This is a genomic window from Mesorhizobium sp. WSM4849 (assembly GCF_055811385.1).
This window is the reverse complement of record NZ_JBVVPW010000036.1, coordinates 1-56,107: the sequence shown is the minus strand read 5'-3', so window position 1 is coordinate 56,107 and position 56,107 is coordinate 1. Positions and strand designations below refer to the sequence as shown.

Sequence of the window (56,107 nt, the reverse complement as noted above, 5' to 3'; positions counted from 1 at the left end):
ATGTTGAAAAAGGCCGGCAAGGTTTTCCTTGCCGGCCTGTCTCACCCGCCCGTGTGTCGGTTTCCCGTGCCAGGACGATTCCATCTGAGGAAACCGGCCGTCATCACCATTACCGGTTACCGCCGAGCGCCGAGGCAAGGCGCACCAGCGAGAGGAACTCGGACCGGTACCCAAACGGGTCGGCTCCCCGGGCGGCAGTGGCAATCTCCAGGATCTTGTCGTAGCCGAACTTCGCGGTCGCATCCTCGTCGCGCAGCTTCTGGCCGAAGGCCGCGACGGCAACGGAGAAACGCTGGTCGGTGCTGGCCTGGTCGAAATCAGCCACTTCATTGGCCGATGTGACCGGCGTGGTGATCAGCTTCGAGGCACCCTCATTCGGCAACTTGTAGCGGATCTTCACGAACGCATATTCGTCGGCATTGGCGACGCCGCCATTGTTCACTGCAGCCTGGCCGTAGCGCAGCGGATCGATTTGCTCGCCGCCGTTGCCTTTCGGCGTGATCTCGTAGATCGCAGTGACCGAATGGCCGGAGCCGATCTCGCCGGCATCGACGCGGTCGTTGTTGAAATCCTCGCGGTTCAAGGCGCGGGTCTCGTAGCCGATCAGCCGGTATTCCGAGACTTTTTGCGGGTTGAACTCGACCTGGATCTTCACGTCCTTGGCGATGGTGAACAGTGTCGAAGACGCATCCTCGACCAGCACCTTCTCCGCCTCGGCCAAAGTGTCGATATAGGCGGCGGTGCCGTTGCCGTTCTGGGCGATGGTCTGCATCATCTGATCGTTCAGATTGCCGCGCCCGAAACCGAACACCGACAGGAACACGCCGGTCTTACGCTTCTTTTCGATCAATCGCTTCAGATCGTCGTCGTCGGTCTGGCCGACATTGAAGTCGCCGTCCGTGGCGAGCATCACGCGATTGATCCCGTCGTTGACAAAGGATTTCTGCGCCAGCCTGTAGGCTTCCTTGATACCCGCCTCGCCGGCAGTGCTGCCGCCGGGCGCCAACGTGTCGATGGCATTGAGAATCTTGTCCTTCTCCGAAACCTTCGTCGGCTCCAGGACAGTGCCGGCATCGCCCGCATAGGTGACGATCGAAACCGTGTCGTCGGGCTTCAATTTGTTGACCAGAAGCCGGAAGGCGGACTGCAAGAGCGGCAACTTATCCTGCTCGTTCATCGAGCCCGACACGTCGATCAGGAAGACCAGATTGGCCTTGGGCTGCTCGGACGGCTTCGCGTCGAAACCTTTGATGGCGACATGCATCAGCCTGGTGTGCTCGTTCCACGGCGTCGGCATGACGCTGACGGTCGAGTTGAACGGCGTCGAGGCAACGTCCGGACCTTTCCAGTCATAGGGGAAGTAGTTGATCATCTCCTCGACGCGGACCGTGTCGGCCTGCGGCACAACACCATCCCTGAGCGAACGCCGCACGAAGGAATAGGAGGCAGTGTCGACGTCGATCGAAAAGGTCGACACCGGGTCTTCGAGCGCGGCACGCACCGGATTGCTCTTGAAATCCTCGACGCGGTCGCGGTTTTGCTCCTGCGGCAGCATCTGGTCGGCCGGGGCGGTCGAAGGCTGAGCCATCAACTTGGATTGGGCCACAGTACCGGTCACACGGCCAACCCGCGCGGCGCCATCGGCTGCAGGAGCCGCGGTACTTGAACCGCCAGCCAGCGCCTCGCGAGGCGAGGGCTCGGGCGCATTGCGAGCCACCATATCCTGCTGCACCAGGCCACCCATCGCGTTCGATTCGGGCTTCGGCGGCGATGCCGGCGCAAGCGCCTCGGCTGCGTCGCGGCTTTCGACGTCGGCATCGGCTTTCTTCCGCTTGTCGGCCTCGGCTACGGTGAGCGGCCTCACCGTTGCCGGGCCTTTAGCCACTGGTTTATCGGCCAGCGTTTCACTGATCTTCTCGTCCCCACCGGAATGGAACGGCTGCTCCTGCAGCATATAGATGGTGACGTATCCGGCGATCGGCAGGACGATGAGCCCGGCAATGGCCGGGGTGGCGAGGAGTTTCTTTTGCATGATTTCGCTCCAGAGCTTTTGTGCTCGCTCTGTGAGACGAAGCCCTTTCGCCGATCCTTGGGCGGCAGGTGACGTTTTTTCGTCCAGGTCGTAAGCCCGCATGGCGGCCTCGAAGGCACGCGCCTTCGCGTCGGTGCCCGGTGCCGGTGCTGCGATGTCGCGCAGCCTGTTGAGTTCGTTGTCGTCAACCATGATCACACTTCCCCGGCTGAAAGCATGAGCGTCTTCAGCCGTTTCTTCGCTTCATGGATGTGCCAGGAAACCGTCGACTCCGAGATGCCCATCGCCTCGGAAGCGAGTGCGTGGCTCAGCCCTTCGCCATAGACGAGCAGCACCGCGTCGCGCTGCTTGTCCGGCAGCATCCGCACCGCCGCCCAAAGCGCCTCGGCTGGATCTTCGGGCTCGGCCGGGGCCTCTCCCGAGATCAGCTCATAAGCCCCGTAGGCTTCGGTCTTGATCGTCTCGCGGACGGTTTTTCGCATCATGTCGCGTGCCGCATTCAGCGTCATGGTGTAGAGCCAGGTGGTGAAGGCGCCGCTGCCATGATAGTCGCGGATCGCCCGGCCGAGCCGAACGCAGACTTCCTGGGCGATATCCTCGGCGTCGGCCTTTTTCCCGCACCAGCGATACGCGGCGCGATAGACGAAATCATAGTGCCTTTCGAGCAATTTGCCGAAAGCCCCCCTGTCTCCGCCCTTCGCCCGACCGATCAGTTCGGCGTCGGAGGCTTCGCTTTCATCCAGCATCAGCGCCATCATTTGCCTGTTGGACGAAGGCTAGCGGCGATTCCTTGGGCAATGGAAAGAATTTTTTGTCAGCCGTCAGACGACGACCACGGTCGCGCGATATCCACGCAGGCCAACAGGGCAGGTCGCAATGGGGCAACCCCTGCAAATCCGTGCGGCATTCGGCGACGCTACAGACGCGCGAAAGCCGCCATGTGAAAGGCCTGAACCTGCGGCGGATAGCGATAGGCTGTGCCATAGGGACAGGCGTTGCGGTCGAGACAGCCGCCGGTTCGGCAAGGCGCGCCATTTTGCCCACGAACATGCGCCAGACAAGTTTCATACGCGAAACCATCCGCAGAATAGGCGTCGACCGGACAGGATTTCAGGCAGGGTTTGTCGATGCATGCATCGCAAAGGTGAATCACGTCGCGTGGTTTTGGAATCGCGATCTCGTCCTCGAACAGCAGCGCGCCACGATAGGCGTGCCAGAGCCCGTATTGCGGATGCATGAGGATGCTGAGCGGCGACGCCCGCAAACCCTCCGCCCGCATCGCCCATTGCTGGAACGGCAGATACGGCCTGTCGGAGGGCGAAGCGGCGCGCGCCCCGAATGTCTCCGCCACTGCGCCGATTACTTCTCGCGACCATGTGTCCAGCGGATTGGCGATGGTCCCCGATCGGCCTTTCAACCAGCGCAGGAAATGCGGCCATGGCGCAGCACCCGCCTGCCCCACCAGCAGGACGGATTTGGCGACAGCGCCGGACGGGCCAGGCGGAGGCGGGTCACTGGTTGCGAAATTGAAGCCGCCGCGCAGGATGAAGCCGTAGGCGGAAAGCGCTGCCGCTATATCTTCGATCATGCTGCGCTCAAGGGTCATCCCTTCTTGTCCGAGTCGGAGAAAGCGCTCCGCCAGACTTCCTTGTGGATGATGTTGGCGACTTTAGCCCCGCCTGACTCGGGCTCCTTTCAGGTGAAGGCGTCGGCCATCGACGCCTTCTTCCTGGCGATGAACTCCTTCAGCCCGTCGTCAATACCCTGATCGAGATGCGGCGCCTCGTAGCTTTCCAGCCAGCGGCGGGCGAGTTCGTTGGCGCGCTGCGGCGCGGTTTTTTCGCCCTCGGCCAGCCACTGCTCGTAGGAATTGTTGTCGGCGATATTGGAACGGTAGAAGGCGGTCTGGAAATTGGCCTGGGTGTGGTCACAGCCGAGATAGTGGCTGCCCGGACCGACCTGGCGGATGGCGTCCATCGCCTGGCCGTTTTCCGACAGGTCGACGCCTTCGGAGAACTTCTGCGTCATGCCGAGCTGGTCGATGTCCATCATGAATTTTTCGTAGCAGGAGGCGAGCCCGCCCTCGAGCCAGCCGGCCGAGTGCAGCACGAAATTGGTGCCGGCAAGGATCGTCGAATTCAGCGTGTTGGCGCTCTCATACGCCGCCTGCGCATCCGGGATTTTCGAAGCGCAGAGCGAACCGCCGGTGCGGAACGGCAGGCCGAGCCGGCGGGCGAGCTGCGCCGCGCCATAGGAAACCAGCGACGGTTCCGGCGTGCCGAAGGTCGGCGCGCCCGACTGCATCGAGATCGACGACGCGAAGGTGCCGAACAGCACCGGTGCGCCCGGCCGGATCAGCTGCGTGAAGGACGCGCCGGCCAGCACTTCGGCCAGGACCTGTGTCAGCGTGCCGGCGACCGTCACCGGGCTCATCGCGCCGGCGAGGATGAACGGCGTGACGATGCAGGCCTGGTTGTGACGCGAATAGACCTTCAGCGCCCCCAGCATGGTCTCGTCGAACACCATTGGCGAATTGGCATTGATCAGGCTGGTCAGCACCGTGTTGTTCTCGACGAAATCGTCGCCGAACACGATCTTGGCCATCGCAACCGTGTCTTCGGCGCGCTCCGGCGCGGTGACCGAGCCCATAAACGGCTTATCCGAATATTTGATGTGGCTGTAGATCATGTCGAGATGGCGCTTGTTGACCGGCACGTCGACCGGCTCGCACACCGTGCCGCCCGAATGGTGGATCGACGGCGCCATATAGGCGAGCTTCACGAAATTCTGGAAATCCTCGATCGTCGCATAGCGCCTGACGCCATCGAGGTCGCGCACGAAGGGCGGACCGTAGACCGGCGCGAAGACCGTGGCGTTGCCGCCGATCTGCACCGAACGTTCTGCATTGCGGGCATGCTGGGTATAGACGGACGGCGCGGTTTTCAAAAGTGAGCGGCAGAGCCCCTTCGGGAAATGCACGCGCTCGCCCTTGACGTCGGCGCCGGCTTCTTTCCAGAGTTGCAGCGCCTCGGCGTCGTCGCGAAAGATGATGCCGATCTCCTCGAGCACCGTGTCGGTGTTCTTCTCGATCAGCGCCAGCCCTTCCTCGTCCAGCACCTCATAGACGTTAATCTTGCGCTTGATGTAGGTGAGCTGGGTGCCGGGGCCGCCACCCGAGCGCGCCGCCCGCCGGGCAGCGGCGCCACCGCTGGCGGCGCGTCCGCGCCGCGCGTTTGACGCTTCCTGGTCGACCGCCGTGTTCTCACTCATGATCGTTCTTCCCTGACTTTTGTTCTGGCATAATTATTGCGGCCGCATATCGCAGCTTCTGGCCGGATCGTAGTCATGCACCCTATTCGAAACGGCCCGCCAGCGCCAACGCCTGTCGCAAAATCGACAAGAATTCCAATAGATTTGCAGTCGCTTTCCTTTTGCGGGAAGTCGCAAATCAGCTATGGACGCAAGCCTGTAGCGGGTTAGGTATTGACGTGATATTTGAGGCCCCGCAACTGTATCCGTGCCGCAAGGAGCTGGATTAAAAATGGCCGACGACGAGATCATCCTTTCCGAGCTTTCCGACGACGAGCTCGTGCAGCAGATGCACGACGATCTTTATGACGGGCTGAAGGAAGAGATCGAGGAAGGCACCAACATCCTTCTCGAGCGCGGCTGGGCGCCTTACAAGGTGCTGACCGAGGCGCTGGTCGAAGGCATGCGCATCGTCGGCGAGGATTTTCGCGACGGCATCCTGTTCGTGCCGGAAGTGCTGTTGTCGGCCAACGCGATGAAGGCGGGCATGTTCATCCTGCGTCCGCTGCTCGTCGCCACCGGCGCGCCAAAGCAGGGCAAGATGGTGATCGGCACCGTCAAGGGCGACATCCACGACATCGGCAAGAACCTTGTCGGCATGATGATGGAGGGCGCCGGCTTCGACGTCATCGACCTCGGCATCAACAATGCGGTGGAAAAATATCTCGACGCCATCGAGCAGCACCAGCCCGACATCATCGGCATGTCGGCGCTGCTGACGACGACCATGCCCTACATGAAGGTCGTCATCGATACGATGAAGGAAAAGGGCATCCGCGACGACTATGTCGTGCTGGTCGGCGGCGCGCCGCTCAACGAGGAGTTCGGCAAGGCAGTCGGTGCCGACGCCTATTGCCGCGACGCTGCCGTGGCGGTCGAGACCGCCAAGGACTTCATGAAGCGCAAGCACAACGTCCGCGCTTCGGCCTGAGCTTTTTAACCAATTCCCCGCAGGGACTGGCCCGGTGCCGTCGGCCCCGCGCGCCATTGACCTCGGCGGCAAGCTCGCCACTGGATTCTCGATCGGCATAGGCATTGCCGTCGGCATGGCGCTGGCCGGCTAGCTATTGGAAGCACGGTACTTCCGCGATCACGCCATACCCACGGTCCCAACCTGTGTTAGCTTATTCGTGCGGCGGACCCCAACGCCGCCCGGCCGGCGCCCTACAAGGCACTCTACCCCAACGCCCCCCAAAGCGGCGCCGGCCATCCCCTTATCTGGCGTATCGCACTGACAAGGAGAAGCCCGCGCTCCTCCTCTGAGCGCGGGCCGATCGGGCTGGGGCCCGATCTGCAGCGGGGGCCAAGCGGGGATAGGCCCACTGCTCCCAGATAACTGTTAGAAACTCCTAATGTTCCGCTTGATCAGCACCGCAAAACGGAGGCGGGATGCCGGTCACTCTTCCTCCCGTTAGGCACCAAATTGACTCTAGGCTCATCCGGTTTGATGACTAAGGGAACGGATCATGACCATTTTACTAAATTAGAAATGTTGCATGGAATGACCTATAGTTCGGCCCAACCGGCGAACGGACCCAATTGCCCGCTGGTTAGGCCCGGCGGCCAGCTTGTCGCCCCCCGATTGGCTGTCGGGCCGTCTTTCAAACGCCCCGTTTGGCCCAAACGTTCGACAAGCGGAACCTTGCCGAGGTGCTGCATCATCATCTCCCCGACCATGAGCCGCTGCCGACCGAACAATAGGTTCCGCCAGCCGCTCGACATGGGGGCAAAATGCGGCTCCTCATAGTCCGCTGGCCTGGCTTGCCCTTCGGATGTCCAGCATCAGGAACATGCTGACGAACAGTGTTCGTTCGAATGATGCTATTCCGTTGCCTTGAGCGTAAGTTTTTGGTCAGCCAGCACAGCGCCTCCTCTTAAGCTAGCTGGCCAAGGCCCAGCGGCCTCCAGCTGCCAGTCCCCCTCGCAACCAAGCCGCTGGGCCGTTCCCGCTAGAGCGAAGCGCGTTGTCTCGTCTATCAGCAACCTCTTGACGTGGTGGCGATCACAGCCACTGTGCGAAGGCGGTAAGCGAGGGACCGCGTAAGCGTCTCCATCCCCTCCTACGAATTCCGGCACTCCATCCGCGATTCTACAAAGGTCAAGCGCGGCCAGCATATTGAGCTTTCTGGCGAGATTACGCGCATAGACGAGGAGGCCGGCAAGGTGACGATCGACCTTGGATCGCTGGTTACGGTGGGTTTGGATAAGGTCAGGCGGATGGAGAAATACCGGCCGCAGGAGCGCAGGAAGCCGCTGCGTGACATGTTGGGCTAGCATGGAAGTCCAACAGAACATCCGCAGCGCCTGGGCCGCCCTCAAACTGGTTCGCATGGCTATTGAACAGACCTGCCGGCCCGGCTTGCCTCCGAGCGAGGAAGCAGTTTTGTTGCTATTCGGATCCGAGCCTGCCCATGAAGGCGAAGCCCTTGCCAAATCCATCATTGAGACGATTGAAAGGCTGGCCCGATGATTCGCCTTGAATCAGTGCCGCGACGAGGAGCGAGCAATCGAGCTCCTCCGGAAACGAAACATTCAAGTCACTCTGAGTTGCCATGCGAAGGGATTTCAATCTTGCCGTCTTTGCGGCGCGTTCGGCGCGCTCAGCCTCAGCGATTACCTTCGCGGAGCGCCTAACTGTGCTATTTCCCAGCCAACACATCTATTCGATCCAGCAGAATTCCGATGCGCCGGTCATGCCCTGACTCTTTGAGATTGTCGCCGTTCATTGTGATGAAGTCGGTTTCGATCGGTGAGGTTAAAACCTGCACTCCCGCCATGCGCGGGCCGATCGCCTTGGGAATAGCCGTTGGCGCGCGCCGCCTAAAGCCAACCCTTGGGCGCGCGTCTGGACTCCAATCGGCAACAAACGCGTTGTTGACTTTGGGAATGGGAGGCGAGGAAAAATCGCGCTACGATAATCGGTCTGGCCAGTGGCGAAAGCGCGCTAGACACCGCCAACACTGGCGACCTTCGCGCAATGCAACTTGGTGGGCGTCGATTGCTGCGGCAAGCGCAATCCTGATCGGCCTGATCGCCCTCAAAGGCGGATCTCCCTAGGCGCACTGCAAACGTTCATTGCCACCACCCTAGGTGCCATAGCCACCGCGCCAGCACCACCGCGATGGCAGATGTAACGGCAATGATCGCGACAAAACGAGCGCGCTGCACTGAAGCTGTAGGGTGGCGCCTTTTAGTTCCTTCATAGGCACTGTAAATGCGGCGACCATCCTCTTCAAAGCGGTCGCTGTTTGGGTAAGCCTTCTTGGGCTTTTGTCGCGGTCGAAGTATTCCCATAGCACCAGCCCCTCCTTCGAGCCGATACTATCCTGTTGCTGCTTGCTCGTCACGGCGTTACAATAAATATCCGTTGGAATGCCAGGATATTTAGATATTTCGCCCGCGCGGCTGGGGGATGGCAGACCAAGGAGGAGACCGAAGCATAAGTACGACAGCCCGTACTTATGCTGTACCAGGCCGAGGCGGCGCGCGACGCTGGCATGTCTTGACATCAACAAGCAACAGCGCCCCGCAGCGAACATACCGGTGAAACTTTGGACGGGAAGTTGAGCGCGGCAAGCCTCGCTCGGAGCGTTCGGGCGGGTTGAAGCGCCTATTCTGACTCTTTTGCCTCTTCCTTTTTCAGGATCGGCGTGTCGGCAGTTGTCGGCGTATTTGCGACGCTTGCGACTGTGGTTTGCTGATCTACGCTTGCAGCTTTGGTTTGCTGATCTACGGAAGCCGTCGTTTTAGTGTGGCCAACACATTCCGCTGCGGCGCCGGACACCGAAAGGCCCAGAGCGGCAACAACTAAGAGAGCGGTCTTCATCCTATGGCTCCTAGCTTCGTTGTTGAGGGTACCAGAAAAGATTAACGGCATATCCCCCGCTCGAAAAGTCAACTTTTCGTGCCCGCCCCAACGAAAATAATTGCAATAGGCGGACACGACGTCCGCGCTTCGGCCTCATCTGGGCGAATTCGGCATGGACCAAAAACCGATCCGCGCCTTGCAGCACGACTTTCTTGTTCCCAGATGTTACAAGGACTTAATGCGCATCGCTTGAACTATCTTGAGAGCAATGCGCGTTGGCGACGGATCAGGGGTTCTCGACCGTGTCCTCAACCGCGTTGGCTGTCGATTTGACGTCCCTGCCGACGCCACGGATGGTGTTGGCACAGGCCGAAAGTGCCAGGGCGCAAGCGAGAATTGCGATCGGTGCAATGCGTAGCGGTTTCATGAATGGTATCTCCCTCAACAGATAGATTCGTGGGACAGCAACGAAAATCGGTTAGACTGGTTCTATGAGCATTGCGCGAAAGCTACAACCCGATCAAGGCGACAGGCTGCTTGTCATCGCCTGCGGGATGATTGCGCGCGAAGTTCTGGCCGTCAAGGAGCAGCTGGGCCTCGACCATCTCGAGCTGACCTGCCTGCCGGCGGAGTTCCATTTCTACCCTGACCGCATCGCGCCGGCCATGGACAAGGCAATCGAGAAGGCCAAGGCGGACGGCTATAGAAACATCTTCGTCGGCTATGCCGATTGCGGCACCGGCGGCCTGCTTGACCGCGTCTGCGAGAAGCATGGCGTCGAGCGCATGGCCGGTCCGCACTGCTTTGCCTTCTACCAGGGCATGGACGCCTATGCGAAGGTCGCCGACGACGACATGATGTCGTTCTACATGACCGATTTCCTGTGCCGGCAGTTCGACGCCTTCTTCATGAAGCCGCTCGGCCTCGACAGGCATCCCGAGCTGATCAAGGACTATTTCGGCAATTACGAGAAGCTGGTCTATATCGCCCAGACCGACGATCCGGAACTCGACAAGATCGCCGAGAAAGCCGCAAGAATGCTCGGCCTCTCCTATGAGCGCCGCTCGACCGGCTATGGCGACCTGACGACGGAGCTGGCCAGCGCCGCGGCACACAGCTGACCGTTCGATCAGGCGGCACCATCTTCCGCTGCAAGCCCGGCGAGCACAGCGGCAAAGCTCGTCTTGCAGACGAAGCCCAGCCTGTCCCGCGCCCGCGAGGCGTCGTAGACGCGGTCGATCGAGGAAAATATCGTCCAGGCCTTTCGCGCATAGAGCGCCGGAAATTCCGGAAAATAGCGGGCGACGACGGGCGGCGCGTCAGCGATCAATGCCTCGCAATCATCAGGCCGGAACGGCGTTGGCGCCGAGATGATGAAGATGTCGAAGCCTAGTTGTGGCGCCTTCTCCAGCGCCGCGACATGGGCCTCGGCGGCATCTTCCACGGTCAGCCGGCGGAATAACAGCTCATTGGCCTTGGTGTTGGCGTCCGACTGCTCGATCGCATGCGCCATGTCGTCTGCTTCGGGAAAGAACCGGGCAGTCCGCAGCACGATCACCGGCAGTCCGGACTGGATGTGAAAGAGGCGGCAAAGATGTTCGGCCGAAAGCTTGGTTACGCCGTAGATGTTGCGCGGCTCGGGCGACACGTCTTCCGTCAGCCAGGCGGCCCTGCGCGCACCGCCGGTCAAGCCGGCGCTTATGGCTTTCGAGATCATCAGCGAGGTCGTCGACGTGAAGATGAAGCGCTGAACGCCTGATACCACCGCCGCGTCGAGCAGGTTGAGCGTGCCGCGCACATTCGTCTCGATGAAATCCTCATTACGTTGGTGTTCGATGTCAGGCTTGTGCAGCGCGCCGCTGTGGATGATCGCCTCGATGCGGTTTTCCCTGACCGTCCGCATGACCAGATCACGGTCGGCGACCGAGCCGATCACCTGCGTTTGCGCCGACCGGGCGGGATCGAGGCCGATGACGCCATGGCCAAGAGCCCGCAGGCGCGGCGCTAGCGCGCTGCCCAGCCACCCTGACGATCCCGTAAGCAAGATCCGCATCGGCGAAACCACGATTTTTAACCCGATCGCTGTTAAGCACGGATGACAGGTCGCCGCGAACAGGTAAGTTGTATGCCAAACGAGAAAACAGGCTGTTCCAGCTTTCGACTAGGAAACGCACCGATGGTCGCTCGCCTCCTGATTGCCGCAGGCGTTGTCTGCTTCGCTCTGCCCGCGCTCGCCGATGGCGAGGTGCAGAAGCTGATCACGCCCGCCGACAAGGTGCGGCTCGACAAATATGACGAGACGCGCAAGGCAGCCCTTGACGAAGCCAGGGCTGGCGGCGCCGCCGATGTCAAGCAGCTTGACACCTTGCTGGCAAAGCCGTTGGTCTCGTTTTCCGACAAGGACCTGACCGGCAACTGGCAGTGCCGTACCATCAAGGCCGGCGGTCTGAGCCCGCTCGTCATCTATGGCTGGTTCAAGTGCAAGGTGAGCGACGACGGTTCGGGCTGGATGCTGGAAAATATCACCGGTTCGCAGCGCACCAAGGGGCGTTTCTTCGACGACGGCGAAAAGCGCTCGATCTATCTCGGCTCCCTTTCTGTCAACGACGATCCTGAAAAACCCTATGGTAGCGGCCCGCAAAGCGATCAGGTCGGCTATACCTTTCGCAACAGCGCCAACGAATGGCAGCATCGAGTTCCCGGCGCCCTATTACGAATCGAAGCTCGACATCCTTGAATTCAAGCGCTGAGCCCGGGATCCCTAGCTTGCGGCGTGCTGCGGCAGGTGCGCCGCAAGCCTGAGGCAGGCGATACGATTTCAAGCTACGCGCTGCGGCAGGCGGCATTCTCACGCGACATCTGCATTGAGGCGTTCAGGGATGCGCAGCCGCAAGCTTGCCACATCATATCCCGGCCTGCCCTCGAAACAGCGGTGTCATCCGACGATCTGGTTCTATTTCTGGACCGGCGTAAAAACCGGCGTCTGTTAACGAGCGCCGATTTACCGGACGGCGCCCCAGCGATAAGCTTGCCGGTATGAGCGAAATCGACCACCGCACCATCATCGCCAGCCTTTCGGTCGAGGATCGTCGCGACCTCACCGCCAAACTGGACAGGCCCGGCATTGTCCGGCTGGCCGTTCACGGCGGGCTGGTTGTCGTGCTGGGCGTGCTGATCGCCGCCCGCATTCCGTTGTGGCCGGTTCTCATGCTGCCGCAGGGAATCCTGATCGTCTTCTTCTTCACGCTGTTGCACGAGACCATCCACGAGACGGCATTCAGGACGCCGTGGCTCAATCGCGCCATCGCCGCCGTGACCGGTTTCCTGATCCTGCTGCCGCCGGCATGGTTCCGCTATTTCCATTTCGCGCACCACCGCCACACGCACGATCCGGACAATGATCCCGAACTGATGGCTCCGAAACCGGAGACCATAGCCCAGTACCTGCGCTATCTCTCCGGGATCCCCTATTGGAGCGGCATGGCGCGCGTGATCGTCGTCAACGCGGCCGGCCGCAACCGCGACGGCTTCGTGCCTGACAAGGGCCGCGACAAGGTGATTTCGGAAGCACGTTGGTTTCTGATCGCCTATGCGGTGCTGCTGGCGGCCTCCCTGGCCGTGCAGTCGGCGCTGCTGCTGTGGGTCTGGATTGTGCCGGTGCTCGTCGGCCAGCCGTTCTTGCGGGCCTATCTGTTGGCCGAGCATGCGCTGTGCCCGCATGTCGCCAACATGCTCGAAAACACCCGCACCACCTTTACCACACGGCTGGTACGCTTCGTGGCGTGGAACATGCCCTACCACTCCGAGCACCATTCCTATCCGGCCGTTCCCTTTCACCGCCTGCCGCGTTTCCACCAGATTGTCGCCGAACATCTGCGCACGACCGAGCAAGGCTATATCCGCTTCCACAGGAAGCTTGTCGGCAGCTTCGATCGTCGCGCCGGCTGATCTTTCCCTTGCGGCCTTCAATTGCGTCGCTTTTGAATGCGCGCGCGTCGTCCCATAACAAGCAGCCCAACAGCGGTTCCGGCAATGCTCGGAACCACTGCATCGGCCCGAAGATCGATCTCCGGAAAGCACGATGCAGCTGAGTCAAAGTGGTAGAGCGTCCTTTGTCCATCCGATTGGACCACGGCGCTCTACGGGAGCAGGAATTCATGGCCGATCTGATCGTCGTCTACTGGCGCGACATCCCCGCCCAGGTCATCGTCAGGAAAGGCCGGCAGAACGCCAAACGCGAAATGCCGCTGCGCTTTACCGAGGCGATCGACATGTGCGCGATGCGCACCGGCGCCGGCGGCACCGACGACTACCTGGCCGAATGGCGCAAGGCCGACCCCGTGCCGGTCAGCGACGATCTTGAAGGCGAGGCCGAAAAAGCCTTTCAGGACATCGACGCGAAATACGACCGCGAGCGGCTGGTCGCTCTGGTCAAGGCGGGCGGAAAAGAAGATGTCTGAAACGACCCCGGCGATTACCCAGGCCACTCTGGTCAAGAAGGCAGCGCCGAAATCCGACTACAAGCCGGCCGACGTGTCGCCGCAGCGGCGCGTGCAGCGCTCCTTCGCTGTCCGGCTGTGGTCCGTCCGCCACTCGCGACTGCTCGAATGGTTCTACGCCAGGTTCTCCGACATGTTTTTGCTCCTCCATCCGCTATGGAAGGGCATCGGTTACGGCCGCGTCGAAGGTCCGATCAAATTCGTCGAAAAACGCGTCAAGGGTTTTATGTTCGACTGCCGCATGTGCGGCCAGTGCATCCTTTCTTCTACCGGCATGTCGTGCCCGATGAATTGCCCCAAGCAATTGCGCAATGGCCCTTGCGGCGGTGTGCGCGCCAACGGCAATTGCGAAGTCGAGCCTGATATGCCGTGCGTCTGGGTCAAGGCCTGGGAAGGTTCGCGAAATATGGTGCATGGCGACAAGATCCTCGACGTGCAGAAGCCGGTCGACCAGTCGCTGCGCGAGACCTCGGCATGGCTGCGGGTGACCGCACAGGCCGCCGCCGCGCGCGAGGCCGCGCGCAACGCTCCGAACACCGGGGCACCGGTATGATCCGCCGCCAGCCCGACGAGAACCCGGCCGGCATCCATCTGCCGCTCGATCCGCTGCCCGGCCACACCTCGCGCGGCCGGCTGGAGCGCGTCCTGAGGCGCGGCGAGTTCGCCGTGACGACCGAGCTCAACCCGCCCGACAGCGCCGATCCGGAAGACGTCTACAACCGCGCCAAAATCTTCGACGGCTGGGTCGACGCCATCAACGCCGTCGACGCGTCGGGCGCCAACTGCCACATGTCGTCGGTTGGCATCTGTGCGCTGCTGACCCGCATGGGTTATGCCCCGATCATGCAGATCGCCTGCCGCGACAGGAATCGCATCGCCATCCAGGGCGACGTGCTGGGCGGGGCGGCGATGGGCGTCGCCAACATGCTGTGCCTGACCGGCGACGGCGTGCAGGCCGGCGACCAGCCAGGCGCTAAGCCGGTATTCGATCTTGACTGCATGTCGCTGCTCGAAACCTGCCGCATCATGCGCGACAACGGCAAGTTCCTGTCCGGCCGCAAGCTGACGACGCCGCCCCAGCTTTTTCTCGGTGCGGCGATCAACCCGTTCGCGCCGCCGATCGATTTCCGCCCCTACCGGCTGGGCAAGAAGATCGCCGCCGGCGCGCAGTTCGTGCAGAGCCAGTACTGCTTCGACGTGCCGATGTTCCGCACCTACATGCAGCGGGTCCGCGATCTCGGTTTCACGGAAAAATGCTTCATCCTGTGTGGCGTCGGGCCGCTGGCCTCGGCCAAGACCGCCAAATGGATCCGCTCCAACGTGCCGGGCATTCATATCCCCGACTCGATCGTCAAGCGGCTGGAAGGCGCCCAGGACCAGAAGAAAGAGGGCAAGCAGCTCTGCATCGACATCATCAACGAGGTGAAGGAAATTCCCGGCGTCTCCGGCGTCCATGTGATGGCCTATCGCCAGGAGGAATATGTCGCCGAGATCGTCGATGAATCGGGCGTGCTGAAGGGCCGCCAGCCCTGGAAACGCGAAATCCGCCGCGACGACCAGCTCGTCGCCGAGCGGCTCGACCACATATTGCACGACGAGATCACCGAAACGCAGGTCGACATGGTCAAGACCGCGCATTGATGGCGCGGACGGTCACCATTCGCTTGATCGAAATCAGAAACGATATAAAGAAGTCTTTATATCACGAGGGAGAGATTTCATGACCCGGACGATCGTCGCCTCGGCGACACGAGAAATCATTATCGGCTTCGACCAGCCCTTCTGCGTGATCGGTGAGCGCATCAATCCAACCGGGCGAAAGAAGCTCGCGGCTGAGATGATCGCAGGCAATTTCGATACCGTCATCAGGGACGCACTGGAACAGGCCGCCTGCGGCGCGACCATGCTCGACGTCAATGCAGGCGTCACCTCGGTCAACCCGAACGAGACCGAACCCGGCCTCCTGGTGCAGACGCTGGAGATCGTGCAGGGGCTGGTCGACCTGCCGCTGTCGATCGACAGTTCGGTGACCGCCGCGATCGAGGCGGCGCTCAAGGTCGCCAAGGGCCGGCCGCTGGTCAATTCCGTCACCGGCGAGGAAGAGAAGCTCGAAGCCATCCTGCCGCTGGTCAAGAAATACAATGTTCCGGTTGTCGCCATCTCCAATGACGAGACAGGCATTTCGATGGATCCGGATGTGCGTTTCGCCGTCGCCAAGAAGATCGTCGAGCGCTGCGCCGATTTCGGCATTCCGGCGCATGACGTGGTCGTCGACCCGCTGGTCATGCCGATCGGCGCGCTCGGCGACGCCGGCCGCCAGGTCTTTGCCCTCCTGCGCCGGCTGCGTGAAGAGCTCAAGGTCAACACCACCTGCGGCCTGTCAAACATCTCGTTCGGCCTGCCGCATCGCCACGGCATTAATGCCGCCTTCATCCCGATGGTGATCGGCGCCGGCATGACCTCGGCGATCATGAACCCGGTGCGGCCGCAGGAGATGGAGGCGGTGCGCGGCGCCAATGTGCTGAACGGCACCGACGAGAACTGCACCAACTGGATCAGGACCTACAAGGACTACAAGCCGGCCGAAGGCGGCCAGGCGATCGCGGCGCCCACACAAGTCAATGCGCCGGGCGAAGGCAATGGCAATGGCGGCCGCCGGCGCGGCGGCCGTGAAGCCCGTATGGCCCGAGGATAAGCGCGCAATCGTGAACTCTCCTGCCAACATTACCGATCCGCTCGTGCTGTTCATGCCGTCCGGCAAGCGCGGGCGGTTTCCGGTCGGCACGCCGGTGCTCGATGCCGCACGCCAGCTCGGCGTCTATGTCGAGAGCGTGTGCGGCGGACGCGCCACTTGCGGGCGCTGCCAGGTCGAGGTGCAGGAAGGCAATTTCGCCAAGCACAAGATCGTTTCCTCCAACGACCACATCTCGCCCAAGGGCGCCAAGGAAGAGCGCTACGAACGCGTGCGCGGCCTCCCCGAACGGCGCCGCCTGTCCTGCTCGGCGCAGATCCTCGGCGATCTCGTCGTCGACGTGCCGCAGGACACGGTCATCAACGCGCAGACCATCCGCAAGGACGCCGACACCCGGGTCATCGCCCGCGATTCGGCAATCCACATGTGCTATGTCGAGATCGAAGAGCCCGACATGCACAATCCATCAGGCGATCTCGATCGCCTGAAGATCGCGCTGATGAAGGACTGGGGGCTCAAGAGCCTCGATTTCGATTTCCATCTGTTGCCGCAGGTGCAAGGCATCTTGCGCAAGGGCAACTGGACCGCGACCGCCGCCATCCATAAGGATGCCGAAAGCGAGATCGCGCGGGTCATCTCGTTGTGGCCCGGCCTCAAGAACGAGGCTTACGGGCTTGCCTGCGATATCGGCTCGACCACCATCGCCATGCATCTGGTGTCGCTGCTGTCGGGCCGCGTCGCCGCCTCGTCGGGCACGTCGAACCCGCAGATCCGCTTCGGCGAGGATCTGATGAGCCGCGTTTCCTATGTGATGATGAACCCGGACGGCCGCGAGGGCATGACGGTCGCGGTGCGCGAGGCGATCTCTGGTCTCGTTGATAAGGTTTGCGCGGAAGGCAACGTCCAGCGCAACGACATCCTGGATTCCGTCTTCGTCGGCAATCCGATCATGCACCATCTGTTCCTCGGCATCGACCCGACCGAACTCGGCGGCGCACCGTTCGCGCTGGCCGTCTCGGGTGCCGTGCACATCAAGGCGTCGGATATCGGCCTGAAGCTCAACCAGGGCGCCAGGCTCTACATGCTGCCTTGCATCGCCGGCCATGTCGGCGCCGACGCGGCGGCGGTGACACTGTCGGAAGGCCCGCACCGCCAGGACGAGATGATGCTGATCGTCGACGTCGGCACCAATGCCGAGATCGTGCTCGGCAATCGCCAGCGGGTCGTGGCGGCCTCCTCGCCCACCGGTCCGGCCTTCGAGGGCGCTGAAATCTCGGGCGGCCAGCGCGCCGCCCCCGGCGCCATCGAGCGCGTCCGCATCGATCCCGACACGCTGGAGCCGAAATACCGCGTCATCGGCTCGGAACTGTGGTCCGACGAACCCGGCTTCCTCGACAGCGTGCAGGCAACCGGCGTCACCGGTATCTGCGGCTCCGGCATCATCGAGGTGGTCGCCGAAATGTATCTGGCCGGCATCATCTCCGAGGACGGTGTCGTCGATGGCGGGCTCTCCGCCCGCTCGCCGCGGGTCACCGCGAATGGCCGCACCTTCTCCTACGTGCTGAAGGAGGGTGAACCCAGGATCACCATCACCCAGACCGATGTGCGCGCCATCCAACTCGCCAAGGCGGCCCTCTACGCCGGCACCAAGCTGTTGATGGAAAAGCAGCATACTGATCATGTCGATCGCATCCACTTCGCCGGCGCCTTTGGCTCCTTCATCGATCCGAAATACGCAATGGTGCTGGGACTGATCCCCGACTGCGATCTCGACAAGGTCTCGGCCGTCGGCAACGCCGCCGGTGCCGGCGCGCGCATGGCACTCTTGAACCGCGGCTATCGCCGCGAGATCGAGGAAACGGTGAGCCGGATCGAGAAGATCGAGACCGCGCTGGAGCCGAGATTCCAGGAGCATTTCGTCTATGCCATGGCGCTGCCGAACAAGGTCGACCCGTTCCCGAAACTATCGGCGGCGGTGAAACTGCCACCGCGCAAGACCGTCAGCGAGGACGGCATTGCCGGCGACGCCACCCCGCGGCGGCGTTCGCGCGAAGGCCACGCGGCCCGGCGCGGCCGGGGGTAGCATCCCGCTGCTAAAAGCTGCACTTCGCCCTCATTCTCGTTTGCATGCAAATGTTTCCGGATCAGCTCAAACTGAAACAAGACGCTGTATTCCGTGAAATCCACCAGATACATGCACAGCGCAATTAACCGGCATCGAACGGCAGGCAGAAAATAACTTTCAGCCGCCGCAGCACTCCAAGCGAGATGAAGATGTCGATGTTCGAAAGCCTCGGCCGCTATGGTATGGCCATCAAGCATGCACACAACAGGAACAGCTCCGTCCGGGCCATGAACAGCCTGCCGCCCGAAATTCAGAGGGACATCGGCTGGCCCGTGTCGCCGCGCAACGACCCGCAGGCCACCTTGTCGGCCCTGCTTCTCGGTTCAGCGCGCTGATGACCTTCGCTGACAAATTTAAGCGACTGGCCAAGCGCCGGAGCCGTCATGCGGCTCCGGCAGCAAGCGACAGTCGGCTGCGCGCCGCACTGCTGCCTCCGCGATGAGCGTTGCGGCGGCACATGGGCAATGACCACCGCCGGTCTTGCTTATGGCTGAATCACACAACCGTGTTGAAACCGTGCAAATCTTGACATTCTGGGCGAAGGCACGATCTTCGATAGCGAGGGGTTCTCTTAGTCGGCTCAGCCGAAGTCCGTGTGTCCGCATGCCAAGTATCAAAAGCCACGTCGTTTCCTTCGTGCTCAGGTATAGCCGCAAGAAAGCCTTTTCCAGCCCGGAAAACCTACAGCGCTGGATCGCCTATGCGCGCAAGACGGAGAACCACCAGCCGCCCGCCTCGCTGCGATCGCGTTTCGACATCACAACACGCAGCGTTGACGGCTTTCCCGTCTACGAAATCGCGCCCAAGGCCGGCGAGCGAAAGCGTATCCTCTACCTACATGGCGGTGCCTATGTCTTTCAAATCACGTCCTATCACTGGGGGCTGATCGCCGATATGGCCGATCGGCTGGGCTTCGGCATCACCGTGCCGATCTACCCCATTGCTCCCGAACACGATTTCCACGCCATGTTCGGCATGGTCGGCAAAGTCTACCGTCACATGCTCGACGAAACGGAAGCGCAAGACATCGTCTTCATGGGTGATTCCGCCGGCGGCAACATGGCCGTGGTGCTGACCATGATGGCCGCGGAAGACGACCAGCCCTTGCCGTCGCGCCACGTGCTGATTTCGCCCGGCCTCGATTTGTCGCTTGCCAACCCCGAAGTGTTCGAGGCGGAACGCTACGATCCGTGGCTGGGAATTCCTGGCGGGCTGGAGGCGGTCCGGCTCTACAGTGCCGGCATAAATCCCAGCGACTGGCGCATCAGCCCGCTTTACGGTGACCTCTCGGTGTTGCCGAAAACGCTGCTTCTGACCGGTTCGCGCGATATGCTGACCCCCGACAATCTGGTCTTCGCGCAAAAGGCCCGTGCCGTCGGTGTCGAGATAGAGGTCGTCCACGAGCAAGGTATGTTCCATGTCTGGCCGCTGATCGACATGCCAGAAGCGCGTCGCGCGCGAGACAGCATCGTGGCGTTTTTAACCAGCGAAACCGAGAGCTATCACGCCAAAGCCGGCGAATTGGCGCTGCAAAGGACAGATCGCGACGTCACCGCTCACAACCTGGCTGCGCCGTTGAGGTCCTGAATCAAAATTTCCCGGTTTCCCTGAACACTTCGAAGGTCGCACGGATATGGTCGGCGACCGCCTTCACCGGCGCGCTGGCGTCCGGCGCCACGACCATGGCCAGATTGTAGGTGCCGATATCGGGCATGCCGTCCTTCGGGCAAAGCTCGACCATGTCGCTGCCGAGGAACGATTTCGGCAGCGGCGCCACCGCGAGGTCGGACATGATTGCGGCGCGCTGGCCGGCCGTGTGCGCGCTCATATAGGCGACGCGATAGTTGCGGCCCTCGCGGCCGAGCGCTTCGAGCGCCCCGGCCCGCCAGGCGCAGCCCTCTTCCCACAACGAGACCGGCAGCGGTTCGCGCAGATGCGCGCAGCCACCCTTGGCGCCGGCCCAGACGATCGGTTCGGTGAGCAGCACTTCGGCGCCGAGCGCGCTGGTCTTGTAGGAATTGGTGAGCAGCGTGATATCGAGCGCCCGGTCGTCCATGCGCCGGCGCAGATTGCTGCTCTGGTCGATGGTGACGTCGACCGCGATCGAAGGATGCGATTGTGCAAAACGCTTCAGCACATGCGGCAGCACGCGCTCGCCATAGTCGTCCGGCGAGCCGAGCCGCACCACCCCGACGATGTCGGGGATGATGAACTTCGACACCACCTCTCGGTTGATAGACAACAGCCGACGAGCGTAGCCGAGCAGCATCTCGCCATCCGTGGTCAGCGTCACCGAGCGCGCGTCGCGCGCGAATACCGAGCGACCGAGAATGTCCTCCAGCTTTTTGATCTGCATGGAAACGGCCGACGGCGTGCGGAAGACGGCATTGGCCGCGGTGGTGAAGCTGCCGGTCTCGGCGATTGCCACGAAGGTGCGCAAGACGTCGAGATCGAGCAGCGGCAACGGATGATTGAGTGGGGCGTTCATCGGGATCAACCTTCAATTTTTCTGATGCAAACCATCATTCCATTTCGTTTGATTGAACATCACTTTGGGAGGATAGTCAACTCCATCGAAGGCAGACGTATCGAAAGTGCCTTGAAACGGCCCATGACACGGATCTGCAATCGACACGAAATGAAGCTGAAACAAACCTGAAGTAGCGCTTCGTATGCGGAGCGACCGGCAAACTCCCGGCTCAACGTAAAGGAGAATGAAAATGTCCATCCTGTCATCCATCGGCCGCATCGCGACCGAATTCAGCGCGGCTCGCGCCCGCTACCAGACCGAACGCGCCATCCGCTCTCTGCCGATCGAACTGCAGAAGGATATCGGCTGGCCCGAAGCCGCCGACACCAAGACCGGCACTCGCCATGGCGTTGGATCCTGGGCTGGTGGAGCAAAATAGATCGTGTGTATTCAAAACTGAAGGCCTGCCGCGCAGATCATGTCCGGCAGGCCTTTTTATTTGTAATCAAATGTTTTTTGGAGCCATGTCACCGCCGCATGGCGCATATGAACAGGCTGCATAGCGACCTACGTTTCGAACTAAAGCTTTGTAAGTGATCGTAAATCTTGAGCAGAATGCCCAAACTTGTCGCATTCCGTGTCGCTTTTCCTGTCAAGTGCTTCGCTTTTGCGATTTAGTTTCCCCGCACGTAAGCCTATATCAGCGCCAGCCAACGAGCTGCCCCACTCCATCAAGCGAAGGCGACCCGTCTGAGCAACCGAATGGAGATGATGATGAAGCTTTTTGCCCGCCTTTTTTCTCGCCGTGAAATGAACCTGACGACCGCGCTCGAGCGCCAGCGCCTTGCCAACACTATGCCTGGCCAGACCGGCGCCGTGGCCGCCGCGCGCCTCGGCTTCGTCGCCTGATCTGATAAGCTCGCAAGCGGCGCTCCCTGCTGCTGCTTCGAAGTTGATCACAGCGCCGCTTCGGTTTTGCCGAGGCGGCGTTTTTTGTCATGTGCCGACCACATGCCGCATATTTTGCTCAATCCGGCGGCATGTTGGGACCGTCAACGTATAGCGATTGCCCATTTGCGACCCGTGTCGCAAATAAAGTCTTTCCGTCGCCGCCTAGCCAATTGACAGGAAAGGTTTTTCCTGATGTCGCTATGCTGATCGCGACATCCTGTTCGCGCCATTGCAGCGTGAGGGCTACCCTGTGAACGTCGTAAATCATCCGGTCAGGCGATCGTTTGTATTCTTCCTGGTCCCCGATTTCACCATGATCGCCTTTGCGACGGCGCTTGATCCGTTGCGCTCGGCCAACCGGATGCTCGGCTACGAGGCCTACCGCTGGCGGCTCGCCAGCATCGACGGCAAGCCGGTGCGCGCATCGAACGGCGTCGAATGCGCCGTCAACACCTCGCTGGAGGACGAACGCAAGAAGATGTCCGGCCCCGAACGGCCGAACATGGCGGTCGTCTGCAGCGGCATCAATGTCGAGCGCTACCAGAACAGATCGGCCTTTGCCTGGCTGCGCGAGGAATACAACCGCGGCGTCGCCATCGGCGGCCTGTGCACTGGCGCGCATATACTGGCTTCCGCCGGCCTGTTGTCCAACAAGCGCTGCGCCATTCATTGGGAAAACCTGCCGGGCTTTTCCGAGGCGTTCCCGAAGGCCAATGTCTTTGCCGACCTCTTCGAGATCGACCAGAACATCTATACCTGCGCCGGCGGCACCGCGGCGCTCGATATGATGCTGAAGCTGATCGGCGACGATTTCGACGACAACCTCGTCAACCGGGTCTGCGAGCAGGTTTTGACTGACCGCGTACGCAGCCCGACCGATCGCCAGCGCCTGCCGCTGCGCGCACGCCTTGGCGTACAGAACTCCAAAGTGCTGACCATCATAGAATTGATGGAGGCAAACCTGTCCGAGCCGCTGTCGCTGATCGAGATCGCCGATCACGTCGACCTGTCGCGCCGGCAGATCGAGCGCCTGTTCCGCACCGAGATGGGACGATCCCCTGCCCGCTATTATCTGGAAATCCGCCTCGACCGGGCCCGGCACTTGCTGATTCAGTCATCGATGCCGGTGGTCGAAGTGGCGGTCGCCTGCGGCTTCGTCTCCGCCTCGCATTTCTCCAAATGCTACCGCGAGCTCTATGCGCGCTCGCCGCAGCAGGAGCGCGTCGATCGCAAGCAGTTGCTGGTCGCGTAGACGCCATGCCTCCCGGCGAGGAGTGCTCGCCAAGTCTAGAGGGTCCGATACTCTAGCGACTGTCGAACATCCAGCTTCGGTCGCGCCACATTTTCTCGCCGACCAGGCAGTCGGTGGCCGGCTTGTCTTGCGCCGGCACGACCGGCAGATGCGCCGCTTCTTCCGCCGCCCATCGCGGTGAGTCAGGCCCGGCAAGCTCGAGCACCAGCTTGCGGCGGATCGCTTCGGGAAACTGCGTCCACTCATTGACCGGGATCATGAACGCGCCGGGCCCACCGATGACGCAGTCGGTGTAGTAGCGGTCGAGATAGTTGACGTCGTAGACGCTGGTGAAGCCGCTCCGGGTCATCAGCGGCAGGCCATTGATGGTGATGCCTTGCTTGACCAGCCCGTCACGGGTGATGTCGACGGGAGCACCTTGATTGTTGGGGCCATCGCCCGAAATGTCGATGACGCGCTTGACGCCTTGAAAGCCGCTTTCGGCGAAGAGATCGCTGCCGAATTGCAAGGCACCGGAAATCGAGGTGCGCCGGGCGCTGTTGGGCATATGGGCGGAGAGTTGCTCGACCACCCGCTCGGCGTCGGCACGATTGGCGATTACCGTCCACGGCACGATGACATGCTGCCAGGTCGTGCCGGCCCATTCGACATAGGTGACGGCAATCTTGCCATAGGCACCATCGGCGATGGCCTGCAGCACCGTGTCGTGCGTCAACGCCGCGACATAGCCGCGACGCTGGATTTCGAGTTCGGCCGGCGACATCGACAGCGAAACGTCGACCGCCAGCACCAGCTCGATGTCGACAGGCTCGGCGGCGCGGGATTCCGGCGTCAGCCAAGGCATCAGCACCAGCGCAGCGGCAACAGAGAGGAGATGCCTTGCGTGGGGAAAAGCAGACATGCCGTAAGGTAAGCGAGAATCGTCGTGTCACAAAGCGAAAAGCCCGGCGCCGAGCTAAGTCTTTGCGTTCACATTTTTGCGAGTCCGCACCTCACCCTCCTGTGGGAGGATCGGTAGACAATCAACGCTTAGCTGCGTGGATTGAGGTTCTCCGGATCGTAGAGCGGTCTGTAGCCGACGGCGGCCACTTCGACCGGGTATTTCTGGCCGAAATATTCGACAGTCAGCTTGCGGCCCTCCTGGCAATACGCCCAGGGCAGATAGGCGAGCGCAATGTTCTTGCCGATGGTCGGGCCGTAGGCGATCGAGGTTGTGAAAGACCGGCGGCCGAGTTCGTCGACCAGCGTCTCACCCGTTTGCGGGTCCATCACCGGCATCGTGCCGACGGGATGACGGGCAACGCCCCTGGAATCGATATTATCCGTCATGACAAGCGTGCAAAGCATGGCCGGCTGATGCGCGCGGGCGCGATATTCCAGATGCTTTGCCTTGCCGCTGAAATCAGCCTCCTTCACCTTCGGGCGGGCAAGATCGGCCTCCAGCAGATTGTACTCGGTCAGAAGGTCGGCATTCTGCAGGCGCAGGCTCTTCTCCATGCGGCGGCTGTTGGCATAGGTCTCGACGCCAAAGGCCATTACGCCGGTCGAACGCAACGCGTCCCATACGGCCAGCCCGTCTTCGTATCGCATATGCAGTTCCCAGCCCTGCTCGCCGACATAGGAGATGCGGAAAGCGGTCACGTCCTTTCCGGCGATCCTGACAGGCTTGATTGCCGCAAAGGCAAAGTTCTCCGGCGTCAGGCCATCCGGGTCTTCCACGACCTTGCTCAATGTTGCCCGGGCGTTTGGGCCCCAGATGCCGACGGTCACGTACTTCTCGGTCACATCGGTGATGGTGACGTCGAACCCTTTGTCTTCTGCCGTCCGCCGCATGTAGTGGAAGTCGCGCGGGCCGGCATCTGCGCCGTCGATGACCCGGCAGCGGTCGGCCATGCGGATGACCGTCAGGTCGGCGCGCACCATGCCGTGATCGTCGAGGAAATGGGTGTAGATGCCTTTGCCGATATTGCCGTCGCCGCCGATCTTGGCCGCGCACAGCCATTCCATCAGCGCGACATGATCCGGGCCTTCCACATCGTACATCGCGAAGTGCGACAGGTTGACAATGCCGCAATCCTCGCTCATCGCGAGATGCTCGGCATTGGAGACGCGCCAGAAATGGCGGTTGTCCCACTCGTTTTCGCGCACCGGCACCCGGTTGCCGTATTTCTCGAGCAGGTGCTCGTTGGCGGCATAGCCATGGGCGCGCTCCCAGCCGCCGAGCTCCATGAAATAGCCGCCGAGTTCCTTCTCGCGCTCCCAAAAGGGCGAGCGGCGCACATTGCGGCCTTTTGAGAAGGGCTCGCGCGGATGGACCGCCGGATTGTAGACCTTCATCGCCGTTTCGGTGCAGCGGTCCCAGATGAACTGCTCTTGCGTCTGGTGCGGATAGAAACGCGAGTAGTCGATGGCGTGGTGGTCGATCGACGTCCGGCCGTCCGTCATCCAGTCGGCGATGAGCTTGCCCATGCCGGGGCCGTCCTTGACCCAGATCGCGACGGCGTACCAGAGGCCCCGCACCTTCTGGCTCTCGCCCATGGAGGGGCCGCCGTCTGCCGTCACCTGCAGAAGCCCGTTGAAGGAATGGCTCTCATTGTAGCCCAGTTCGCCCAGGATCGGCGTCAGTTCCATCGCGCGCTCGAGCGGGGCGAGGATCTGTTCCATGTCGAGGTCGCGCTGCGAGGGCGAAAGACGGGCCTGGTCCTTCTCCAGAAGGTCGCGCGGATGGCAAAGGCGCGGACTGGTCTCTTCGTAATAGCCCCACTCGATCTGCCCGCCTTCGGCGGTCTTGGGATCGCCGGTGTCGCGCATGTAAGCCGAGTTGCCCTGGTCGCGCAGCAGCGGCCAGCCGATCTCCTTGCCGGTGCCGGCGAACTCGGTATACGGCCCGAAGAAGGTAAGCGGATGATCGATCGGCATCACCGGCAGGTCCTCGCCCACCATTTCCGCGATCAACCGGCCCCAGATACCCGCGCAAACAATCACATAGTCGGCTTCGATGGTGCCGCGATCGGTCACCACGCCCTTGATGCGACCGTTCTCGACGATAAGCGACCTGGCCGGCGTGTTGGCGAAGGATTTGAGTTTGCCGGAGGCTTCCGCCTGGTCGACCAGCTTGCCGGCGACCGTTTGCGAGCGCGGGATGACGAGACCGGCATCGGGATCCCACAGGCCGCCCTGCACCATCTCTTCTTCGATCAGCGGGAACTTCTGCTTGATCTCGGCCGGTTCGATCAGGCGGGCACGCGTGCCGAAAGCCTTTGCCGAGGCGATCTTTCGCTTGATCTCCTCCATGCGGGCGTCGTCGCCAACGCGGGCGACCTCAAGGCCGCCGATGCGGGCGTAATGGCCCATCTTTTCGTAGAAATCGATGGAGTAGAGCGTCGTCCAGCAGGACAGGAAATCATGGCTGGTCGTGTAGCAGAAGTCGGAGGCGTGCGCCGTCGAGCCGATATCGGTCGGGATGCCCGATTTGTCGATGCCGACGATGTCGTCCCATCCGCGCTCGATCAGGTGGTGGGCGACCGATGCACCGACAATGCCGCCCAGCCCGACGATGACGACCTTCGCCTTTTCCGGAAACCCTGCCATTGCCCGCGACTCCAAAAGTGCTGCTGCGGGCGCCCGCGCCCGCTTGATCGGCGCACAATATGCAGGCGACGGCCATCGTGCTACCGCCTGTTTGCGACACGCTGCACGTGCGGCGCGACCCCGGCGCATGACCCCGAAAAATCGGAACCGATTTTCGCTAGGATCATGCGCAGAAAAAATTCTACAGCGTCCTTTGCGCGTCCAAAAGGAGCCGCGGCACTGGTGGTTGAGATCAGCTGCTTCAAGGGAAAATGATGCGCGCCAGGCTGGAGGCGCAACTCATGATCCATTTTTTGGAACGACGTGCAACACTGCGGCGCGATGCCCTTTGATGCTCGCCCACAGCGCCTTGCAGGGACCGGCGAGCAGCAGGAACGGCGGGATCAGATTGGGAAAGTAGATGCGGGTGTCGTGGGCCAGCACCCCGAGCACCAATGCCGTAAACAGGGCGCCGGCGGAGCGGGAATCGTTAAGTTTCGATGATCCGAAACCATAAAAGGCCGGGCAGTTGCCCGGCCTTCGAAAAACAAGTCGTCAATGTTTTTTTGACGCGGTTACTTGATACGGGCGACGCCGCCTGAGATTTCGATCGTTTCCGAACCGGTCAGCGCCTCGAGGTCGCCATTCGGCATGGTAACGAAACAGCCGGTCGGGCAGAATTCCGCGGTTTCGCCGGCGGCCAGCGCCAGCTCCGTCTTGCCACCGCCTTCGGTCACGACGAGTGTGCGGGTCTCGGCGTCCTTGTTGGTCGCGCTGGCGGCGAAGGCTGAACCGCCCACGGCAAGAAAAGCAATGGCGGCGACGAGAGACTTCCACATTTGCAATATCGGTGTTTCCACCGCCTCTGTTGCATTTCGCAAGGCATTCTCGCCCTTTGCATGTGAGCTTATATGAGATGCCAGCTGAACGGCAACTGAATGCCGCATTCATGCCGCAATTGCTTTCGCTGTGTCGAAAGCCTGACTTGAGGGTATGTTGAGGTTTAGGTCAGGCCGAGCCGGAGTCGAACACGGGCGCGAAGCGACCAGACGGGTGGGTTCCGAGAACCGGAACGGAGCGGACATTTGGGTCCGTGAGTAGCGGAAGCGCAGGTATCAGCCGTTCGCAGGCCGGCATCACCTGAATATCAATGTACCCTAATCGGGGTCCGGCTTGCGGACCTTGCGCCCGGATCTAGCCAGGCGTTTCGTCTCGGCCACAGCTTCAGCCGCCGCGCGTTCCTGCTCGGCGAATTCGGCCTCGATCTGATCGTCATCGATCGGCCACGCCTCATGCTTCTTGGTCTCGACGACGGCGCGCGGCGCCGATGGAATTTCGATATGCTGGTCGGCGAACTCATCGAGGACGGCAAACCGGATGTCGTTCTGCACGATGTTGCCGTTCATCACGTCGGCCAGGAACACACGGATTTCGAATTCGAGAGCGGCCGGCCCAAAATTGGTGAACAGCACGAAGGGTTCTGGATTTTTCAGCACCAGCGGATGGCCCCGCGCAATCTCCAACAGGACAGCATGGGCCTGCTTGACGTCGCTGCCGTAGGCGACGCCGACCTTGATGTCGATGCGCCCGAGCTTGTTGCGGTGCGTCCAGTTGCCGACGGCATTGTTGATCAGGTTTGAATTGGGCAGGATCACCGACTGGCGCTGGAACGTCTCGATCTCGGTAGCGCGCACGCTGATCTTCTTGACCGTGCCGCTGATCTCACCGGCGACGATCCAGTCGCCGACCTTGAACGGCCGCTCGGCCAAAAGGATCAGACCGGAGACGAAGTTGGAGACGACATTTTGCAGGCCAAAGCCGATACCGAGCGACAGGGCGCCCGCGACAAGCGCCAGGTTGGAGAGATCGATGCCCGCCGCCGAGACGCCGACGAGCGCTGCGAGCGCCACGCCCGCATAGCCGACCGCCAGCCGGATCGAGTTTCGCACGCCGGTATCGACTTTGCCGCGCGCCATCACCGAGCCGTCGAGCCAGCCCTGGAACCAGCGCGTCAGGAAATAGCCGATGATGAAGACAACGATGCCGGTCAGGATGCCGGTCACCGAGATCGTCACCGAGCCGATGGTGAGGCCCGTCGCCAGCTTGTAGGCCCAGGCCTCGATGTCGCCGGGCTGGAAGCCCCACATCAACAGGATCAGCGGCAGGAACACCAGCACGATCATCAGGTTGATGGCGACGCTGACGACCAGGCCGAGCTGGTCGAGCGCGGACTCCTCGTAACTGGAATTGGTCGATAGCCAGCGCCCGATCGACGTGTTGGCAAAGCCGCCTTCCTCGCTGATCGCCCGCGCCGACAGGAAGCCGATATAGGCGGTGACCAGAATGGTTCCGGTGACCACGACCTGCAGCGAGACGAAAATGGCAAGGCCGATATAGCCGAGCAGCGCCGTGGCAATGGTGAAAAGGCCGAGCGCGACAGCGGTGTAGCGCAGCCACGCCGGCCAGGGACGCCAGCTTCCGTCGGCGGCCTTGAACGGTTTCAGCAGCCCCATCAGGATCAGGATGACGCCGACGATAATGGTGCCGACAAAACTTCTGGCGATGGTCAGCGACAGCGGCGAGCCCATCTTGTCGTTGACGACCGACAGGAAATTGTTGACGCCGATCACCACCGCCATGGCGGTCGTCAGCCGCACCAGCCAGCGGGCCGGACCCGATTCAACGGGTATCAGCCGCCAGTTCGGCAGCCGCGGTTCCAGCGCCGCATTGGTCAGCCGGTTGACGCAGAACACCACCGCGATGACCGAAACCAGCGCATTCAGGAAAACGCCAATGTCGCCGCGCAACACGTTGTAGTAGTTGAAAAAGAACACCGTCGAGACCAGAAAGACGCCAACCGCCAGCGTCGGCAGCAATGTCGACCAGAACGCCACCGACAGCCGGCTGAGATAGGAGGGATCTTCGACGGAAGGGTCAGCTTCGAAGACACGCCCGAACAGGCGCCGCCCACCGACAAAAAGTACCGCCGCCAGGGAAAGTGCCGTCAAGGTCGCGGCCAGCACGGCCTGGAACTTGAACTTGAAGGCGAAGGTCAGCCACGATGACACCGCCTTGTAGAAGCCGGTAAATTCACCGTTCGCATCGGAAATGACCTCAGGGCTCAGAGCGTCGGACAGCACGTAGCGCTTGGTGAGCAGATTGCGAAACAGCTCGCTGCGCATATTGGCGATCTTGGCGATGAGGCCGCTGATGCGGATCGACAGGTTTTGCGCCGCGGCGATGACAGCATTGATCTCGGCCTTTTCGGACGCCAGCGCCTGGCGTTCGCTGGTCACGATGTCGGGTTCGGGCGGCTGGCCCGCGGCCGGAGGCGCCCCGATCTGATCGAGCCTCGCGTTGATCTCCGAAAGGCGCGGGCGGAAGGCAAGCGCGCTGTTCAGCGCACCTCGCGACATTTCCTCGAGCTGCAGGCGGATATCGACAAGACTGGCGTCGTCGTCACCGTCCTCCTGGATTTTCTTTTCGAGATTGTCGGTCCTCGTCGTCAGGTCCTGCAGGATTTTCTGCTGGTCGGCGACTACTCCGGAGACAGCCTGGTCAAGCCCCTGCGCCGCCGCATCAAGCGACAGCGGCGCCGAGGCGACGATCGCCAGGACCAGAACGAAGCGGAGCAGTCGGAAAAGCATGATCGGTTGGCGACTCACAGGCGGCAAGGTGTTCTAAAGCTCGTCCTTGATAAAGACGCTCATACCAGGGAGCAAGCCGTCCCGCTCTGCTCGTCGATCTCGGCGTCGGCCAGTCGAAAAGCGATGGCGCAATATTGGCTTTGCGGCAGCGGCCTGCTCTATAGTGTGCCGCATCGCCCAAAACGGATGACAAAAAGCCAGAACGGATAACAAAAAGAATGGCGGAATATTCGGCCTTCTCGCTTCTCAAAAACGCGCTGACCGGCAACAAGGACTGGAAACCGGCCTGGCGCAAGCCGGACCCGAAGGCGTCCTATGACGTGATCGTCATCGGCGGCGGCGGCCATGGCCTGTCGACCGCCTATTATCTGGCCAAGGAGCACGGCATCACCAATGTCGCGGTGCTGGAAAAGGGCTGGCTCGGCTCCGGCAATGTCGGCCGCAACACGACGGCCGTGCGCTCCAACTATCTGCTGCCGGCCAACACGCGCTTCTACGAACATTCGATGAAGCTGTGGGAGAACCTCTCGCACGACCTCAACTACAACGTCATGTTCTCGCAGCGCGGCTGCCTCAACCTCGCGCACACGCCTGCCCAGCTCGACGATTTTGCCCGCCGCGGCAACGCCATGCGCCATCTCGGCGTCGACGCCGAACTGATGACCACGGCCGAGATCGCACGCCTGGTGCCGGCGCTGGACGTCTCCGCCACGGCGCGCTTCCCAATCGTCGGCGGCCTGATGCAGCGGCGCGCCGGCACCGCCCGCCACGATGCCGTCGCCTGGGGCTATGCGCGCGGCGCCGACCGTCGCGGCGTCGACATCATCGAGAATTGCGAGGTCACCGGCTTCCTGCGCGACGGCGACCGCATATCAGGCGTCTCGACGTCGCGCGGAGAGATCCGCGCCAGGAAGGTGGCGGTCGCGGTGGCCGGCAGCACCGGGCAAGTCATGCGGCTCGCCGGCATCGATACGATGCCGATCGAGAGCCATGTGCTGCAGGCCTTCGTGACGGAATCGCTGAAGCCGTTCATCAACACGGTCCTGACTTTCGGCATGGGCCATTTCTATATGTCGCAGTCGGACAAGGGCGGCCTTGTCTATGGCGGCGATCTCGACGGCTACAACAGCTACGCCCAGCGCGGCAGTTTGCCTGTTGTCGACGAGGTGATGAGCGAGATGCTGGCGCTGTTTCCGGCTCTCGCCCGCGTTCGCATGCTGCGCTCCTGGGGCGGCGTCTGCGACATGTCGATGGACGGCTCGCCGATCATCACCATCGGCCCGCTGCCGGGCATGTATCTCAACTGCGGCTGGTGCTATGGCGGCTTCAAGGCGACGCCGGCCTCCGGCTGGTGCTTTGCCTGGACCATCGCCAAGGATGAACCGCACGACATCAATGCGCCTTTCACGTTGGATCGCTTCCATCGCGGCCTGGTGATCGACGACAAGGGCCAGGGCCCGACGCCGCGGCTGCATTAGACCATGATCCCGAACCGTAGGTCAGCATAACAAAAAGTGGAAACCGGTTTTCGGCCAAGACCATGGTCAAACGAGAAGATACAATCGCATGCTGATTACCTGCCCCTATTGCGGCCCGCGCGACGTCATCGAGTTCACCTATCAGGGCGACGGCAACCGTGAGCGCCCTCAACCCGCCTCGCAGGACCTCGATGCCTGGAACGCCTATGTCTACGACCGGTTGAATCCGGCGGGTAACCACAACGAGATCTGGCAGCATTCCGGCGGCTGCCGCGCCCATCTCAGGGTCGTTCGCAACACGCTGACACACGAGATCTCCAGCGTCGCCTTCGCGCGCGGCGACCACAAATCCGTTACGCGGCACAAGACGGAGGGCAAGTCATGAGCCCGCGCCGCACCGAATCCGGTGGCCGGATCGACCGGCTGCGAACCATCCGGTTCACCTTCGACGGCGCGCCCTACACCGGTCATGCCGGCGACACGCTTGCCTCAGCGCTGCTGGCCAACGGTGTCACCGTGTTCGGGCGCTCGTTCAAATATCACCGCCCGCGCGGCGTGCTGACATCAGGCGTCGAGGAGCCGAACGCCCTGGTGACGGTATTGCGGGACGAGGTTCGCGAGCCCAACATCGCCGCGACCATGGTCGAGATCTATGACGGGCTGACCGCTGTCAGCCAGAACCGCTTTCCATCGCTGGCCTGGGATGTCAGCGCCGCCAACCAGCTCGGCGGCAGGCTTCTGTCCGCCGGCTTCTATTACAAGACCTTCATGGGACCCGCGATCGGCCCGCTGAAGAGCACGCGTTTCTGGATGTTCTGCGAGCATTTCATCCGTCGCGCCGCCGGTCTCGGCCGCGCCGGGACCGCTGCCGACACGGCACGTTATGAGCGCATGAACGCCTTCTGCGATGTGCTGGTGGTCGGTTCCGGTCCGGCCGGACTGATGGCCGCCAGGGCAGCCGCCGATCAGGGCGCGCGCGTCATCCTCAGCGAGCTCGAACCGCGTTTCGGCGGTTCGGCCAACTGGTCGGGCGAGACGATCGACGGGATGCCCGGGGCGGACTGGGCAGCGCGAGCCGCCGGCCAGCTCGAAGCCTATGACAATGTCCGCCTGCTGCCGCGCACCACGGTCTGGGGCTATTACGACGGCAACGTGCTCGCCGCGCTCGAACGGGTTACCGACCACAAGGAGAGGCCCGGCAAGGGCGAACCGCGCCATCGCTACTGGATCATTCGCGCCAAGTCGGTGGTCCTGGCCACCGGCTCCTTCGAGCGGCCGCTGGTGTTTCCGGGCAACGACCGGCCAGGCGTGATGCTGGCCCAAGCCGCCGAGCGCTATGCCAACGAGTACGGCGTGCTGCCGGGCCACAGGATCGCGCTCTTCACCAACAATGACAGCGCCTATCGCTCCGCCCTGGCGCTGAAGAAGGCCGGTGCGGCGATTGTCGCCATCGTCGACGTGCGGCCGGAGCTTTCGAGCGAGATGCGCGAGCTCGCCGATGAAGCGGAAGCCAAAATCCTTTCCGGTCACGCCGTGGTCGCCACCGAAGGCGGCAAGGCGCTGTCCGGCATCAAGGTGCAGCGCTTCGACATGGTCAACGGCGCGCTTGCCGGCGAGGCGCGCAGCATTCAAGCCGACTGCCTGCTGATGTCGGGCGGCTGGTCGCCGACCATCCATCTGGCCAGCCAGGCCGGCGCCAAGGCGGAATGGAATGCCGCCCGACAGGCCTTCCTGCCACCGAAGCCAACACAGCAGTGGATTGGCGCCGGCGCCTTCACCGGCAGCTTTTCCACCGCCGAGGCAATCGCCGAAGGCCGCGCCGCCGGCCTATCCGCGGCGGGTGGAACGGGTACGCCAGCGGCCTTGCCGGTCGTCGAAGCCGTACCTGGCGATCCCGATCCGGCGCCGGTGTTCGAGATCAGGGCCGATGGAAAAAGCTTCGTCGATTTCCAGCACGATGTGACCGCGGAGGATGTGCGGCTTGCGCATCGCGAAGGCTTCATCTCGGTCGAGCATCTGAAGCGTTACACCACGCTCGGCATGGCGACCGACCAGGGCAAGAGCTCCAACATACCCGGCCTAGCCATCATGGCCGAAGCGTTGGGCAAGCCGATTCCCGAAGTCGGTACGACCCGTTTTCGTCCGCCCTTTTCGGCCGTGTCGATCGGCTCGCTGGCCGCCGAACGGTTCGGCGACCTGAGGCCCGAGCGGCTGACGCCGATGCATGACTGGCACGTCGCCAATGGCGCAACCATGTATTCGGCCGGCCTCTGGTATCGCCCGATGATCTACGGGCTTTCAGGCGAGACGATCGAGCAGGCCTATGTGCGCGAAGCCAGGGCGACGCGAGAGAGCGCCGGCATCGTCGACGTCTCGACACTGGGCAAGATCGCCGTGCAAGGCCCGGACGCCGCGGAATTCCTCGACCGGATCTACACCAACATGTTCTCGACGCTGGCCGTCGGCAAGGCCCGCTACGGGCTGATGCTGCGCGAGGACGGCCTCGCCTTCGACGACGGTACGACATGGCGGATCGGCGAACAGGACTTCCTGATGACCACCACCACGGCCAATGCCGGCAAGGTGATGCAGCATCTGGAGTATTTCCTTGACGTCATCTGGCCGGAGCTGAAGGTCCACGTCACCTCGGTGACCGACGAATGGGCGGGTGCGGCGATCGGCGGGCCAAAGGCGCGAGCCATTCTTGCTGCTTGCGTCACCGGCACTGCCGTCGACAATGCCGCACTGCCTTTCATGGGCATCGTGCACGGCAAGATATCGGGTGTGCCGGTGATGATCTGCCGGCTTTCCTTCTCCGGCGAAATGGCGTTCGAAGTTTACTCCGGCGCCGGCTACGGCACCCATGTCTGGGAAGCGTTGATCGAAGCCGGCAAGCCGTTCGGACTGGTGACTTACGGGCTTGAGGCGCTCGGCACGATGCGCATCGAGAAAGGCCACGTCACCGGCGCCGAGATCGACGGCCGCACCACGGCACGCGACCTGCATCTCGACTGGATGCTGTCCAAGAAGAAGCCCTTCATCGGCTCGGCGATGATGGATCGCGAGGGCCTGATCGCGCCCGGCCGTCTGGAACTCGTCGGCCTGGTTTCGCTGGACAACCAGCCGCTCAACGGCGGCGCGCACATCGTCGAGGCGCTTGACGAAGCCAATCCGCACGATTCCATCGGCCACATCACAGCTTGCTGTTATTCGCCGGCGCTCGGCAAGTACATCGCGCTCGCTTTGGTCAAGGACGGCAAGGCACGGCGCGGCACGCGCGCCCATATCTCCGATCCCCTGCGCAACCGGTTCGGCCCGGTCGAGATCGTCTCCAACCACTTCTTTGATCCGGACGGGAGCCGCATGCATGGTTGAGCGCCAATCACCGATTGAGTTGGCACCGCTTGAGCCGGAACTGCGCACCGGCTCGCACGGCGATTTCGAACACGGCGTCGATGTCATCCTCTCCGAAACCAGGCCGGGGACGATCCTGCAGCTCGCTGCCTGGCCGGGCCAGGAGAAGGAGTTGATATCAGGTATCCGCACTGTTACCGGCCTCGCTCTGCCCGATGGCGCCGGCGCCGGCAGCACCGACGGCGTGAGGTCGGTGTTCGGCTTTGCGCCGGGAAAATTCACTGTGGTCGATGAGGCCGAAGGCCTGGCATCGGCCTTTGCCAATGTCGTCACCCCGGCGATCGGCACGATGACCGACCTGTCGCATGGCCGCACCGCGATCCGCATCGCCGGACCGAAGGCCGAATGGGTGCTGGCGAAATTCTTCGCCATCGACTTCGCGCTGCCGGCCTTCCCGGTCGGTGCCGGCCGCTCGACCATGCATCATGACGTCTTCGCCCAGATCCAGCGCACCGGCGCCGACCAGTTCGACATCTATGTATTCCGCTCGTTTGCGCGCTCGTTCTGGAAGGCGCTCTGCCATGCCAGCGAGGAAGTCGGCTACGAGGTACAATAGACCGAGACGGCGTATCGTCACCTCACGTGGCGAACGTCACCCACTCTTCCAGCGGCGCGCGGTCAGTGCGGAACTCGTTTTCGGGCTTGGACGTGTCCTCATGGCCGAGCGCCATGCCGCAGACGACGATCTCCTCGTCGGGAATGTTGAGCACCGGCCTGATCTGCTTGTGATAAGGGGCAAAGGCGGCTTGCGGGCAGGTGTGCAGGCCCCTGCCCCGTGCCGCCACCATGATGTTCTGCAGGAACATGCCGTAGTCGATCCACGAGCCCTTGTTCAGCCGCCGGTCGACGGTGAAGATGATGCCGATCGGCGCATCGAAGAAGACAAAGTTGCGGTCGTGCTGCGCGCGCATCCTGTCCACTTCGCGTCGGCCGATGCCGAGCACGCTGTAGAGGCCGAAGCCGTTGGCCCGCCGCCGCGTGAGATACGGTTCGAAGAACTGGTCGGGATAGTAACGATACTCGTCCCACTCAGCCTTTTCGGCGCGGATGCCGGAGTTGAGGATAGCATCGGTGATCCGCTGCTTGACCTCGCCCTTGGTGACGTAGACCCGCCAAGGCTGCATGTTGGTGCCCGAAGGTGCACGCGCGGCAACGGCGAGAATGGCGCGGATCGTCTCGTCGTCGACCATGTCGGGCAGGAAGGCGCGCACCGAACGGCGCGACGTGATCGCCTCGTCTACGATCGCCGCATCATCTGTAATTGTAGTCCTGTTTTCCAGCATGGGCGTCCCTTTGCGCGTGACCCGGAGACCGGAATCGATTCCGGAAAGGATCATGCGCCGTCCAGAAAATGAGAGAGCACGATTGCGGGTCCAATTTGACGCATGGCGCTCTGTCGTAAGCCTCGACCGGGCGCCCTCACTCGCCGTTCGTCGCCGAGCCTTTGCCTGAACCGCCAAAACGGTGCAAGCAAATCTTGTGGCCTCATGAAAATCGTCTTGATTTTTTCACAAACCTGACCCCTTATGAAATTTGCCCCCAATTTTTCACCAAGGGGAATTTTTCACCCAGAGAGATTTCACCAAGAGAAATGGCTTTGCCCTCAACCGCCGTCAGATCGGAGCAGGAAAACCGCGAACGGCTGCTGGCCGGCGATATCAGGGCGCTGCGCCGGGCGCGCGGGCTGACGCTTGCCGAGATTGGCCTGAAGCTCGGCCGCTCCGTCGGCTGGGTCAGTCAGGTCGAGCGCGGTCTGTCGATCCCATCGCTCAGTGATCTCAGAGCCTTCGCGGAATTGTTCGGCGTGCCGGTCAGCCTGTTCTTCAGCCACGACGTGCCCGTCGAGAACGAGCGCGGCGTGGTCGTGCGCGCCGGCAGCCGCCGCACGCTTGGTACAAGCGATTCCGGCCTGGTGGAGGAGCTTCTGTCGCCCGATCTCGGCGGTAGCTTTGAGATGCTGCGTTCGGTCTTCGCGCCGGGTGCTGAACTGAAGACTGAGGCTCGCCGGCCGACGGAGGAAGCCGGGTATGTCGCTTCCGGCAGCTTCGACATCGAGATATCAGGCGTCTGGCACCGGCTTGGTGAGGGTGACTCCTTTCGCTTCGACGGCAAGCCGTTCCGCTGGCGCAATCCTGGAGCGGAGCCGGCGGTAGTCATCTGGGTGGTTTCGCCGCCCGTCTATTGAAGGTTGGAGAAGAATATGGCCGGTTTGCCGACCACGGCACGTGTGGTGATCATCGGAGGCGGTGTCGTCGGCGCCTCCTCGCTCTACCATCTCGCCAAGGCGGGCTGGACCGATTGCGTGCTCCTGGAAAAGAACGAGCTCACCTCCGGCTCGACCTGGCATGCGGCCGGCAACGTGCCGACCTTCTCCTCGTCATGGTCGCTGATGAACATGCAGCGCTATTCGACCGAGCTTTATCGTGGGCTGGCTGACGAAGTCGGCTATCCCATGAACTACCACGTCACCGGCTCGCTCAGGCTGGCCCATGCCGCCGAGCGCATGCAGGAGTTCCAGCGCGCCAAGGGCATGGGCCGCTATCAGGACATGGACATCGATGTGGTCGGGCTCGACGAGATCAAGCGCCGCTACCCGTTCATCGAAACGCATGAGCTGAAGGGCGCGCTCTACGATCCGAACGACGGCGACATCGACCCGGCGCAGCTGACCCAGGCGTTGGCCAAGGGCGCCCGCGACATGGGCGCGACGATCATCCGTTTCTGTCCGGTCATCGGCGTGCGCCGCGAGAAGGACGAGTGGGTGGTCGAGACCGCGCAGGGCGAGGTCCGCTGCGAGATCGTCGTCAACGCCGCCGGCTACCGCGCGGCTGAAGTCGGCAAGATGTTCGGCCGCGACGTACCGATGATGGTGATGAGCCATCAATATATCCTGTTCGAGGAAATCCCCGAATTGGCCGCATGGTCGAAGGAGCAAGGCAAGAAACTGCCGCTGCTGCGCGACGTCGACACCTCCTACTATCTCCGCCAGGAAAAGAACGGGATGAATCTCGGCCCCTATGAGCGCAATTGCCGTGCGCATTGGGTCGGCCATAACGACCCGATGCCCGATGATTTTTCGTTCCAGCTGTTTCCCGACGATCTCGACCGGCTGGAGGACTATCTGGCCGATGCCGTCGCCCGCGTGCCGATCCTCGGCACCGCCGGCCTGTCCAAGGTCATCAACGGCCCGATCCCCTACGCGCCGGACGGCAACCCGCTGATCGGCCCGATGCCCGGCGTGCCGAACGCCTTCGAGGCCTGCGTCTTCACCTTCGGCATCGCCCAGGGCGGCGGCGCCGGCAAGGTGTTGGCCGAATGGGTGACTGAGGGCCAGACCGAATGGGACATGTGGTCCTGCGATCCACGCCGCTTCACCAGCTTTGCCTCGGCCCCGGATTACTGCGTCGCCAAGGGCATGGAAATCTACGGCAACGAATACGCCATCCAGTTCCCGCGTCATGCCTGGCCGGCTGGGCGCGACCGCAAACTGTCGCCGATCCACCATCGCATCAAGGCGCTCGGCGCCTGCTTCGACGCCTATAATGGCTGGGAGCGCGCCACTTGGTACGCGCAAGCCGGCGACGACGTCTCGGAAGCCGCGACGCTGACCTTCCGCCGCGATGGACCCTGGCAGCATCGCGTCCGCGAAGAATGCCTTGCCGTGCGCGACGCCGCCGGCATTTTGGACCTGCCTGGATTTTCCCGCTTTAACCTCGACGGTCCGGGTGCTGCCGAATGGTTGAGCCAACAGGTTACCGGGCTGGTGCCGAAACCCGGCCGCATCGGCCTCGTCTATTTTGCCGACGACAAGGGCCGCATCGTCACCGAAATGTCTGTCGTTCGCCATGACGAGAATTTGATGACGCTGATCACCGCCGCCGTGGCGCAGTGGCATGATTTCGAGTGGCTGAAATCGCGCATGCCGAAGGACGCCTCCTTCAAGCTGGTCGATCGGACCGAGGAATACGCCACGCAGATCCTCGCCGGGCCCAACGCGCGAAAAATCCTCGCCGATGTCTGCGCCGCAGACCTTGCTCTGCCTTGGCTGACGCACCAGGAGACGACAATCGCCGGCCGTTGGGCAAGGCTGGTGCGTGTGTCCTTCGCCGGCGAACTCGGCTGGGAAATCCACACCAAGGTCGACGACACCGCCGCCGTCTTCGACGCCGTCTGGGCGGCCGGCCAGAAGCATGGCCTGAAGCCGTTCGGCATGTACGCGCTGGATTCGCTGCGGCTCGAAAAAGGCTACCGCGCCTGGAAAGGTGACCTGTCGACCGACTATTCGATCCTGCAGGGCGGGTTGGAGCGTTTCGTGAAATGGGACAAGCCGGAATTCCGCGGCAAGGCGGCACTGCAAAACGAGAAGCAGCAGGGCGTCAAGAAGCGTTTCGTCACGCTGGTCGTCGAAAACCCCGGCGACTGCGATGCGCCCTATATGTCGACGCTGTGGCATGACGGCCGGATCGTCGGCGAGACGACGTCCGGCGGCTGGGGTCATCGCATCGACAAATCGATCGCGCTCGGCATGCTGCGCGCCGATCTTACTGAGCCGGGAACCGCGGTCGAGGTCGAGATCTTCGGCGAGCGCTTCAGGGCAATCGTGCAGAAGGACGAACCGCTGTGGGATCCAAAGAACGAGAGGTTGCGCGCGTGAAGACTGTCATTCTCACCGATGGCGGCATGGGCCAGGAACTGGTACGCCGCAGCAGCTCCGAACCCACCCCGCTATGGTCGGCCAGGGTGCTGATCGACGAACCGGACCTGGTGCGCGACCTGCATGCGGAGTTCATCCGGGCCGGCGCCCGCGTCATCACCATCAACACCTATTCCGCGACGCCCGAGCGGCTGGCGCGGGAGGGCGCGGAAGAGCTGTTCAAGCCGCTGCAGAAGCGCGGCATAGAACTGGCAAGGCAAGCTCGCGATCAGGCCGGCGATGCGGCCATCGCCGGCTGCCTGTCGCCGCTGTTCGGCAGCTATGCACCGGCACTGACGATCTCCTTCCAGGATACGCTCGACATCTACCGTCGCATCGTTGCCGAGCAGGCTGACGGCGTCGATCTGTTCCTGTGCGAGACCATGGCGTCGGCCGAGGAGGCGCGCGCCGCTGTCACCGCGGCTTCGGAAAGCGGCAAGCCGGTGTGGGTGTCGTGGACGCTTGCCGATCACGGCACGCCGCGCCTGCGCAGCGGCGAAGCCATAGCGGCTGCGTCGAGCGCTCTCGACGGGCTGCCGGTCGCAGCTAGACTGATCAATTGCTGCCGGCCCGAAGCGATCGCTGCAGCGCTGCCCGAACTGATAGGCCTCGGCGGTCCGGTTGGCGCCTATGCCAACGGCTTCACCTCGATTGATGCGCTCAAGCATGGCGGCACCGTGGAGGTGCTGCACGCCCGCCACGACCTCGATCCGCGTGCCTATGCCGGCCAGGCGATCGGCTGGGTCGAGGCCGGCGCCTCCATCGTCGGCGGCTGCTGCGAAGTCGGACCGCCCCATATCGCCGCCCTGCGCGACCGGCTCGAACAGGCCGGCTACGAAATTTCGGGAGTAGCATAATGCCCAGACCATCATCGCGCATTTCCGGCATCGTGCCTTCCGGCAAGGACGGCTGGGAGGTTCATTCCGCCGCCTGGGCGCGCAAGCAGGCTGGCGAGGACATCATCATGCTGTCGGTCGGCGACCATGATTTCGACACGCCGGCGCAGACGATCGAAGCCTGCGTGACCGCGGTTCGCGCCAGCAACCACCACTATACCCCGCTTGCCGGCATTCCGCGCCTGCGCAAGGCAATGGCGGCCGCCTCGACCGCCTGCACCGGCATTGTGACCGACTCCGATCAGGTCATCGCCACGCCAGGCGGACAAGCAGCGCTGTATGCGGCGGTGCAGGCCGTTCTCGACCAGGGCGACCATGCCATCGTGGTCGCGCCCTATTACGCGACCTACCCCAACACGTTCAGTGCAGCGGGCGCCGATTTCACGGTGGTCGAGACGCCCGCCGAGGATGGTTTTCAGCCGCGAGAAGCCGACATTCGCGCGGCGCTTCGGCCGAACACGCGCGCCATCCTCATCAACACGCCGAACAACCCGACGGGTGCTGTCTATTCGCGCCAGCGGCTTGAAGAGCTGGCGCAGATCTGCCGGGAATATGACCTCTGGCTGCTGTCGGACGAGGTCTATTGGACGCTGGGCGGTGGCGAGCACATCTCGCCGCGTTCGTTGCCCGGCATGGCGGATCGCACGCTGGTCATCAATTCCATGTCGAAGAGCCACGGCATGACCGGCTGGCGCATGGGCTGGCTGACCGGGCCCGAAGAGATGATCTCGCTGCTGACCAGCCTCAATCTGGTGACGACCTACGGCCTGCCGGCCTTCATCAGCCTCGCTTGCGCCGAGGCGCTGGAAAACGGCCACGGCGTCAAGGAAATTGCCGAACGCTATGCTGCAAGGCGCACCATCGTCCTCGATGCCATGCGCGGCATGAACAACGTCACCGTGCGCGGCTCCGAAGGCGGCATGTATGTCATGCTCGACATCTCGGCTCTCGAGCCGGACGACGAGAAATTCGCCTGGGCTCTCCTCGACAAGAAAAAGGTCGGCGTGATGCCGGGCTCAAGCTTCGGCGAGGCGGCCGCCGGCCATATTCGCGTCAGCCTCTGCCAGCCCGAGGCGGTGCTTTTGGAAGCAGCCACTCGCTTGCGCCGCTTTGCTTCCAGCTATCGCCGTGAGGCTGCATGAGCGCCCTGCCCCCCAAAACCATTCCGACCAAAGTCATCCCTACGAAAGCAAGGGCCGTCATCATCGGCGGCGGTGTCTCGGGCTGCTCGGTCGCCTACCATCTGGCCAAGCTCGGCTGGACCGACATCGTGCTGCTCGAACGAAAGCAGCTGACATCGGGCACGACATGGCACGCCGCCGGCCTGATCGGCCAGTTGCGCGGCTCGCAGAACATGACGCGGCTGGCGAAATATTCGGCCGATCTCTACATCAAGCTGGAAGCCGAAACCGATGTCGGCACCGGCATGCGCCAGGTCGGCTCGATCACCGTGGCGCTGACCGAGGAGCGCAAGCACGAGATTTATAGGCAGGCGTCTCTCGCCCGCGCCTTCGATGTCGACGTGCGCGAGATTTCGCCTGGTGAAGTCAAGGAGATGTATCCGCATCTCAACATTTCCGATGTAGTCGGCGCCGTGCATCTACCGCTCGACGGCCAATGCGACCCAGCCAATATCGCCATGGCGCTGGCCAAGGGTGCGCGTCAGCGCGGTGCGACGATCGTGGAAAATGTGAAGGTCACGAAAGTCCATACCAGGGATGATCGCGTCACCGGCGTTTCCTGGACGCAGGGCGACGAGCAAGGCATGATCGAAGCCGATGTCGTCGTCAATTGCGCAGGCATGTGGGCGCGCGAGCTCGGGCGCCAGAACGGCGTCACCATCCCGCTGCATGCCTGCGAGCACTTTTACCTCGTCACCGAACCGATCCCCGGCCTGGCCCGCCTGCCGGTGCTGCGCGTGCCGGACGAATGCGCCTACTACAAGGAAGACGCCGGCAAGATGATGCTCGGTGCCTTCGAGCCGGTGGCCAAGCCCTGGGGCATGGACGGCATAAGCGAAGATTTCTGCTTCGACCAGTTGCCCGAGGATTTCGGGCATTTCGAGCCGATCCTCGAAATGGGCGTCAACCGCATGCCGATGCTGGCCAGCGCCGGCATCCACACCTTCTTCAACGGTCCCGAGAGTTTTACCCCCGACGACCGCTACTATCTTGGCGAGGCGCCGGAGCTTTCCGGCTACTGGATGGCGACCGGCTACAATTCGATCGGCATCGTCTCCTCCGGTGGCGCCGGCATGGCCCTGGCGCAATGGATCAACGACGGCGAGGCACCCTTCGACCTGTGGGAGGTCGATATCCGCCGCGTCCAGCCGTTCCAGAAGAACCGCCGTTATCTGAAGGAGCGCGTCTCCGAGACGCTCGGCCTGCTCTACGCCGACCATTTCCCGTACCGTCAGATGGCGACCTCGCGGAACATCAGGCGCTCGCCACTGCACGAACATCTGAAGGCGCGCGGCGCGGTGTTCGGCGAAGTCGCCGGCTGGGAGCGCGCCAACTGGTATGCTAGGCCCGGCCAGGAGCGCGAGTACCGCTATTCCTGGAAACGGCAGAACTGGTTCGACAACCAGCGCGACGAACATCTGGCGGTCCGGAACGGTGTCGGGCTGTTCGACATGACCTCCTTCGGCAAGATCCGTGTCGAGGGCCGCGATGCCTGCGCCTTCCTGCAAAAGCTTTGCGCCAATGACATGGACGTGGCGCCGGGCAAGATCGTCTACACCCAGATGCTCAACCAGCGCGGCGGCATCGAGAGCGACCTCACCGTCTCGCGCCTGTCGGAAACCGCCTTCTTCCTCGTCGTGCCCGGCGCGACGCTGCAGCGCGATCTCGCGTGGCTAAAAAAACACCTCTCCGATGAATTCGTCGTGATCACTGATGTGACCGCTGCCGAAGCCGTGCTCTGCCTGATGGGTCCGGATGCGAGGAAGCTGATTCAAAAGCTGAGCCCGAACGATTTCTCCAACGAAACCAATCCATTCGGAACGTTTCAGGAGATAGAAATCGGCATGGGGCTGGCCCGTGCCCATCGTGTGACCTATGTCGGCGAACTGGGTTGGGAGCTTTATGTCTCGACCGATCAGGCAGCCCACGTGTTCGAGGCGATCGAGGAGGCCGGCGCCGATGTCGGCCTGAAACTCTGCGGCCTGCACACGCTGGATTCCTGCCGCATCGAAAAGGCGTTCCGGCATTTCGGCCACGACATCACCGACGAGGACAATGTGCTGGAGGCAGGCCTCGGCTTCGCAGTGAAGACCGCCAAGGGCGATTTTCTTGGCCGCGATGCCGTGCTGAGGAAGAAGGAAACCGGATTGAACCGGCGGCTGGTGCAGTTCCGCCTGAAAGACACGCAACCGCTGCTCTTCCACAACGAAGCGATCCTGCGCGACGGCAAGATTGTCGGCCCGGTCACCTCGGGCAACTACGGCCATCATATCGGCGGCGCTATCGGCCTAGGCTACGTGCCGTGCCAAGGCGAGAGTGAGGCGGATGTGCTGTCGTCGTCCTACGCGATCGAAATCGCAGGCGAGCGCTTCGCCGCCGAGGCATCGCTGAAGCCGATGTATGATCCGAAGTCGGAACGGGTGCGGATGTAGCTCAAAACCGCTCCAGCTTCGTTCGCACTTTCTCCACAAACGCCGCCCTCGTCTTCGGTGTCGATGAGTCCATCAGGTAGTGCGCCAGAAAGAACGTCCTGCAGCGGGTGGCGCAGAGCGCCCGCATGCCGCGCAGGATTGTCTTGCGTCCCGGCTGGCCGACGACGACGCTCCACCAGGTCGGTGCGCCGCAGGTCGTGATCACCCCTATCTTCGTCACATGCCTCATCAGCGACTGGATCCGCCCCTTGCCGGCCGGCAGCCGGAAGGCGACGTCGGTCGCCCAGACCCGGTCGAGCCAGCCCTTCAGCATTGCCGGCAGCCCATACCACCATGTCGGATAGATGAAGAGGATTGCCTGGGCCCAACTGAGATTTTCGATATGCCGCTTGAGCGCCGGATCCTGCGGGGCGTGCTCATTGTAGGAGCGTCGCTCGCCGCAGCCCATGACCGGATCGAAATTCTCCGCATAGAGGTCGAGCAGCCGCACCTCCCAGCCCCTCGCCTTCAGCACCTCGATGGCACTATCCCGGATCGAGGCGCAAAAGCTTTCGGGCACAGGATGGCAGTAAACCACCAGGACCCGCATCAGAACGCTTCCATGCTGGCCGCGACCTTCGCTGTGAATCTCTTCCGCGTTTCATCGGTCGACAGGTTCATCGAATAATGTGCGAGATAGGACACGGAGGCACCTGGCTTGACCGCGGCGCGCAACACACGCTTGACCAGCTTGCGCGGCGGGTCGCCCATCAGCATGGCGTGGAACTGGCTGCCGCCATAGGTGGTGACCGCCGCCAGCTTGCGGATGTTGTGCAGCGACGGCTGCACCTTGCCATTGACCAGCTTGAACGAGACGCCAGGCAGGAAGACGCGGTCGAAAAAGCCTTTCAGGATCGCCGGATAGCCGAAGTTCCACACCGGAAACGACAGCACCAGCGCCTCTGCCCGCAGCAGGCGCTCGACATAGGGCGCTGCCGGGTCACCGGCGCCGCGCTCGTCGTGATAGCCGAGCCGCTCGGCCCGCGTCAGCCGCGGATCGAAATTCTCGGCATAGAGATCGCAGTCGTCGACCGCGTGGCCGGCGACCGTCAGCCGCTCGACGATCACCTTGTGCAAACCGGCATTGAAGCTGGTCTCGACCGGATCGGCGTAGAGAACGAGGATGTTCATCACCCCGCCTTCTGCAACCCCTTGAACAGGAACGACTTGCCCGAGCGATAGTCGTAGTCCGGGTTTTCCCAGGCGATCATCTTGCCCGGATTGAGCAGCCCTTGCGGGTCTGTCTCGCGCTTGAAGGCGAGCTGCACCTCGTCCGTCTGCTTCATACCGCCCTCTTCCAGCGTGTAGCGGTGCGGATTGAAAACCCAGCAGCCATTGTCCTCATGGATGCGGATGATCTCGTCGAGCCGCTCCGCCGTTGTGAAGCGCACCAACGGCAGCCCGGCCACGCCGATCGCGCCGTCGAAGCGGATGAATTCGAGATGTGTCGGCACTTCGTCGCCGAAGCGGTCGATCATCGCCTTGACGTAAGCGAGGTGATCCGGCGAAGGATAGCGGGTCTGCAGATAGGTAATATCAGGGTCGACCCTGATAGCGCGCAGCGTCGTGTGGTTCCAGGTCAGCTCATAGGCCGGCGGCAGGCCCTTGAGATCGGCCTCCTTGTCGGCGCGGAAGACGATGTCGCCCTTGCTGCGTCCCGTGAGGGCGACAAAGGCGTCCATCGCCTGCGGCGCGATCATGCAGACGACGATGCTTTGCTCGCGCCGGAAGAACCTTTGATGCCGCTTGAAATAGTCATAGGGGATCGGCGCGGCGATCGGCGTGATCAGCTTCGCCAGAATGCCGTCCTGGATGGCCAGGTCATTGCCGAAGCCGGCCGCATCCATGAAGTCGTCGAAGCCGACGATGACGTCGATCCAGTCGTAAGCAGCGGTCAGCGGCATCTCGACCTCGGTGATGATGCCATTGGTGCCGTAGGCGTGCATCACCTTCAGCACCTCCTCGCCGGTAAGGTCCATGATGCGAGGCTCCGCTTCCATCGTCACGGTCCGCAGCCGGATGACATTGCCGAGGTCGCGCAGGCCACCCCAGCGGATCGAGCCGACACCGCCCGAACCGCCGGCGACAAAGCCGCCTATGCTCGCCGTGTTGTAGGTCGATGGCGACATCCGCAGCTCCTGGCCGGAATGCGCGCGCGTCGCTCTGTCGATCTCGGCGAGGACCGCACCCGGTCCGGTCACGACGCGGCCGGGCGCGATCGTCTTGACTGCATTCAACTCGGCGAGATTGAGGACGACGCCGCCGGACAAAGGCATCGCCTGCCCGTAATTGCCGGTGCCGCTGCCGCGCGGCGTCACCGGAACGCCATGCCGGTGGCAAGCGGCAAGCACACGGATCACCTCGTCTTCCGTCATCGGTGTCACGATCATGTCGCCGGCGACATGGTCGAGCTGCAGCTTCAGCACCGGACTGTACCAGTAGAAGTCGCGGCTCTTCTGCTGGACGATCGCCGGATGGTCGTCGATCTTCAGACCGTCGAGATCGCGTTTCAGGGCAGCCAGGTCCATCATTCCACCATCAGATCATCGAGTTCGGCATAATCGGGCAAGCAGCGTTCGATGGCGCGACCCTCGCGTACGACGATGCGATCCGATTCGGGCCGCGACAGCAATTCCGTCCAGTTCCGTCCCCTAAAGACGACGAAGTCAGCAGCACCGCTGGCGGCGAGCGTGCCGAAGCCATCGAGCCGCATCACCTGGGCTGGTGTCGAAGTCACCGCTTGCGGCCAGTCGCCGACCGGGTGATCGAAATGCAGGATGCGCGTCGCCATGCGGTAGACCTCCAGCATATCGAGATCGCCATAGGCGTAGAACGGGTCTCGGGTGTTGTCGGAGGCGACGGCCACAGGAATCCCGCGCGCCTTCATCTCGTGCAGCAGCGTTATCCCGCGCCAGCGCGGCGTGGTCTTGTCGCCGCGCCGGTCCTGCAGATAGAGATTGCACATCGGCAGCGACACCACGGCAAGCCGCGCCTTCGCCACCTTGTCCAGCGTGTCGAGCACATCGAGATCGGGCTGGCGTGCCAGCGAGCAGCAATGGCCGACAAGGATGTTTCCCTCAAAACCGTTCCACAGGGCCGCCTCGGCGATCTTCTTCAGCGAGATCGCCGAAATATCATCGGTCTCGTCGGCGTGGAAATCGAGGTCGAGGCCATGCTTGATTGCCTCCGCGAACACCTGGTCGAGAAGCTCTTCCAGGTCCGGCAGCATATAGGTGACGACGCCGAGCACACCCTTGGCCGCAGCGACGCGTTTGGCCAGTCTCTCGAACCATTTCTTGTCGCGCACGCCTTCGATGCCGAGCAGGCAGGCCGCCTGCAGTTCGATGCGGCCACGCCATTTCTCCCGTATCGTCTCGAACACCGGCCAGGAGATCTCTTCCTGCGGCGCGACGCTGTCGAGATGGGTGCGCAGTGCCCTGGTGCCGTGCGCATAGGCGGAGCGCAGTGAAAAATCCATGCGGCGGGCGACGTCGTCGGCGCTCCAGCGGGCGACACGGTCGGCGCCGGTTGCGTTCAGCGCGCCCATGAATGTGCCGTCCGGATTGGGTTTTCGAGGCCAGATATGGCCCTTGTCGATGTGCGTGTGGCAGTCGACGAAGCACGGCATAACGATGCGTCCGCCGAGGTCGACGGCCTCTGCGGGTGTATTGGACTGGCGATGCGCGATAATGCTGGAAATCCTGCCGTCGGCGACGGCGATGTCGGCGAGCGCAAACCCATCGCTGTCATAGGCAGCGGAGAGTCCCGGCGTCAGGGACGCATGAAGCCGGGCGTTGGTGAGATGATAAGGACCAGAGGCCGGTATCTCCAACATTTCATCGCTCCTGCTTCAGCGCGCTCTCGTGCCAGCGCCGCAGGATCAGATGCGAGATCAGTGACAGCACCAGGAAGATCAGAATGCCGGTGAACGAGATCAGGATCAGCGCCGCGAACAGCCGCGGTGCGTTGAGCCGGTAGCCGGCCTCGATGATGCGCGAGGCAAGCCCAGACGACTGGCCGGTGGCCCCGGCGACGAACTCCGCCACCACCGCGCCTATCAGCGACAGGCCGCCGGCGATCTTCAGCCCGCCGAGGAAATACGGCATCGCTGCCGGCAGGCGCAGGTAGCGCAATTGCTGCCAGCGGGTTGCGCCGTTGAGCTTGAACATGTCGCGGAGGTTGCGGTCGACGGAGTTGAGGCCAAGCGTGGTGTTGGACAGGATCGGGAAAAAGGCGACGATCCAGGCACACAGCAGGAGCTTCGTCGTCTGGTTGTCGACATAGATATTGATCAGCGGGAAGATCGCGACGATCGGCGTCACCTGCAGGACGATGGCAAACGGGAAGAACGACATCTCGACCCATTTCGATTGCGCAAACAGCACCGCCAGCCCGACCCCGCCGATGACGGCCAGAAGCAGGCTGAGGAAGGTGATCCTGAGCGTCACCAGCAGCGAGGAGAACAGCAGCCCGGCATCGTCAAACAGCGTTTGCAACACCACGCCGGGGCGCGGCAGGATATATTTCGGGATGCCATTCCAGACGCAGATACGGTCCCACAGCCAGATCGCCAGGATCATGATCGCCAGCGGCAGCACCCATCGGCCAATCCGCTCGAGCCGCTCCTGGCGCACGCGACGCGCCTCCTCGGGGTCGAGTGTCAGAGTTTGCTCTTCAATGGCCGTCATGATGGGGCCCGGCGGTTGAGTTGATGGCGCCGATCAGCACATCGGACGCTTGGCGGCAGAGCGCGGCATAATCGGGCGAGGTGCGGAAGATTTCATTGCGCGGATAGGGCGCATCGATGGCAAGTTCCCTGAATACCCGGCCCGGTCGCGCTGCCATGACAACAACGCGATTGGAGAGGAAAACGCTTTCGAAGACGCTGTGGGTGACGAAGACGACGGTAAAACGCTCGTCCTGCCACAGTTCCAGGAGATCGTTGTTGAGCTTGAAGCGGGTGATCTCGTCGAGCGCCGCGAACGGCTCGTCCATCAGCAAAATACGCGGCTTGGTCACCATGGCGCGGGCGATCGAGACGCGCATCTTCATGCCGCCGGACAGTTCGCGCGGCACGGCATTCTCGAAGCCGGTCAGGTGAACCCGCGCCAGCATCTCCATCACCGCCGGCGCAGCCTTGGCTCGCGACACGCCCTTCAGGCGCAGCGGCAGCCAGACATTGTCGAAGACATCGGCCCAGGGCAGCAGCGTCGGCTCCTGGAAGACGAAGCCGATATTCGAGCGGTCGAAGGCGCTGCTGCCGCGCCAGTCGAGCAGGCCGGAGGTCGGCGTCGCCAGACCCGCAATGAGGCGCAAGGCCGTCGACTTGCCGCAGCCGGACGGGCCGAGAAGGCTGAGGAAATCGCCTTCCCTGATCGTCAGGTCGACGTCGCTGAGCGCTGTCACGCCGTTGGAAAAGACCTTGCCGACGCCGCGCAGCGCCAGCAGCATCGGACCTTTGCCCGATGCGCTTGCCGGCGCTTGCGCCACTTTCTCCTGCATCATGCCTGAGCGCTATTTCTTCAGGTCGAGCCCGACGCCCTTGTTGACGAAGGCCAGCGTGTAGGACTTCTTGATATCGACGCCGGCCGGCACGACCTTGGCCTTGACCATCTTGTCGTAGAAGCTTTGGATGCGTGCGTCGGTCATCGCGCCGATGCCGAGTTTTTCCGTGTCGCCGGAATCGACGATACCGAATTTCTTCATCTGCTCGATCGAAAACGCGATCTGCTCATCCGTCATATCCGGATTTTCCTTCTTGATCATCTCGTTGGCGGCCTTGTTGTCGCCGTAGAGGTAGCTGTACCAACCCTTGGCCGAACCATCGACGAAGCACTGTACGACCTCGGGCCGCTTGTCGATCGTCTCCTGCATGGTCTCGACCGTGGTCGCATAGGTGTCCCAGCCATAGTCGGCCAGCAGGAACTGGTTCGGCGTGAAACCGCCCTGCTTCTGGACGGCGAACGGCTCCGAGGTGACATAGCCTTGCTGGATCGACTTCTGGTTGGCGATGAAGGGCGCCGGATTGAAGGTGTAGGGCACGCGTTTGGCGGCATCGAAACCGAGTTCCGTCACCATCCACTGGAAGAAGGTCTGCGCGCCCTCGTCGCCGAGGATGTACTGCTCGGCGTTTTTCAGATCCTCCCATTTGTCCAGGCCCTGGCCAGGCTGGGACATGATGACCTGCGGATCCTTCTGGAAGTCGGCGGCCACGACGCGCATCGGAATGCCCTGCTGCACGGCGTCGAACGCCGACAGCAAATTGCCGCCCATATAGAAATCGATCTTGCCGGCGAGCAGCAGCGGCCGGCCGCTGACCTGCGGGCCGCCTTGCATGATCGTCACGTCGACGCCGCACGCCGCATAGGTGCCGTCCGCCACAGCCTGGTAGTAGCCGCCATGTTCCGGTTCGGCCAGCCAGTTGGTGCCGAAGGTGACCTTCTCGTTCGCTGCTGCGCTCAGCGTACTTGCGGCAAGCAGCACGATCGCACCCGCCGAGATCTTAAATTTTCCGTCCATCCACACCACCCTTTATTGGCTCCGGCGCGCCACGCGCCGGGCTCGACACCATCGGTTCAAAGAAGCAAGACACATGCCATCGCCGGGACCGCCCGCCTGCGCAACAGTCGTGCCCGAAGGCCGGACGGGTCATGCTGTACCGAAGGCATCGTGCCTATTTTTTGAACGCCTGTCCACAATCGCCCTGATAGCATGCACTGCATCTTGAGGGGGCCGCCAATCCGGCTTTAGGCTCACATCAGATTGGAGATTTCCATGTTCAAATTCCTGACGCCGAAGTCGATCAAGCCGCCCTTCGCCCGCTATAGCCATGGCGTCGAGGTACCGCCCGGCAAACGGCTGGTGCTGTGTTCGGGCCAGGTCGCCATCACTCCGGACGATCAGATCCCGGAGGATGCCGGCGCACAGGCCGAACTCTGTTTCGGGAATATCGCCGCGATTCTCGGCGACGCCGGGCTTGGACTTTCCGACATCGTCCGCATCAACGCCTATGTCACCGACCGCGCCTTCCTGCGACCCTATATGGACGTTCGCGACCGCCTGTTCACCAGCCCGGCGCCGGCTTCGACGCTGATGATCGTCTCCGGTTTCGCCCGGCCGGAATTCAAGGTCGAGATCGAGATCATCGCGGCAGGGTGAAGGCTGAGAATCGACAGGCCAGTGATCTCAAGTTACACGACAAAGGCTGGTGCTGCCCCTCGTCCGCCTGGCAATCCCCCTCTCCCCGTCCTTCACGGGGAGAGGGTAAGGGTGAGGGGCAGCGCAGACGAGCATTCCGTATCTTCGAGGTTCAAAATGGCCGGAACAAACAAACGCGTGTGGTGGGGCGACTACCGGACCACCGAATACGCCACCATCGATCCGGAGGCGACGATCGCGGTTCTGCCGGTGGCGGCGATCGAACAGCACGGGCCGCATCTGCCGGTTTCGACCGACACCTCGATCATGAACGGCATGCTCGAAACGGTGATCGCTCGCCTGCCCGGCGATCTCGACATCCGCATCCTGCCGGTCCAGGCAGTGGGCAAGTCGAACGAGCACCTGCATGCGCCGGGAACCCTTACTCTGCCGCCGGCGACCTTAATCGAGGCCTGGACCGAGCTTGGCCTGTCGATCGCGCGGGCCGGGTTAAGGAAACTGATTGTCGTCAACTCGCATGGCGGCAACGAGGAGATCATGGGCATCATCACCCGCGAATTGCGCGTGCGGGCGAAGATGCTGGCGGTGAAGACAAGCTGGCAGCGCTTTGGCCGGCCGGCCGGCATGTATACAGAGCTTGAGGACCGCCACGGCATCCATGGCGGCGACGTCGAGACCTCGCTGATGCTGCATTTCCGGCCGGATCTGGTCGACATGGCAAAGGCCGACAATTTCGTGTCCAACGTCGCCCGCGCTGAAAAGGAATTTTCGCTGCTGCGCCACACCGGAACGCACGCCTTCGCCTGGATCGCCACCGATCTCAACCCGAACGGCGTGGTCGGCGACGCCAGCATTGCAACGGCCGAAAAAGGCAGGCTTACCGCCAACCATCAGGCTGACGGTTTCATCAGCCTGTTGAAGGATGTGCGCAAGGCGAAGCTGGCCGACTGGCTGGCCTAGGGGTCTACTTCAGGTCAAGGTGAGCCGAAATGCGGATTTCTGCACACGCCCCGCTTGAGGTTCACGGCAGACAGCCACTTTTGATGGCGCTAGTTTCCAGACCGTGCGTAAAGTAAAGTCTCGCCGGTTGTTTCTAGTCTCACATCCGTGGGTGCGCGATGGTTGTCGTCACAAAGGCACTGACGCTTGCTGACTTCCATGAAGCCCGCGCACTCATCGCGGAGATGGGTCAATGGGACGTTGCACAATGCGGCGTGCACGGTCTTCCGTCGGAAGACGTGATTTCCGCCTACTATTCTGACGATGCCGCGAGCTTGTTGGAAAAGTGCACCTTGCCCAGCACAGGGATGTACCTCGCTCGGATTGGCTCTGTGGCCTTGGGCTGCGTCGGCCACGTCAGCCATAGAGATGTTGCCGAGGTCGTTAAGCTCTTCGTGCGTCCTGAAGGACGAGGAAAAGGCGTAGGAGCCCGCCTCCTTGCGACGGCGCTCGATGCTATCGAGCAGTCCAAGTTCGCAAAAGTGAACCTGGTGACAATTTCATTCATGACGAGTGCTATCACTCTTTACCGCAAGTTCGGCTTTCAAGAGTGCGCACCGTTCGAACCAGCACCGAAGGGCTTGGAGGAGGCTACGCGATACATGGAAAGGGTCACCAAATAGTTTGGACGGCTGCCGTGAAAACAAGCGCAGCCCAGCCCGATCGGGACGGATCAGGCCTCTGACCAGAATCAGCCGTCTATCTTCAACGCAAAAGGCGTGCCTTCGAAGGCCTCCGCGCCGCGCCCGATCGCCTCGATCGCGCGGATCATGCGGCCGTTGCGATCAAGAAGCGCATCGGCGACCGCAACCAACCGCGGATTGGGTGTCGCCGTCGGCGACAGCGCGCGCAGCGTCTCGGCCAATTCAACCTCGCAGCGCTTCGGCGCCAGTGCTGCCGCGATGATGTAGGCCGAGGCGGTCGACCGGCTGATGCCGGCATAGCAATGCACGACCAGCGGCCGCGCCCGATCCCATCGGCGCGCGAAATCGAGCAGGTTGCGGACATGGATTTCGCCCGGCATGGTCATGCCCTCTTGCGCCACGGCAATGTCGTGCATGACCAGATGCAGATGGTTTTCCCGGGCGATCGAGGCCGGCCGCGTCACCTCGGTACCGGCGGCCAGCAGGGAAAGCAGCCGCTCGGCGCCGGTCTTCGCGACGGTTTCCTCGACTTTTGACAGCGAACAGACATGGATCATTGCTTGATCTCCTTGGTGTCGCGTTGTTGCGCCCAGTCGGCAAGAGCCAATTCGAGTCGCTGCCATTCCTCGTCCCCGCCCGGCAGCCCGGCGCGCAGCACATGCGGCCGGTCGGAGAAATGGCGGAGCAGGATGCCGCGCTCGCCAAGCACCGAAAACAAACCGGCGGCGTCCGCCAGCCTGATATAGCGGAACAGCGTGGTGCCGCCGGCAACAGCAACGCCGAAGCGGCCGAACAGCGCATCGACCCGCGCGGCATCCTCGGCCAGACGGCGCCGCATCTCGACCTGCCAATCCACGTCGGCAAGCGCGCGGATGCCATATTCGAGCGCCGGTCCGGCAACAGCCCACGGTCCGAATTGCGCCTGTAGCCGTTCGACTGTCAGCGCGTCGGCCAGTGCAAAGCCAAGCCGCAGGCCGGCGAGGCCAAAGAACTTGCCGAAGGAGCGCAGCACGACCATGCTGCCTTGCTCGACATCGCCGGCCAGGCTTTCCGCGCGCGGGCCGACATCCATGAAGGCTTCGTCGACGACCAGCACTCCGCCTTTGGCGCGCAATCTTCCGGCAAGCCCAAGCAGCTTCTTGCGTTCGATGACGCGCCCGTCCGGATTGTTGGGGTTGACGACGATGGCGAGGTCGGCTCCTGCCAGGGCCTCGAAATCGTCGACCTCCATCACCGCATGACCGACGATCGCCGCTGCCCGCTGATGTTCGGCATAAGTCGGCCCAAACACCAGCGCCTTGCCGGGGCTCGCCAGCGAGGCGACGCGCGGCAACAGGATCTGCGTGCCCGGTGCCGCCACCACATTCGCTGCCGATGGCGCGCCATAGGCGCTTGCCGCGACGTTGGCCAACTCACGGGCGCGCGAAGCTTCCGGCAATCTTGACAGAGCGGTGGCGGGCGGCTCGAAAAACGGGTAGGAGTGCGGATTGATACCGGTCGAGAGGTCGACGAAGGGCTGCGGCGCATTGGGAAAAAGCGCCAACGCCCGGCCAAGGCTTCCGCCGTGATCCAACACTGCCGCCGCTCCATCAAGAGACTTCATGTCGATCCTGATCGCTTTCCTGTCACTGGTTGTTGAATTCGCTGTCGGCTACCCGGGCTGGCTGCTTGGCGCCATCGGCCATCCCGTCACCTGGTTCGGTAGGCTGATATCCTTTCTCGACCGCAGGCTCAACCGCGCCATTGATTCCGACGCCGTCCGTCGTCGGCGCGGCATTGATGCACTGCTGATCATCGTGCTGGTGCCGGCCACCATCGCTTTCGCGGTTGAAACCGTGCTTTCGGGCATTCCAGCCGGACTGGTCCTCACGGCAATTCTGGCGACATCGCTGCTGTCGCAGAAGAGCCTGGCCGAGCATGTCGAGCAGGTGGCCGACGGACTCGACAATGGCGGGCTCGACATCGGCCGTGCTGCCGTTTCACGGATCGTCGGCCGCGATCCGAAAAAGCTCGACAAAGCCGGCGTCTGCCGCGCGGCGATCGAAAGCCTGGCCGAGAATTTTTCCGACGGCGTCGTCGCGCCCGTCTTCTGGATCGGCGTCGGTGGGCTGGCCGGCGGCGTCGCCTACAAGGCTGCCAACACCGCCGATTCGATGATCGGCCACCGCACGCCGCGCCACGAGGCCTTCGGCCAGGCGGCAGCGCGCTTCGACGATCTGATCAACCTGCCGGCGTCGCGGCTGACCGCGCTGCTCATCGTGCTGGCCGCCTTCTTCGTCAAAGACGCCGATGCCGGCAACGCCTGGCGCACAGTGCTGCGCGACGCGAAAAAACACCGCTCGCCCAACGCCGGCTGGCCTGAGGCCGCGATGGCCGGCGCGCTCGGGTTGGCGCTCGCCGGGCCGCGCTCCTATGACGGCGTCATGGTCGACGATGCATTCATGGGCGAAGGCGGCCACCGCGATGCCGAGAGTGTCGACATCAGGCGGGCACTGAAACTCTACCGGGTAGCCGACTTTCTGCTGATCGCGCTGTTCGGCTTGCTGTCGGTGATTGTTATCGCTGCGTGACGCCCAGACCAGACCTGCGCCGGTCGAAGATCGGCTAAAATAACAAACCCGCCTCAGGGGCGGGTCGCTGGCGCAAATCAGCACCATGCAGAAATTACTAGCACAACTGCCGGCACAAAGCCAGAACAAAATAGCTGTGGCCGCCAAGGCAGGGGGGTGTGCCGGAGCGCAGCTTCATTCCAGCTTGGGTTCCTCGCCCCACGAAAGTGGGGAGAGGTGGCTCGGCGAAGTCGAGACGGAGAGGGGAC

At 62.5% G+C, this 56,107-nt stretch carries 51 protein-coding genes and 1 pseudogene; 29 read left to right on the top strand and 23 right to left on the bottom strand.

From position 1 onward, the window contains the following. Window positions 1–109: 109 nt before the first annotated feature. The 4 genes from AC0L3L_RS30075 to AC0L3L_RS30060 all read right to left on the bottom strand — a co-directional run bounded on the left by AC0L3L_RS30075 (window position 110) and on the right by AC0L3L_RS30060 (window position 5,302). Complete coding sequence (locus AC0L3L_RS30075; protein ID WP_473640658.1) at window positions 110–2,224, bottom strand: vWA domain-containing protein; 2,115 nt, start codon at window positions 2,222–2,224, stop codon at window positions 110–112. A gap of 2 nt (window positions 2,225–2,226) precedes the next feature. After that, complete coding sequence (locus AC0L3L_RS30070; protein WP_473486632.1) at window positions 2,227–2,787, bottom strand: RNA polymerase sigma factor; 561 nt, start codon at window positions 2,785–2,787, stop codon at window positions 2,227–2,229. A gap of 161 nt (window positions 2,788–2,948) precedes the next feature. Then, window positions 2,949–3,620 (bottom strand): hypothetical protein, encoded by a 672-nt coding sequence (locus tag AC0L3L_RS30065; protein ID WP_473640656.1) that lies wholly within the window; start codon window positions 3,618–3,620, stop codon window positions 2,949–2,951. Between the two features lie 107 nt (window positions 3,621–3,727). Next, window positions 3,728–5,302: a trimethylamine methyltransferase family protein gene (locus AC0L3L_RS30060; protein ID WP_473640654.1), complete on the bottom strand. Its 1,575-nt coding sequence runs from the start codon at window positions 5,300–5,302 to the stop codon at window positions 3,728–3,730. 271 nt (window positions 5,303–5,573) lie between these two features. On the opposite strand from AC0L3L_RS30060, the gene AC0L3L_RS30055 reads away from it, so the two are divergent. Both AC0L3L_RS30055 and AC0L3L_RS30050 read left to right on the top strand, forming a co-directional pair. After that, a complete protein-coding gene (locus AC0L3L_RS30055) occupies window positions 5,574–6,272 on the top strand; it encodes a corrinoid protein (RefSeq protein ID WP_095494578.1) in 699 nt (232 codons plus the stop codon). Between the two features lie 1,344 nt (window positions 6,273–7,616). After that, window positions 7,617–7,811 (top strand): hypothetical protein, encoded by a 195-nt coding sequence (locus AC0L3L_RS30050; protein WP_473640652.1) that lies wholly within the window; start codon window positions 7,617–7,619, stop codon window positions 7,809–7,811. Between the two features lie 1,140 nt (window positions 7,812–8,951). Here the strand turns inward: AC0L3L_RS30050 and AC0L3L_RS30045 are convergent. Next, the gene (locus tag AC0L3L_RS30045) at window positions 8,952–9,167 is read right to left on the bottom strand and encodes a hypothetical protein (protein ID WP_473486594.1); all 216 of its coding nucleotides are present in this window, start codon (window positions 9,165–9,167) and stop codon (window positions 8,952–8,954) included. Between the two features lie 268 nt (window positions 9,168–9,435). Further along, window positions 9,436–9,576, bottom strand: a complete 141-nt coding sequence (locus AC0L3L_RS30040) for an EncA/B family entericidin (protein ID WP_473486595.1) — start codon at window positions 9,574–9,576, stop codon at window positions 9,436–9,438. 64 nt (window positions 9,577–9,640) lie between these two features. Between AC0L3L_RS30040 and AC0L3L_RS30035 the strand changes: the two genes are divergently transcribed. Further along, the gene (locus AC0L3L_RS30035; protein WP_473640650.1) at window positions 9,641–10,270 is read left to right on the top strand and encodes a DUF1638 domain-containing protein; all 630 of its coding nucleotides are present in this window, start codon (window positions 9,641–9,643) and stop codon (window positions 10,268–10,270) included. Between the two features lie 8 nt (window positions 10,271–10,278). Here the strand turns inward: AC0L3L_RS30035 and AC0L3L_RS30030 are convergent, their stop codons facing one another. Further along, window positions 10,279–11,202, bottom strand: a complete 924-nt coding sequence (locus tag AC0L3L_RS30030) for an NAD-dependent epimerase/dehydratase family protein (protein WP_473640649.1) — start codon at window positions 11,200–11,202, stop codon at window positions 10,279–10,281. A 123-nt stretch (window positions 11,203–11,325) separates the two neighbouring features. Between AC0L3L_RS30030 and AC0L3L_RS30025 the strand changes: the two are divergent. From AC0L3L_RS30025 to AC0L3L_RS29980, 10 genes and pseudogenes are all read left to right on the top strand, one after another. Further along, window positions 11,326–11,899: pseudogene (locus AC0L3L_RS30025) on the top strand (DUF4893 domain-containing protein). Between the two features lie 23 nt (window positions 11,900–11,922). Continuing rightward, window positions 11,923–12,189 (top strand): hypothetical protein, encoded by a 267-nt coding sequence (locus tag AC0L3L_RS30020; RefSeq protein WP_473640647.1) that lies wholly within the window; start codon window positions 11,923–11,925, stop codon window positions 12,187–12,189. After that, complete coding sequence (locus AC0L3L_RS30015) at window positions 12,186–13,097, top strand: fatty acid desaturase (protein WP_473640645.1); 912 nt, start codon at window positions 12,186–12,188, stop codon at window positions 13,095–13,097. Before AC0L3L_RS30020 ends, AC0L3L_RS30015 begins: the two co-directional genes overlap by 4 nt. Window positions 13,098–13,306: 209 nt before the next feature. After that, the gene (locus AC0L3L_RS30010; RefSeq protein WP_473640643.1) at window positions 13,307–13,609 is read left to right on the top strand and encodes a virulence factor; all 303 of its coding nucleotides are present in this window, start codon (window positions 13,307–13,309) and stop codon (window positions 13,607–13,609) included. Continuing rightward, on the top strand, window positions 13,602–14,201 hold the full coding sequence (locus AC0L3L_RS30005; protein ID WP_473640641.1) for a methylenetetrahydrofolate reductase C-terminal domain-containing protein: 600 nt from the start codon (window positions 13,602–13,604) through the stop codon (window positions 14,199–14,201). The genes AC0L3L_RS30010 and AC0L3L_RS30005 overlap by 8 nt, the downstream gene beginning before the upstream one ends. After that, on the top strand, window positions 14,198–15,289 hold the full coding sequence (locus AC0L3L_RS30000) for a methylenetetrahydrofolate reductase (protein WP_473640639.1): 1,092 nt from the start codon (window positions 14,198–14,200) through the stop codon (window positions 15,287–15,289). Before AC0L3L_RS30005 ends, AC0L3L_RS30000 begins: the two co-directional genes overlap by 4 nt. A gap of 79 nt (window positions 15,290–15,368) precedes the next feature. After that, window positions 15,369–16,343 carry a methyltetrahydrofolate cobalamin methyltransferase gene (locus AC0L3L_RS29995; protein ID WP_077383680.1) on the top strand — a complete coding sequence of 325 codons (975 nt, stop codon included), beginning with the start codon at window positions 15,369–15,371 and terminating at the stop codon, window positions 16,341–16,343. Then, window positions 16,294–18,423 (top strand): ASKHA domain-containing protein, encoded by a 2,130-nt coding sequence (locus AC0L3L_RS29990; RefSeq protein WP_473640670.1) that lies wholly within the window; start codon window positions 16,294–16,296, stop codon window positions 18,421–18,423. The genes AC0L3L_RS29995 and AC0L3L_RS29990 overlap by 50 nt, the downstream gene beginning before the upstream one ends. A gap of 191 nt (window positions 18,424–18,614) precedes the next feature. Beyond that, entirely contained in the window at window positions 18,615–18,800 is a 186-nt protein-coding gene (locus tag AC0L3L_RS29985; protein WP_473640637.1) for a hypothetical protein, read from the top strand. 268 nt (window positions 18,801–19,068) lie between these two features. Further along, entirely contained in the window at window positions 19,069–20,052 is a 984-nt protein-coding gene (locus tag AC0L3L_RS29980; protein WP_473640635.1) for an alpha/beta hydrolase, read from the top strand. Window position 20,053: 1 nt separating this feature from the next. Here AC0L3L_RS29980 and AC0L3L_RS29975 read toward each other — a convergent pair whose 3' ends face one another. Then, window positions 20,054–20,953, bottom strand: coding sequence for a LysR substrate-binding domain-containing protein (locus AC0L3L_RS29975; protein ID WP_029351948.1), 900 nt, complete (start codon window positions 20,951–20,953; stop codon window positions 20,054–20,056). Between the two features lie 232 nt (window positions 20,954–21,185). Here AC0L3L_RS29975 and AC0L3L_RS29970 point away from each other — a divergent pair, with 232 nt between their 5' ends. The 3 genes from AC0L3L_RS29970 to AC0L3L_RS29960 all read left to right on the top strand — a co-directional run bounded on the left by AC0L3L_RS29970 (window position 21,186) and on the right by AC0L3L_RS29960 (window position 23,138). Then, complete coding sequence (locus AC0L3L_RS29970) at window positions 21,186–21,374, top strand: hypothetical protein (protein ID WP_077383673.1); 189 nt, start codon at window positions 21,186–21,188, stop codon at window positions 21,372–21,374. A gap of 323 nt (window positions 21,375–21,697) precedes the next feature. Beyond that, a complete protein-coding gene (locus AC0L3L_RS29965; protein WP_163602974.1) occupies window positions 21,698–21,844 on the top strand; it encodes a hypothetical protein in 147 nt (48 codons plus the stop codon). Between the two features lie 292 nt (window positions 21,845–22,136). Next, window positions 22,137–23,138 (top strand): GlxA family transcriptional regulator, encoded by a 1,002-nt coding sequence (locus AC0L3L_RS29960; protein WP_473486604.1) that lies wholly within the window; start codon window positions 22,137–22,139, stop codon window positions 23,136–23,138. A 52-nt stretch (window positions 23,139–23,190) separates the two neighbouring features. On the opposite strand, the gene AC0L3L_RS29955 is transcribed toward AC0L3L_RS29960, so the two are convergent. The 5 genes from AC0L3L_RS29955 to AC0L3L_RS29935 all read right to left on the bottom strand — a co-directional run bounded on the left by AC0L3L_RS29955 (window position 23,191) and on the right by AC0L3L_RS29935 (window position 30,355). After that, entirely contained in the window at window positions 23,191–24,039 is an 849-nt protein-coding gene (locus AC0L3L_RS29955; protein ID WP_473640634.1) for a DUF1194 domain-containing protein, read from the bottom strand. A gap of 128 nt (window positions 24,040–24,167) precedes the next feature. Beyond that, complete coding sequence (locus tag AC0L3L_RS29950; RefSeq protein WP_473640632.1) at window positions 24,168–26,729, bottom strand: GcvT family protein; 2,562 nt, start codon at window positions 26,727–26,729, stop codon at window positions 24,168–24,170. A 279-nt stretch (window positions 26,730–27,008) separates the two neighbouring features. Then, window positions 27,009–27,152, bottom strand: a complete 144-nt coding sequence (locus tag AC0L3L_RS29945; protein ID WP_473640630.1) for a hypothetical protein — start codon at window positions 27,150–27,152, stop codon at window positions 27,009–27,011. Window positions 27,153–27,283: 131 nt separating this feature from the next. Next, window positions 27,284–27,547 carry a hypothetical protein gene (locus tag AC0L3L_RS29940; protein ID WP_023798910.1) on the bottom strand — a complete coding sequence of 88 codons (264 nt, stop codon included), beginning with the start codon at window positions 27,545–27,547 and terminating at the stop codon, window positions 27,284–27,286. 318 nt (window positions 27,548–27,865) lie between these two features. Beyond that, a complete protein-coding gene (locus AC0L3L_RS29935) occupies window positions 27,866–30,355 on the bottom strand; it encodes a mechanosensitive ion channel domain-containing protein (RefSeq protein ID WP_473640629.1) in 2,490 nt (829 codons plus the stop codon). 218 nt (window positions 30,356–30,573) lie between these two features. Here AC0L3L_RS29935 and AC0L3L_RS29930 point away from each other — a divergent pair, with 218 nt between their 5' ends. From AC0L3L_RS29930 to AC0L3L_RS29915, 4 genes are all read left to right on the top strand, one after another. Next, window positions 30,574–31,833: a sarcosine oxidase subunit beta gene (locus tag AC0L3L_RS29930; RefSeq protein ID WP_473486610.1), complete on the top strand. Its 1,260-nt coding sequence runs from the start codon at window positions 30,574–30,576 to the stop codon at window positions 31,831–31,833. 88 nt (window positions 31,834–31,921) lie between these two features. Continuing rightward, window positions 31,922–32,218, top strand: a complete 297-nt coding sequence (locus AC0L3L_RS29925) for a sarcosine oxidase subunit delta (protein ID WP_473640627.1) — start codon at window positions 31,922–31,924, stop codon at window positions 32,216–32,218. Then, on the top strand, window positions 32,215–35,208 hold the full coding sequence (locus tag AC0L3L_RS29920; RefSeq protein WP_473640625.1) for a sarcosine oxidase subunit alpha: 2,994 nt from the start codon (window positions 32,215–32,217) through the stop codon (window positions 35,206–35,208). Before AC0L3L_RS29925 ends, AC0L3L_RS29920 begins: the two co-directional genes overlap by 4 nt. Further along, complete coding sequence (locus AC0L3L_RS29915; protein WP_473486613.1) at window positions 35,201–35,803, top strand: sarcosine oxidase subunit gamma; 603 nt, start codon at window positions 35,201–35,203, stop codon at window positions 35,801–35,803. The genes AC0L3L_RS29920 and AC0L3L_RS29915 overlap by 8 nt, the downstream gene beginning before the upstream one ends. A 22-nt stretch (window positions 35,804–35,825) precedes the next feature. On the opposite strand, the gene AC0L3L_RS29910 is transcribed toward AC0L3L_RS29915, so the two are convergent. After that, window positions 35,826–36,530, bottom strand: a complete 705-nt coding sequence (locus AC0L3L_RS29910; protein ID WP_473640668.1) for a nitroreductase — start codon at window positions 36,528–36,530, stop codon at window positions 35,826–35,828. Window positions 36,531–36,838: 308 nt separating this feature from the next. Between AC0L3L_RS29910 and AC0L3L_RS29905 the strand changes: the two genes are divergently transcribed. Genes AC0L3L_RS29905 through AC0L3L_RS29885 form a run of 5 tightly spaced genes read left to right on the top strand, consistent with a single transcriptional unit; the run spans window position 36,839 to window position 44,449 of the window. Then, the gene (locus AC0L3L_RS29905) at window positions 36,839–37,432 is read left to right on the top strand and encodes a helix-turn-helix domain-containing protein (RefSeq protein WP_084831399.1); all 594 of its coding nucleotides are present in this window, start codon (window positions 36,839–36,841) and stop codon (window positions 37,430–37,432) included. Window positions 37,433–37,447: 15 nt separating this feature from the next. Next, window positions 37,448–39,901: a GcvT family protein gene (locus AC0L3L_RS29900; RefSeq protein ID WP_473640623.1), complete on the top strand. Its 2,454-nt coding sequence runs from the start codon at window positions 37,448–37,450 to the stop codon at window positions 39,899–39,901. Then, window positions 39,898–40,797, top strand: coding sequence for a homocysteine S-methyltransferase family protein (locus AC0L3L_RS29895; protein ID WP_473640621.1), 900 nt, complete (start codon window positions 39,898–39,900; stop codon window positions 40,795–40,797). The genes AC0L3L_RS29900 and AC0L3L_RS29895 overlap by 4 nt, the downstream gene beginning before the upstream one ends. Next, window positions 40,797–41,978: a pyridoxal phosphate-dependent aminotransferase gene (locus tag AC0L3L_RS29890; protein WP_473486618.1), complete on the top strand. Its 1,182-nt coding sequence runs from the start codon at window positions 40,797–40,799 to the stop codon at window positions 41,976–41,978. The genes AC0L3L_RS29895 and AC0L3L_RS29890 overlap by 1 nt, the downstream gene beginning before the upstream one ends. Next, on the top strand, window positions 41,975–44,449 hold the full coding sequence (locus AC0L3L_RS29885; protein ID WP_473640619.1) for a GcvT family protein: 2,475 nt from the start codon (window positions 41,975–41,977) through the stop codon (window positions 44,447–44,449). The genes AC0L3L_RS29890 and AC0L3L_RS29885 overlap by 4 nt, the downstream gene beginning before the upstream one ends. 1 nt (window position 44,450) lies before the next feature. Here the strand turns inward: AC0L3L_RS29885 and AC0L3L_RS29880 are convergent, their stop codons facing one another. Genes AC0L3L_RS29880 through AC0L3L_RS29850 form a run of 7 tightly spaced genes read right to left on the bottom strand, consistent with a single transcriptional unit; the run spans window position 44,451 to window position 51,007 of the window. Beyond that, complete coding sequence (locus tag AC0L3L_RS29880) at window positions 44,451–45,038, bottom strand: NAD(P)H-dependent oxidoreductase (RefSeq protein ID WP_473530137.1); 588 nt, start codon at window positions 45,036–45,038, stop codon at window positions 44,451–44,453. Continuing rightward, window positions 45,038–45,619 carry an NAD(P)H-dependent oxidoreductase gene (locus AC0L3L_RS29875; RefSeq protein WP_473486621.1) on the bottom strand — a complete coding sequence of 194 codons (582 nt, stop codon included), beginning with the start codon at window positions 45,617–45,619 and terminating at the stop codon, window positions 45,038–45,040. Before AC0L3L_RS29875 ends, AC0L3L_RS29880 begins: the two co-directional genes overlap by 1 nt. After that, window positions 45,619–47,016 carry an FAD-binding oxidoreductase gene (locus AC0L3L_RS29870; RefSeq protein WP_473530135.1) on the bottom strand — a complete coding sequence of 466 codons (1,398 nt, stop codon included), beginning with the start codon at window positions 47,014–47,016 and terminating at the stop codon, window positions 45,619–45,621. Before AC0L3L_RS29870 ends, AC0L3L_RS29875 begins: the two co-directional genes overlap by 1 nt. Continuing rightward, complete coding sequence (locus tag AC0L3L_RS29865; protein WP_473640618.1) at window positions 47,016–48,323, bottom strand: cytosine deaminase; 1,308 nt, start codon at window positions 48,321–48,323, stop codon at window positions 47,016–47,018. The genes AC0L3L_RS29870 and AC0L3L_RS29865 overlap by 1 nt, the downstream gene beginning before the upstream one ends. A 1-nt stretch (window position 48,324) precedes the next feature. Beyond that, window positions 48,325–49,176 (bottom strand): ABC transporter permease, encoded by an 852-nt coding sequence (locus AC0L3L_RS29860; RefSeq protein ID WP_473486623.1) that lies wholly within the window; start codon window positions 49,174–49,176, stop codon window positions 48,325–48,327. Further along, window positions 49,163–49,993 carry an ABC transporter ATP-binding protein gene (locus tag AC0L3L_RS29855; RefSeq protein ID WP_473640616.1) on the bottom strand — a complete coding sequence of 277 codons (831 nt, stop codon included), beginning with the start codon at window positions 49,991–49,993 and terminating at the stop codon, window positions 49,163–49,165. The genes AC0L3L_RS29860 and AC0L3L_RS29855 overlap by 14 nt, the downstream gene beginning before the upstream one ends. Window positions 49,994–50,002: 9 nt before the next feature. Continuing rightward, a complete protein-coding gene (locus AC0L3L_RS29850; protein WP_473486625.1) occupies window positions 50,003–51,007 on the bottom strand; it encodes an ABC transporter substrate-binding protein in 1,005 nt (334 codons plus the stop codon). A 255-nt stretch (window positions 51,008–51,262) separates the two neighbouring features. On the opposite strand from AC0L3L_RS29850, the gene AC0L3L_RS29845 reads away from it, so the two are divergent. The 3 genes from AC0L3L_RS29845 (at window position 51,263) to AC0L3L_RS29835 (ending at window position 53,268) form a co-directional block, all read left to right on the top strand. After that, window positions 51,263–51,646, top strand: a complete 384-nt coding sequence (locus AC0L3L_RS29845; protein WP_473530133.1) for a RidA family protein — start codon at window positions 51,263–51,265, stop codon at window positions 51,644–51,646. A gap of 156 nt (window positions 51,647–51,802) precedes the next feature. Continuing rightward, window positions 51,803–52,606: a creatininase family protein gene (locus tag AC0L3L_RS29840; RefSeq protein ID WP_473485383.1), complete on the top strand. Its 804-nt coding sequence runs from the start codon at window positions 51,803–51,805 to the stop codon at window positions 52,604–52,606. A gap of 158 nt (window positions 52,607–52,764) precedes the next feature. Beyond that, entirely contained in the window at window positions 52,765–53,268 is a 504-nt protein-coding gene (locus tag AC0L3L_RS29835) for a GNAT family N-acetyltransferase (protein WP_473640615.1), read from the top strand. Window positions 53,269–53,336: 68 nt separating this feature from the next. Here the strand turns inward: AC0L3L_RS29835 and AC0L3L_RS29830 are convergent, their stop codons facing one another. After that, complete coding sequence (locus tag AC0L3L_RS29830) at window positions 53,337–53,846, bottom strand: tyrosine phosphatase family protein (protein WP_473485381.1); 510 nt, start codon at window positions 53,844–53,846, stop codon at window positions 53,337–53,339. Further along, window positions 53,843–54,892 (bottom strand): threonine-phosphate decarboxylase CobD, encoded by a 1,050-nt coding sequence (cobD, locus tag AC0L3L_RS29825; protein WP_473485380.1) that lies wholly within the window; start codon window positions 54,890–54,892, stop codon window positions 53,843–53,845. The genes AC0L3L_RS29830 and cobD overlap by 4 nt, the downstream gene beginning before the upstream one ends. Between cobD and cbiB the strand changes: the two genes are divergently transcribed. Continuing rightward, the gene (cbiB, locus tag AC0L3L_RS29820; RefSeq protein ID WP_473485379.1) at window positions 54,891–55,859 is read left to right on the top strand and encodes an adenosylcobinamide-phosphate synthase CbiB; all 969 of its coding nucleotides are present in this window, start codon (window positions 54,891–54,893) and stop codon (window positions 55,857–55,859) included. The genes cobD and cbiB overlap by 2 nt on opposite strands. The last annotated feature ends 248 nt before the right edge of the window (window positions 55,860–56,107 follow it).

Excerpts from the sequence above, each read along its gene's own strand:
- cobD (WP_473485380.1), bottom strand. The coding sequence starts at position 54,892 with ATGAAGTCTCTTGATGGAGCGGCGGCAGTGTTGGATCACGGCGGAAGC.
- AC0L3L_RS29855 (WP_473640616.1), bottom strand. The coding sequence starts at position 49,993 with ATGATGCAGGAGAAAGTGGCGCAAGCGCCGGCAAGCGCATCGGGCAAA.
- AC0L3L_RS29925 (WP_473640627.1), top strand. The coding sequence starts at position 31,922 with ATGCTGATTACCTGCCCCTATTGCGGCCCGCGCGACGTCATCGAGTTC.
- cbiB (WP_473485379.1), top strand. The coding sequence starts at position 54,891 with ATGTCGATCCTGATCGCTTTCCTGTCACTGGTTGTTGAATTCGCTGTC.
- AC0L3L_RS29980 (WP_473640635.1), top strand. The coding sequence starts at position 19,069 with ATGCCAAGTATCAAAAGCCACGTCGTTTCCTTCGTGCTCAGGTATAGC.
- AC0L3L_RS29830 (WP_473485381.1), bottom strand. The coding sequence starts at position 53,846 with ATGATCCATGTCTGTTCGCTGTCAAAAGTCGAGGAAACCGTCGCGAAG.
- AC0L3L_RS29860 (WP_473486623.1), bottom strand. The coding sequence starts at position 49,176 with ATGACGGCCATTGAAGAGCAAACTCTGACACTCGACCCCGAGGAGGCG.
- AC0L3L_RS29975 (WP_029351948.1), bottom strand. The coding sequence starts at position 20,953 with ATGAACGCCCCACTCAATCATCCGTTGCCGCTGCTCGATCTCGACGTC.
- AC0L3L_RS29965 (WP_163602974.1), top strand. The coding sequence starts at position 21,698 with ATGGAGATGATGATGAAGCTTTTTGCCCGCCTTTTTTCTCGCCGTGAA.
- AC0L3L_RS29995 (WP_077383680.1), top strand. The coding sequence starts at position 15,369 with ATGACCCGGACGATCGTCGCCTCGGCGACACGAGAAATCATTATCGGC.
- AC0L3L_RS29930 (WP_473486610.1), top strand. The coding sequence starts at position 30,574 with ATGGCGGAATATTCGGCCTTCTCGCTTCTCAAAAACGCGCTGACCGGC.
- AC0L3L_RS30060 (WP_473640654.1), bottom strand. The coding sequence starts at position 5,302 with ATGAGTGAGAACACGGCGGTCGACCAGGAAGCGTCAAACGCGCGGCGC.
- AC0L3L_RS29880 (WP_473530137.1), bottom strand. The coding sequence starts at position 45,038 with ATGCGGGTCCTGGTGGTTTACTGCCATCCTGTGCCCGAAAGCTTTTGC.
- AC0L3L_RS29875 (WP_473486621.1), bottom strand. The coding sequence starts at position 45,619 with ATGAACATCCTCGTTCTCTACGCCGATCCGGTCGAGACCAGCTTCAAT.
- AC0L3L_RS29890 (WP_473486618.1), top strand. The coding sequence starts at position 40,797 with ATGCCCAGACCATCATCGCGCATTTCCGGCATCGTGCCTTCCGGCAAG.
- AC0L3L_RS30030 (WP_473640649.1), bottom strand. The coding sequence starts at position 11,202 with ATGCGGATCTTGCTTACGGGATCGTCAGGGTGGCTGGGCAGCGCGCTA.
- AC0L3L_RS30035 (WP_473640650.1), top strand. The coding sequence starts at position 9,641 with ATGAGCATTGCGCGAAAGCTACAACCCGATCAAGGCGACAGGCTGCTT.
- AC0L3L_RS29940 (WP_023798910.1), bottom strand. The coding sequence starts at position 27,547 with ATGTGGAAGTCTCTCGTCGCCGCCATTGCTTTTCTTGCCGTGGGCGGT.
- AC0L3L_RS30045 (WP_473486594.1), bottom strand. The coding sequence starts at position 9,167 with ATGAAGACCGCTCTCTTAGTTGTTGCCGCTCTGGGCCTTTCGGTGTCC.
- AC0L3L_RS29835 (WP_473640615.1), top strand. The coding sequence starts at position 52,765 with ATGGTTGTCGTCACAAAGGCACTGACGCTTGCTGACTTCCATGAAGCC.
- AC0L3L_RS30050 (WP_473640652.1), top strand. The coding sequence starts at position 7,617 with ATGGAAGTCCAACAGAACATCCGCAGCGCCTGGGCCGCCCTCAAACTG.
- AC0L3L_RS30000 (WP_473640639.1), top strand. The coding sequence starts at position 14,198 with ATGATCCGCCGCCAGCCCGACGAGAACCCGGCCGGCATCCATCTGCCG.
- AC0L3L_RS29900 (WP_473640623.1), top strand. The coding sequence starts at position 37,448 with ATGGCCGGTTTGCCGACCACGGCACGTGTGGTGATCATCGGAGGCGGT.
- AC0L3L_RS29885 (WP_473640619.1), top strand. The coding sequence starts at position 41,975 with ATGAGCGCCCTGCCCCCCAAAACCATTCCGACCAAAGTCATCCCTACG.
- AC0L3L_RS30070 (WP_473486632.1), bottom strand. The coding sequence starts at position 2,787 with ATGGCGCTGATGCTGGATGAAAGCGAAGCCTCCGACGCCGAACTGATC.
- AC0L3L_RS29870 (WP_473530135.1), bottom strand. The coding sequence starts at position 47,016 with ATGGACCTGGCTGCCCTGAAACGCGATCTCGACGGTCTGAAGATCGAC.
- AC0L3L_RS29950 (WP_473640632.1), bottom strand. The coding sequence starts at position 26,729 with ATGGCAGGGTTTCCGGAAAAGGCGAAGGTCGTCATCGTCGGGCTGGGC.
- AC0L3L_RS29990 (WP_473640670.1), top strand. The coding sequence starts at position 16,294 with ATGGCGGCCGCCGGCGCGGCGGCCGTGAAGCCCGTATGGCCCGAGGAT.
- AC0L3L_RS29915 (WP_473486613.1), top strand. The coding sequence starts at position 35,201 with ATGGTTGAGCGCCAATCACCGATTGAGTTGGCACCGCTTGAGCCGGAA.
- AC0L3L_RS29910 (WP_473640668.1), bottom strand. The coding sequence starts at position 36,530 with ATGCTGGAAAACAGGACTACAATTACAGATGATGCGGCGATCGTAGAC.
- AC0L3L_RS30055 (WP_095494578.1), top strand. The coding sequence starts at position 5,574 with ATGGCCGACGACGAGATCATCCTTTCCGAGCTTTCCGACGACGAGCTC.
- AC0L3L_RS29920 (WP_473640625.1), top strand. The coding sequence starts at position 32,215 with ATGAGCCCGCGCCGCACCGAATCCGGTGGCCGGATCGACCGGCTGCGA.
- AC0L3L_RS29955 (WP_473640634.1), bottom strand. The coding sequence starts at position 24,039 with ATGTCTGCTTTTCCCCACGCAAGGCATCTCCTCTCTGTTGCCGCTGCG.
- AC0L3L_RS30005 (WP_473640641.1), top strand. The coding sequence starts at position 13,602 with ATGTCTGAAACGACCCCGGCGATTACCCAGGCCACTCTGGTCAAGAAG.
- AC0L3L_RS29985 (WP_473640637.1), top strand. The coding sequence starts at position 18,615 with ATGTCGATGTTCGAAAGCCTCGGCCGCTATGGTATGGCCATCAAGCAT.
- AC0L3L_RS29865 (WP_473640618.1), bottom strand. The coding sequence starts at position 48,323 with ATGTTGGAGATACCGGCCTCTGGTCCTTATCATCTCACCAACGCCCGG.
- AC0L3L_RS30065 (WP_473640656.1), bottom strand. The coding sequence starts at position 3,620 with ATGATCGAAGATATAGCGGCAGCGCTTTCCGCCTACGGCTTCATCCTG.
- AC0L3L_RS29850 (WP_473486625.1), bottom strand. The coding sequence starts at position 51,007 with ATGGACGGAAAATTTAAGATCTCGGCGGGTGCGATCGTGCTGCTTGCC.
- AC0L3L_RS30015 (WP_473640645.1), top strand. The coding sequence starts at position 12,186 with ATGAGCGAAATCGACCACCGCACCATCATCGCCAGCCTTTCGGTCGAG.
- AC0L3L_RS29935 (WP_473640629.1), bottom strand. The coding sequence starts at position 30,355 with ATGCTTTTCCGACTGCTCCGCTTCGTTCTGGTCCTGGCGATCGTCGCC.
- AC0L3L_RS30010 (WP_473640643.1), top strand. The coding sequence starts at position 13,307 with ATGGCCGATCTGATCGTCGTCTACTGGCGCGACATCCCCGCCCAGGTC.
- AC0L3L_RS29845 (WP_473530133.1), top strand. The coding sequence starts at position 51,263 with ATGTTCAAATTCCTGACGCCGAAGTCGATCAAGCCGCCCTTCGCCCGC.
- AC0L3L_RS29905 (WP_084831399.1), top strand. The coding sequence starts at position 36,839 with ATGGCTTTGCCCTCAACCGCCGTCAGATCGGAGCAGGAAAACCGCGAA.
- AC0L3L_RS30075 (WP_473640658.1), bottom strand. The coding sequence starts at position 2,224 with ATGGTTGACGACAACGAACTCAACAGGCTGCGCGACATCGCAGCACCG.
- AC0L3L_RS29840 (WP_473485383.1), top strand. The coding sequence starts at position 51,803 with ATGGCCGGAACAAACAAACGCGTGTGGTGGGGCGACTACCGGACCACC.
- AC0L3L_RS29970 (WP_077383673.1), top strand. The coding sequence starts at position 21,186 with ATGTCCATCCTGTCATCCATCGGCCGCATCGCGACCGAATTCAGCGCG.
- AC0L3L_RS30040 (WP_473486595.1), bottom strand. The coding sequence starts at position 9,576 with ATGAAACCGCTACGCATTGCACCGATCGCAATTCTCGCTTGCGCCCTG.